Below are 57,671 nucleotides of genomic sequence, written 5' to 3' on the forward strand. Positions count from 1 at the left end.
ACCTGCCGTAACTTCGAGACAATCTCTTCGGGCTTCGGTCTCTTGTTTGCCATTCGTGGTCCTCCGTTTCCTAAACATAACGGTGGACCAGTTCAGTTGGGGAGGCTCAAAGGCGTTCATGACTTCGACCTGCTGGGCTTCGGTGGGTGCGTCCTCGCTGGCAAAGCTGATGACGCCCGCGCGGTAGGTCCACTGATTGCGACTGGCGTCGATCAGGGCCTCGGTGCGGGTGGAATCGCCGCGCAGCACTTCAGGCAAAGGATCGCGTATGACCGTCATGGGCTGGCCATCAGCATCGCGGATTAGATCGCGATTGGAGTCATAGGCCAAGACCTCACGCGTGACGAGATAGCCAACTGGACCAGCACCCGCGCCTTTGCCATTGGGAAAGAACTTGATCAGCATTGTCGTGCCTCATCAAGGATCTTGGTAAGCTGGCGTTCAATCACAACCAGTTGTCGGGCGACGGCCAGCGTATCCATGTCAACCCGACCAATCAGAAGCGCCCGATTCACAACCCGCGCAACCTGGTTGAGGTTACCGCCAATGCGCCCTAGTGCCAGGACCAGAGCGGGGTCGACGCGAGGCGCAGGCTTGCGACGACGTGCTTCCGTCAGACCCAAGGCTTCGCGCAAGAGGGTCGCGGCAGACACTCCGGCAGCTTCGGCTTTGGCGCGAAGCTCAGCCTTCTCAGCAACGCTACATCGAAAGACGAAGGTCTCGGTGAGCGGCGCTTTGGCGGGCGGCGTGCCTCCGCCGGTGGGGTTCGAAGGGGAGGCTTGCCACCCCTCGCAAGGTCCCGTGTCAGCAGCGCCAGCGTATGACATGGGTCGCCTTGCTCTTTGCTCAGACCGCATGGCACAGTTCCTGCTTCGATGGTGCAAACAGGGTCCAGCCTTCGGTGATGAGCCAGCTGCGCAACACGGGCCACTCGTTCTTGTTCGTTGGAGGGAACCTGCCGGGGAGCCAGTAGCCGCGCTCGTTGTTTTCGATGGCTTCAGGAAGTACCCGGTCGATCCAAGCACCAAACATTCGTTCGGTGAACTGCTCCCATTGGCGGCAGCCGAAAGATTGGCGCGAGACGAATTCGGGTTGCGCACTGCCCACGCGCGCCGAGTCGGATGGCCCACCATTCGGCAGATCCGGCTCAAGCGCGAGGTTTTGTTCTATGGATTGTTCTTTCTTTATATAGGAAAGATCACCCATGCGCCCTTTGTCTCTCACGGGCGAACCCTTTCGCCCTTCTGAAAGGCTCATCGGTGCATCCTTTTTCCTCCGGCGAAACGGGATGATTTTTGTTGGGGAGCGAAGGTCGTATTCTGTGTGATTGCCTGCGCCACGCCCTTCAGTTCGAAACAGCCAACCGAACTCGACAAGCTGTTTGAGGCAGCGTTTGATGGTTGCTAGCGACATTCCGACCAGGAACTCATCAAGCGTTTTTAGTGAGGGATTGAGTTGGCCGGTCCTGTCGTTGGCGAACTGTACCGAAAGCGCTGAGGCAACTACCTTAGTTGACGAGTTGAGGTCAGCGCATTGCAGAACGGCCTTGAGCCATTCAAAGCGATTGAGCCTAGACATATGCGCCTCCCGCGATTGCGGACCGGCTGCGAATTTGGTATTCTGTTCGTGCAGATAAATTTGCATTACCGTTGAGGTGGGTGGCCGCCCCCTCAGCGGTTTTTCTTTCACTTTTCTTCGGAAACCAGACCCTGAAAACAGAATAATCCGGACAAAATCCGGGTATGCTGCTGCGGCGGCGCAGTTCATTCGTATTTAACTGATTGATTTTATTGGTCGGAGTGAGAGGATTCGAACCTCCGACCCCTGCCTCCCGAAGACCGGTGCAGAGGGCCAAGTTATTGATTTTTAGTCAAAGGAGCCCTGTTTTCCGGGCGTTATCGCCAATCAAACCAGCCAAGTTCAGGTTCGGCAGGTTCATTGAACCTAAGAGCACTGTCTACATGGTCCGCTAGTTTTCTTGGTCTATGCTCAGTGCTAGTTTGTTCTCTACATTATTGCCCAGGTCCAGCCCAATTATGCACGGTGAAGAGCCCTGCCATGGGTCAGCCCATTCACTTTCTCCAGAATAGCGTCTGCGTCAATGCAGTGGTGGCGATATAGATCGCCGATTGTTCCGGTCTGACCAAAATGCTCGACGCCCATGGGAATAGTCTGATGTCCAAGCACTGCCCCGAGCCAGGATAGAGTTGCAGGATGACCATCGATAACGGTGACAAGCTTGCAGTGTGGCGGAAGGTCGGACATCAGGGTTTCGATGTGAGAGCGTGCCGCTCGATTACCACGCGAACGTGCTCGTTGAGCGGCGGTCCATCCGGCATTCAGGCGATCTGCCGATGTCACGGCCAACACACCTATGTCGCGACGGCCTTCGCCAATCATACCGGCGGCCTTAATTGCCTCCGGCGCGACTGCTCCTTGATAGGCAATTACAACTTCGCAATTGGGCCCGGGTTTTCGTAGCCAATAGGCCCCATCGATGGCGCCATGGCGGAACTCATCGTCGACACGTTTGCCGGGCTGTTCAATCGGGTTGGTGGTCAGGCGCAGGTAAACAGACCCTCCAGTTTCATCGCGCAGCCATGTGCGTTCGTCGGGCTGTCCTTCGCCGTCGCGCTGCATGTAATCAAAGGCCCACTCCATGATCACTGCCAATTCGTCGGCAAAGGCGGGTTCGAAAGCGGCCAGCCCGTCTTGGCTCATCCCGATCAGCGGTGTTCCAACGGATTGGTGCGCTCCACCTTCGGGGGCCAATGTAACGCCCGATGGTGTGCCAACCAGCATGAAGCGCGCGTCCTGATAACAGGCGTAATTCAGCGCATCGAGGCCGCGGCTGACAAATGGATCATAGACGGTGCCAATTGGGATCAGCCGCTTACCGAACAGGGAATGCGACAGGCCCGCCGCTCCCAGAAGCAACATGAGGTTCATTTCGGCGATACCAAGCTCGATATGCTGCCCTTCGGGCGTGAATTCCCATTTCGCCGTCGAAGGGATCCGGTGTTCTATGAAGGCGTCGGATTGTTCGGATCGGGCAAATAGCTTGCGCCTGTTCACCCAAGGACCAAGGCTTGTCGTGCCTGTCACATCTGGGGAGGTCGTCACTATGCGTTCGGCCATTGGGCCGTCGCCTTTGGACAGATCGTCAAGGATCTTGCCAAACGCCATCTGGGTCGAGATTTCGCGGCTGGTGTCGATTTCGATTGGCGGCACTTCCAGCTTGCCATCAAAATAGCGGCGCGGACCCTTGGCAAAGAAAGGCGTATTTGCAAGGAAATCCTTGAGCTTTTCTGGGTCCTGCACTGTTGCAAGCGGCTCCCATTCTTCGCCCTTCGGCACACCCATATGCGACTGCCACGCGGCAAACTGGCTATTGTTCATCAGCCCGCCGTGATTGTCCTTGTGGCCCGCAATGGGGGTGCCCCATCCTTTGACGGTGTAGGCTAGGAAGCACGTTGGGCGATCATGATCGATGGCGGCAAATGTCTGGGCCATGGTCTCGACGCAGTTGCCGCCGAGATTCTCCATCAGGGCCGCGAGCTCCGCGTCCGTGCGCCGTTCGATCAGAGCGGTCACATCTCCCTGATCCCCCAGATCGTCCAAGAGGCGCTGCCGCCAATTCGCGCCACCCATGAAAGTCAAAGCGGAGTAGTCCTGGTTTGGACACGCATCGATCCAGTCACGCAGGCGGTTGCCGCCGGGCTCTTCAAAGGCCGCGCGTTGCAGAACCCCATATTTGACACGCACGACATCCCAGCTGAACGCATCGAAGATTTTCTCGATCCGTTCGAACAGCCCTTCCCGGACGATACCGTCCAGTGACTGTCGGTTGTAATCGATGATCCACCACGTGTTTCGCAGGTCGTTCTTCCAGCCTTCCTGCAACGCCTCGTAAACGTTGCCTTCGTCCAGTTCGGCATCGCCCACGAGGGCCACCATACGTCCCATTGGGGCGTCTGAGCCCCAGCTTTTGACCCTGATGTAATCCTGAATGATCGAGGCAAACGAGGTGATCGCAACACCCAGACCCACTGACCCGGTCGAGAAATCAACATCGTCGATATCCTTGGTCCGGCTGGGATAACTTTGCACACCCCCGAACCCGCGAAAATTCTCCATCTTCTCGCGCGTTTGATTGCCCATGAGATATTGCATCGCGTGAAAAACTGGCGAGGCATGGGGTTTGACTGCAACCCGGTCTTCTGGACGCAAGGCCGAGAAATAGAGCGCGGTCATAATCGACGCCATCGAAGCAGACGAAGCCTGATGGCCACCGATCTTGATCCCATCCACCTTTGGTCGGACATGGTTGGCATGGTGGATCATCCAATGAGACAACCACAGCAGGCGCTGTTCGACGATCTTCAGTTGGGTGGGATCAATGTGCATGGCGGTCTCCGGGTTCAGGCGGCGCTGCGAGCAGGGTAGGGCAAAGCCTGTTCTAGGTCTGCAAGGATATCTTCGACATCCTCCAGCCCGACGGACAGGCGGATCAGGCCATCGCTGATCCCATGCTCGGCCCGCTCTTCTGGGGTATACGTCGAATGCGTCATAGATGCAGGGTGCTGGATCAGTGTTTCCGCGTCGCCCAAGGACACAGCGCGCTGAATCATGTTCAGGCGGTTCATGAACTCAATCCCACCGGACAGGCCGGACTTAATTTCAAATGCAATCATAGCGCCGGGTTGGGACATCTGGCGCTGTGCGACATCATGCTGGGCGAAACTCTCAAGACCGGGGAAATAAACCTCACCGACGGCGGGGTGCGCTTCGAGGAATTCCGCGGCGACCTTGGCGGACGCACAGTGACGATCCAGACGTAGGTTTAGTGTTTTCAGCCCTCGCAGGATCAACATTGCGTTGAAAGGAGCCATCACTGCACCTGTCATGTCCTTCATCCCAACAAGGCGGATTTCAGCAATCTGTTCGGCAGTTCCGACAACCAGACCGGCGACAACATCGCCATGTCCGCCCAGGTATTTGGTAGCGGAGTGCAGAACGATATCTGCACCATGCTCGATCGGGCGGGTCAGATACGGGCTGGCATAAGTGTTGTCGACGACAACCGTCGCACCGACCGAATGCGCAATCTCTGCGCTGGCGGCGATGTCCACCAAGCGCATGTTCGGATTGGCCGGTGTTTCGAAATAGACAACGCGGGTTTTGTCAGAAACGGCCGCTTTCAAGTTCTCAGGATCTGTCATGTCGACATGCGTGATCGTAACACCCCATTTCGCCAAACCGTGGCGCATGAAGGCGAAGGTGCAGCCATAAAGCGTTTTGTCCACGATAACTTCGTCACCTGGCGACAGCAGCGTCCAGAGCACTGCCGTGATCGCCCCCATGCCGCTTGATAGAGCTAACCCGGCCTCGGCCCTCTCAAGCACGGCAATGCGTTGTTCAAGAAGGTCGCATGTGGGGTTCGAAATGCGGCTGTAGATATGACCTTCACGCTCGCCGGCGAACATCTCTCCACCAGCCTCTGCGGTTTCAAAGGTAAACGTGGACGTCAAATGCAGCGGTGGTGTCAGCGCACCATCATTTTCCAGTGGGTTGTAAGCGTGGTGAATGGCGCGGGTGGCAAATCCGGTTGAACGAGTCATTGCAAGCTCCTGAATCATGTTGGAGCCAGTTTGCGCCTTTACTTTGAGCTAATGGTTGCTAAATATGCCAACTTGATCGGCGATATTGGCATATTCTGCCAAGAAAGAGGGTGAAATGGACGCTAAGGATAGGCAGATTATTCGAGCGCTGCAGCGGGACGGGCGCATGACGAACCAGGATCTTGCCGACGAAGTGAACCTGTCTCCCTCACCGTGTTTGCGTCGGGTCAAAAACCTTGAAGCCAACGGAGTGATAAAGGGATACAGCGCCGACGTTGACGCTGCCGCGTATGGGATGGCCATTACCGTCTTCGTTCGTATCCGGTTAGAGCGACACAATGAAACGGACGTTCAGAACTTCGAAAAGCGTGTTCGGATGATTGATGAAGTTCTTGAATGCCACGTGTTGACCGGGGCGATGGACTATCAGTTGCGGGTTTTGGTATCGGATCTCGAGGCCTACGAGGAATTTATTCGTCACCGAATTCATCCGATCGGTGGGATAGCTTCGATCGATACCAGCTTTGTCTATGGAACAGTGAAAAAGACCGCTGTTTTTCCGCCCGGATAGATGGGCCGAGTTAGAATGAGTCGTTGCCAATCGGCTAAACATTTTAGTTGATTGATTTTTTCCCTCCGCAATTTCCCATTCTCACCGTCGCTATATCAAAGACATGCAGCGCGTGCTGCATCACTTATGAGAGGATAGCGATGATAAACAAACCGTATGGAGACACCCGGATGGCGAAGTATGTCGAACGGAGGGTGCTCGAACTGAAACCTACCAAGAGCCAAGCCGAGATCGCGGCGCAGGTGGGATACGTCAACCCGAACATGATCACGATGATCAAGCAGGGTGGTTCCAAGGTAGCATTGGATCGCGTCCCGGCTTTGGCGAAAGCTCTGGAATGCGACGCTGCCTACCTTATGCGCCTCGCAATTGAGCAGTCGATCGGCCTGACTGCAGCCGAGGCAGTCGTCGAGGTGTTCGGAGAACCTATCACGTCGAATGAACTTGGCTGGCTGAAAGCAATACGCAAGGCCTCCAACAACACCGATCCTCGGCTGACCAGCCGGTCAGAGACGGCGATCAAGACTATCTTCGGGAGGTAGGAGCCATGTATGACCAGAAAGATGTCCTGACATTGAATGAGCGCGCCTGGTTGCGGTTCCTGCGCGACGTGAGCAACGGCAGAGATCCTGAACCTACCTTACAGAGAGTGCAGCTATTGAGGCGCCTTTGTCGACCTCACAAAGAAAAATGGAATGGGTTTTCGAGATTGCGGCGAGGAATGGCTGGTGAACCCTGCCTCGCCGGGTCCCTCGCTGATTGAACTGAGGCTGCACAAGGTTGACAAAGGTTTACATTCGCCTTCCCGGGATCGACGGAATGTAAACCTTTCGACCTAAAAACACCTCAAATCAGGCCAAAAGGTTTACACTAAGTTTACATTAAGTTGACAAATCTGGACCGGAATCAGGTTTTTCAGACCAAAATGTAAACCACTGAACCAGACAAACCCATAAAAACAACGGTTCTCAGAAAACACATATCCGAAAACAGGCCAGAAAAGCGCGCACAGCGACGAAACACAGACCAGACTGCCCACACACATAAGTGAACGGACGTAACTCAGGCCTGCTCACAACGCTCCTGAGAGATAACCACATTGAGAGCGTAAGCACAGGTCTATGCCAGGCAGTGTATTGAGCTACTCCGGAGAGAAGAAACCGACGATTGCTAATAGTGGGGGATTAGTCGTGAATAGTGAGCTGCACTGTATAGAGGCTGACTGTGCCTAGATATGCCAAGTAGTGCTATGTCCGTCCTAAAAGCTGGTAATCTAATAGGGAGGCTGGTGACGGGAGATTGTAGGGAGGAGCTCTCAGAACCGAAAACTGTTCCCGAGCTCAAGTTCACAGGTGTGATGGATGCTCCGCAAACAGAATTGAACTGGATCAGCTCGACCTGAAAGAATGTGAGTTTGGGCATGTCGTAGACCCGATCTATCGCGTAACACATCAAAAGCAGCTTTTTCGAAGGGTGATAACTTGGACAAACTGTCAGTCATGCAAGCTTTTCGCCGTATCGTTGAACGCGGCAGCTTTGCCCGTGCGGCGGAAGACCTTGGTGTTTCTCCTGCGCTTCTCAGCAGAGAAATCAAGCTTCTGGAAGAAAGTCTGGGAACCGTCCTCCTCACCAGAACGACCCGATCTATGTCACTGACTGACACCGGCAGTCTCTATTACCAAGATGCAATTGGAATACTCGACGCTGTCGAAAAAACGGAACAGACCATCAGGGAAGGTGCAAAAGCGATGCGTGGGCACCTTCGGGTGAATGCGTCAAGTTCCTTCGGCCAAACCGTTATCGCACCGATGCTTCCAGAGTTCTTGGAAACCTATCCCGATCTGCGATTTACTCTTTCGATGGACGACAAGGTGATCGATATGGTCGAGGGCGGGTTCGATCTATCGATACGTATCCGTGCTGCCATGCCGGATTCGGCACTTGTTGCCCGACGGATCGGCGTGATGCGGCAAAGAATATTTGCGTCTCCTGACTATTTGGAGCGATGCGGGACGCCGACCCAGCCGGCGGATCTGAAAAACCACGCAATCATCGGCTTTTTGCTTGCTGATCATTTGACGAGCTGGAAGCTCTCGGCTGCCAACTGCGTCACATCATTGGAACTTGATCCGCGTGTGAGGGTTGGTAACAGCCTCGTTTTGCGTGATCTGCTGATAGCCGGGCAAGGCATCGGAACTCTGCCCGAGTTCGTTTCTGATGCTCCTGAAGCTAGCGGGGCCTTGGTGAGAGTTCTTCCTGACCACGAACTGCCCGCGCCGGAAGTATTCGCCGTTACTGCATCTCGCTTGGGAATGGATGCAAAGGTCACAGCCTTTCTTGATCATCTGCGTCTGGCTCTCAGGTCCTGACATTATTCAATACAGGTAAAGAGTGATGTCAAAGAGCGCGACTTAATTGGCGGCGCAACAAATTCCATTCTCTCAGGGAACAAGTCACAGCCCTGAGAGGTATCCTATGTCACGTATTCTCGTTCTCTACTATTCAAGCTATGGCCACGTCCGCACATTGGCCGATGCCGAAGCTGAAGGCGCCAGAAGTGTTCCCGGCACCGAAGTTGACGTTCGGCGTGTGCCCGAAACTGTCCCTGAGGAAGTCCGCCAGCAGGCTGGCTATGTCGTAGATGATACACCTGCCGCCTTGCCGACAGATCTGGAAAACTATGATGCAATCATCATTGGAACACCGACCCGATTTGGCATGATGGCTGGCCAAATGAAGTCTTTCCTTGATCAGGCCGGAGGGCTTTGGGCAAGGAACGCACTGGTTGGTAAGGTCGGGGCGGTCTTTGCATCAACAGGTTCGCAACACGGTGGGCACGAGGCCACCCTTCTGACAACGCAAGTCCCTCTTCAACACTTTGGGATGCTGATTGCCGGAATGCCATACACATTTGCTGGCCAGACTACATCAGAAGAAATCATTGGCGGCGCACCATATGGTGCCGGAACGATCGCCGGTGCTGATGGTTCCCGCACACCTACTGAAACCGACCTAGCCGGAGCGCGGTTCCAGGGCGCTCATGTTGCAAGTATTGCAGCGTGCCTCGTTGGATCAAACCTCCAAGCGAAAGCAGCGTAACCCGCGCGCCTCTGACGTCTCACTCAAATTCTCAAACGCCTCAGCCGGGAGACATACCATGTCACGCTCAACCGATATTCTACTCACCTCACTCGCCCCAGCGGTATGGGGAAGCACTTATCTGGTAACTACCGAAGCGCTCCCGGCTGGCTATCCGATTACCCTGGCTGCGTTACGAGCTCTGCCTGCTGGCTTGTTGCTGCTTGCAATGACGCGCAGTGTTCCATCACGCGAATGGCTCGGTCGAGTTTTCGTTTTAGGCAGCCTCAATTTCGCTCTGTTCTGGGTGCTCCTCTTCGTTGCTGCGTATAGGTTGCCCGGTGGTGTGGCCGCCACCCTGGGATCGTTGCAAGCAATGATCGTGATTTTGATGGCGTGGGGATGGTTGGGAACCCCAATCCGACTTGGTGCGCTCGGCGCCGCAGCGACTGGCGTAATGGGTGTGTCTCTGCTGCTGATCGGACCAGAAGCACAACTTGATTGGATCGGTATAGCAGCGGGTTTGGGAGGAGCTGCGTCAATGGCTGCTGGCACTGTTCTCAGCCGGAAATGGCAACCTCCGGTCTCGGCGCTGAGTTTCACAGCGTGGCAATTAACAGCCGGTGGATTGATACTGCTGCCAGTCGCACTGTTCCTTGAGCCGCCTCTACCTGCGCTCAGCGCGACAAATGTCGCCGGCCTTATTTGGCTTGGGTTGATCGGTGCTGCAGCAACCTATGCGCTTTGGTTTCGTGGCATTGCGCGCCTGGAGCCCAGTGCAGTCTCGATGCTCGGCATGATGAGTCCTGTAACAGCTGTCGTGCTCGGCTGGGTATACTTGGGACAAACGCTTAGCCTCACTCAGTCTATAGGAGCAGCCATAGTTATCGGCTCTGTTGTGGTCGGCCAGAGCGTGAGTCGAAGGGGCAATTCGGGTTTGAAAAAATGGAGACCAGCAACAGCTGGATCTGTCTGATGGGTGCTGACTCGCAAACAATGGGCCCGATCACTCAAGTGAGTGAGGAATGGTTCAGCGCTTCGCTTTAGACCGTTCGCCAGAGCCCAACAATATCGATGTCCTAGGTTTCCCGGCGCATGATAAAGGGGATGGGTTCTGGCGCCACAGCGTTTGGATGGTCCAAAACTCCCATTAGCGATTTGGCATTGTGGAACAACAAACCAAACGCTGAACACGCTCAGCGTGCATGTATCATTCTGTGATTGGCAAAATTCAGGTGACCCAATTTGATTGCGAAAGCATGACAGTTGTCTGGTCCATGGGGACGATTGCTACCTGTGCCTGCAGACGGTAACCTAATGTGCTTTCTAGAAAGCCCTTCAGTAGGTCTGGCGAGTTTCCCGATTGCTCGGTCAGTTCCGGCACCTCGGGATGTGGAAACTTTTTGTCTGAGGTTACGCATCCCGAGAACGAGCTTGCTATAATTTTATCTAGAACAAAATCATCCAAGGAGCCAAATACATGAAGGACTGGGCAGTTTGGGACGAAAATGGCCGCAGCAGGTGCCATTCCCTGCATCAGCGCATGCGCCGGGAGCTGCGCACCAAATTGCTCGACTACGATTTCACCCACTTCATCACGCTGGCATCTAATTACCAACCCTTGGGGTATACGCAAATGCGTGTGTTGCTGAAAGAGTGGGATGCACGTGTAAACCGCGAGATTAATGGGCCAAAGTGGGGCAAGCGCCCGGACGAGCGACTGGTATGGTTTGCCTTCCCGGAAAAGTTGGATGTGAACCCCCACTGGCACATGATTGTGCAAGTGGATCCAGACATCGAGTCTTCCGCACGAGCCGCTCGCACCGAGCGCTTGCCCGAGATCGGGAATATGCATTGGCTGAGCCTAGTGCGTCAGGGGTCTTTTGACTGCCAGAGCATTGAATCTGCTGGAGTTATCCGGTATATTACGAAAATGAACGCAGAGGAGACGCACTTCGAAAAATTCGTTGTGTTTCGGGAGTTCATGAACATCTAGGTAACCGCCAGGGGCCTGTCTGCAACGCTGCAGGTGACCAGCTACTTCCTTTTCAAGCCATCTTAATGCGACCTGCACTTGGGTAGTAATGCTTTTCTATCGCTTGGAGGAAGGGAACGAGTTGCCAGCAATCAGAACTCTATAGCTAGGAAAGTGACTTGGCTGAGCGCCGACCGAAGGGAGGTGCTCATCGGACCGAGAGAGGCCGAAGGCCACGCGAGGGAGAACGCGATCGGAAGGAAGGAGGCTGCTAAGAATGAGAGATCCGCGTCTACAATCTGTTTAGGTTCGCCTTTGCGTCGTTTGAGGGGCGCAACTCGGAGGTCGTCCACAAGAAACTGACCGGCCAAACTAACAATTGTCCTAGCAATATCTGAAACGCGTTTCGGCAAATCCCGCGCCACAATCAACGGGTCAATGAACAACTAATAAGGAACTTGTTCGGGACAAACTCAGTCCGGTTAAGAAGCATGCCCTCTTTGATGCACCATCTGACTAGGGAACAATACGTCCCGGCGATTCAACTACCAAGCGTTGCACATTTCGTCATTTTCTTGAGGGTGCGTATCCCTGCTCTCGCGCCCGCTCCATAACTGCCATCGCCTTGACCGACTGCGCTTCTGACAAAGGTCGCAGCCGAAGCTGTGTAGCCGCCTCTAGGATACCATTCTCGGTGGGAGTGAGACGCATGCTGGAACTGCGTGCCCAGTCCCGCAAAGAAGCCCATTCATGTGATCCAATTTCTGCAACTGTTGCCTGCGCTTGAATTCCGTCAACCATGCGTTGATCGCGACGGCCTTCCGAAGCTCTTTCGCGACGTTCCGCAGTGCCTATCAGAAAGTCCGAAATGTCGCTGCGGAAATCGAGTTCGATTTCCATCGCGGCCTCGACACACGCCTTCCGTTTGGCCCATTCCGTCGGATTACTGCCACCAGTCGGAGGAGACAGGAGATGCATGTGCATGGCTTCTCCGTATTGATCGAGAATATCGATCAGCGGGTCGGGTAGGTCCTGTGCATTCCAGATCTTCTTTAAGTCGATCGACTGTTTCTGCTGTTCGATGTCACGGACAAGCTTCGATATCGCGTAGCAAACCGTGTTCGCGCGGAGGCCACCGGTATACCATGAACCGGCTGCATCCGAGACGATCCGTTCGGTCTTGCGAAAGAAAATCAACTTCGATACCGCGTTGCGGAACCACTCTTCCGAGAAAGCCTCATCGCTCTTGTCCCATTCCTTGCCGATCGCGTGCGCGAAATGGGCGAAGTTCTTCTGCGCGCCGAGGCTCACGATTTCAGGGCGGCCACGCCATGCCATTTCGGCCTTGGCGAGATCGGTCTTAGTGAAGAGCTGTGCCCTAGGATGTTCGAGGTCGAACTTACGCCGCTGAGCCGGTGTCAGGCGGGAGCGGCGGTCTGCGAACTGGCCGCGCGCGCGTTCATAGAACCATCGGCTCTGCGTGAAATTGCCGTCTTTCGCAGGGGCGTAGAGCCGGCGCGATATTTCCTCGATTCGGACGTGGAAGGGGTGATTGGAAAAGAAGTCCGCTGCCGCGATCCGATTTTGACTGTTTGCATATCGGGAAATGTCCGGCACGATCTTTTCGGCCTTTTCCGCATCGACGATGGACAACTTCATCTGGACAAACGTCTTTGACAGATCTGTCCCGGCGCGTAGAGCGGCGTGGATGGATGCGCTGGTCTGCCCTCCATTCACAATCTGCAGATTCGTCAGGCGGGTCATTAATGGGACGCCGTTGCGATGTTCGATCTCGACAGCCTCGGCTGTCGCCGTGATCCCGTTATTGTAGGCGAAAAACATGGAAGGATCTTCCTCGATCGTCTTTCGAATGCCCTTGTTTACGTTGCCGCGCGCTTGCAGAAACACGCGCACGTTCTGTTCGAGAAGGCGAGCTTCCCATCGATCATAAATCGAGGCGAGAACCGATCCGGGAAGTGCGGCGAGATATGCCTCGTAGGGGGAGTCCGGCATATGAGCGGGAAGCACAGGGATCGCGCCTCCATGCTGGTCGAGTTCCACGATAATGTCCTCGCGCCCCATCGCGGAACTCTCGATACGCTCGAGGCGGGTCACATCCCAAACGCTGTAACTGACCGGACGTTCTAAGAACTCCGTCATCTCACGACCATCGACGCGGCTGCTGAGTTTGCGGTCGGTGAGGAGGAGAAGCCGGATCTTCTTTACCGTTGACCAACGCGCTGCGATCATGTCGGCTAACTCGAATCCCGGCGATGTCTCCTCGAGCCGATCTCGCCAATCCTCGTCCAGGGCCGCCTTCAAATATCGGAGAGGCCGCTTGAACTGGTTGTTCAATTCTGTGCCAGTCAACGTCGGCGCATTCGGATCGTCAGCATGATCAACAACGAGAAGAGTCAATTGCTTCGATTTGCGCGGGTCGCCACCCCAACCGTCCACCCGGATACCGGATTGCGGTGTGCCCCGATGGTGAAAATACTCTAGGGTATCGACCTCGCCTGAACCGGTTATCGTATCGGTAACCCGTGCGAAAAATGCCTCTTCCATCGACGTCCCGTTTGCTTCGGACAGAAGCCGGACGTCTTCTCGTAGCATATCGGGATATTGATCGACATCGCTCATGTTGTCATGCTCCCGCTATAAGACGGGCGAAATCTGCTTCGCCCAAATGGAATGGACCCAAGTCCGCCAACGGGAGGTCGTAGGCTACCTCGATCGGGCCGTTGGGGTATACACCGGGCACGATGCGCGGAAAGCCGTGCTCGACCATGTAGGCGTCTACTGCGCGATGTAGCACCCTCATTTCGTATTCGTGTGTGCCGTCGTAGCCTGCTTCTTCGAGGGACATTTCGAATGTCTTCGAAACCTGGGGGGCGTCGGAAGCAATGGTGGCTCGGACTTGCCGAACGATCTCGTGCAGATCGATCGCGCCAACGTCATCCTCAGCTGCAGAGGCAAAGGTGTGAACGAGTAGGATCAAACTGTGACCGGGCACATCGGCTAGTTGATGTTCCGACGTGATCCGGATCTTGTTGCGCGCGGCTGCACCACGCGCCTTGCATTCTATGCATAGATCGGAGAGCTCGAAGTCCTTCGGGGCTCGTTGCGAGCCTCGCCATCCTTCAACTGCCGCGTCCAACCCCCTTACTGGCACAATGACATTCAAGATCGTCCAAAGCTCACCAATCAAGCCGAGTTGCGCTTCTCGGCTCAACAAAGTTTTCCGCGCGCCTTTCAAAAGCGCATGCCATTTCCACATCCTTCCGATGAAAGACTGGACCGCTGTCGACTCGTCACCCGCCTTGGCGACCGTTTCGATGATGTCAGCCGAAAGGCGTGTGAAGATGTCCGCGTCGTCCGGGCTTTCCAGGGCGACCGAGAGAATTACCTTGTCGTCTTCAGAGCGCAGCCGTGCCTCGATATCCAGCCCGGCAATTTTCGGGAGAGCGATACCAGAGGTCGCGGCCGGTTCGTGAACAAGAAATAAGATGCGCCGCCCGCGATGGTCGAGCGCACGAAAAACCTCCCAAGGTCTACTTTCCGCTACTAGTCGCCCATTCAGACGGGTGCCGGCTGGCGAAGTCGGAATTTCCGACCACGGATCGTCACTCTTCTCGGTCAAGCGCCTCTCCAACTTCCTCGTCGATCTCGCCGCGGTTCTGCTGCCACCAGATCGTATTAACTTGATAACTCACAGTCTTTCCCTTCTTACTCGATGTCGGGAAGCCGATGGTCCACGCCGTCACAGGTGGTTCTTCAAGCAACTTCCCGGTATCCTTGTCCTGAAGTGCAATGATATGAACCGCGAGAATCGGTCGCGACCGTTTGGCGAGATATGCGCTGTCCGCGATGTTCTTGGTATTTTCATTCTTCGCTTCCTCGCGCACGGTGGCCAATACTTCTTTGTTCATACCGAACCGGACCACCCCGCGCGAGGAGAAGCGGCGACTGGTCGCGACCACCTTGCCGTCCTCGCGGGAGGCCGGCGTCCGGCGCTGCGTGCGCATGGGGTAGCCAAAACCGTGCCATGTAGCCGCATCCGGCTTTTCACTACCTACAAAGACGACGTCCCATTTATCGAGATTTTCGTCCTCTCGCTCCTCGATGTATCGGATGACTGGTTCTGTCTGTGTTCGTTCGGCATCTGAATGATTTCGGAAATCCTGAAGGTAGTCCTTCACGATATCCGAGGGGACTGCCTCGAAAACCCTGCTCTCGCCGTCCATCCTTGAGGGACGATCAGCAAGGCGATCATGAAGTCGGATCGCCGCTTTCCGGTTTTCTTCGGCTTCGTCACCGGGGTGGTTGTCATGGATCACGGTAGTCTCGATGCGGCTTCGCGATAAACTGACATCAACAATGACTTCTTGGCCGCTACCTGCCTTGTTGCGCGCCGTTACCTCCAAGGCCGACGGATGACGCTGAACGCGCAGACCGAAGTCTCGCGGACTTGCTCCTGATGCCGCCATGTAACGCAGATCCTGACGCAGCTCTTCGGAAGCCTCAGCAATATGGGAATACCAGCGCCGGGCCTCATCCTTGATCCAAATGCGGCAAAGATCCTCATAGCCGGGGCGGTAGCCGAACCAGCGTGCCATTTGCAGAAGCGTATCGTAGGCCTTGGAATTTCTAAGGAAATAGCTGATGGTCAACCCTTCGAGCGTCAGACCACGCGATAGAGAATACCCTCCCACCGCGATAGCGGTGACTTGATCGTTTTCCGGGTCCTTTATATCCGGATACTCCAGCTTTTCGCCCGATTTGCTATTGACCTCATAGACCGCGGCCCGTCCGGCAACCCGATCAAGGAGTGGCAGGACGTCGTCCCACTTCACCTCTGCATTTGCGTATTCCTCATCGAAGATCTTTCGCATAGCGGCCACCTCGGCATTCGCCTCGGCTTCCTTAGTTGAAAGCGAACAATGCAGATTCAGTGCCGGGCGAATGATCTCGTTAAGGCGATGACGGATGAGATTCGCAACGTCAGTTTGAACTGCCGTCAAATGCGAAACGTTCACCAGCATCGAATGATGCTTGTCGCGTTGCTTGCGGAGATCGCGTATTGCGCCAACAACTATAAATGTTCGGATAGCCGTCATCAGGCTTTCGGGAAGATCACGGACTTGATGTCCTTTAGGCATTTTCAAAGGTAGATGCGGTTCGTTATCCTCGATGTCGCGTGTCGGGCGTTCAATTTCATCCTCGGGGTCGCCTAGGAAGACCTTTTCTGCACCGTAATAGTTTCCGGGTCGGTCAAGCGCTATGAGGAAGTGTTCCGGGAAAAGGTCGCGTCCAGCCTTTTCGTGCTGAAGGTCAGGATCAATGAAGATGTTGGCAAAAGGCGTCGCGGTAAATGCGACATAGGAACTTTTGCTGAAGAGATTTAATAGGGCGCGGATCTGGCCGTTGATCCGCGAGACTGCCTCCGGCCCTTTCGCGACGTTTATCGAGGCATTGTCGGCCTCATCGTCGATCAAGATCATGGGTTGATTGATCGTCTCACCGCCGTGGGAAAGGTTGAATGCCTTCAGCCAAGTTAGGAAGTTCTTAAGGACGCTGGCATTCTTCTTGATGACGAAGACGATTGGCTCCTTTTCCATGTTCACAAGCGGAATACGCTGATCGGCCTGTCCCTTCCGGAAATCCGCTTGTCGCGTAGTCATGGCACTCGGTTCCCGAGAGGGATTGATCAACCCGACTCCCACACGGCCGTCGTCCCGGATGTTCTCCAACCTCGAGACATCGCTATTTCGCCCAATTAGGCCTTCGTCGATGCGCGTCTGGGTCTGACTTCGCAGATTCTCATGAATCCCAGCGATAATGATGATTACCTTATAGCCTACATCGGCGGCTTTACTGACAAGCGCCGTGTAATTTCCAGTCTTTCCGGCCTGCACATCGCCCATCACCATGCCGCGGCGATCAAAGGGAGCGTCCCCTTGCGGATCGCCGCAGAGCTCGATGACCCGGTTGGTTTTCTCGTTCATGGCTTCAAGAACCGGTCCTGGAAAGCCGGATTGTGCGAGCTGTGTCCGGTAACGTTCCCAGTAGAACCAGTCTGTATTCTGACGCCGCTTTGCGTCGAACCATGGCGTGAAACCCGGAGCCACAAGTGCCGCTCCCGTTTCGACGAGAACGCCATGACGAATACGCATTTCATCGTAGAGTTCGTCAAGATCCTCGCGTTTCACCTCGTCACGCGCGAGCGGAGCATATTTCTCGATCTCGGTCCTCAATTCCTCTTGGGTCCGGTAAGCCTCGATCATAAAATCTCGGACTAGACCGCGGATATTGTCCAGCGTCAGGATGTTCATGGTGCTAGTTTCTCTTGCTCGAGTAGTTCAGTTATTATCTGCTCGTTTCCCGCATAGGGCGGGACAACCTTCAACATTGCTGCGATATCTTTGTTTCCATGTCCCAACTCCCTCAGCTGATCGATCAATTGTCGGCCACTTGACCGAAGCTCGTTCTCATCGAGAATTTCCTGTTTGATATCCGAAAAGTGCTCGGCCATGTCGTGATAGAGCGCCTCGATCGGCAATCCCGCCGCGATAAGCCGCAATATTTCTCCAAATGCGTTCTCCTGCGCTTCCGTCAGGCTATCTGCGAATGCCGCCATTGAAGGATGATCGCCATTCAACGCATAGCTGATCCGATTGTCTGTCTTCGTCCGTTGCCAGAGTGGAAGCGGATTCTCATCTGTCAGCTTTGCGCCTCGCTTGCGATAAACTCGCTTGGACTTTCCGCCGAGACCCTCGATCAGTCTTCTGAGATAATCCCGTAGCGCCGGCGGTGGTGATGCGGAGGCCTTGAGCACATCGATCTTCCAAGCCGCGTCGCTCTCATTTCCAATGTCGACCCGGACGCGCGCGAGCTGGGTCAACCGGTGTTGTGGCGCCATCCGGAACCAAGTCGCATGGCGGATCAGGCGCTTGTTCCTGTATAGGTAGAAGCCCTGCGACTTCATGTGGCCTTCTGAAAGGCCCATTCTCTTCCATTCCGCTTCTGAGGAAACCTTGTTTCTGTGCGGCAGTATAAACGGCTGGATCGTGACCGTGCCGCCTGCGATCCGACGGTCCTCCGCCTGCCTGATCGTCGCATCATGCCATTCCGCAAACGGGTCGACAGGCACCAGTTTTCGTCCGTTCATGTTGATGCAAACGGCTTTTCGCCCATGTTCGGATTTCATGAAACGATGGAACACTAGCTCAAGGTGCTTCGAAGCCTCGTCCATTATACGTAAGAAGTTCTGACTTCCCAGTTCCAAACCGACCCTGTCGAGCTTCTCCCATAGGATGAGCGTTCCGTCGTTTGTCAGCAAGTTGGCAAAGCGAATGGTCTCAGCCGACGCGCGTGTTTCGACAACCCACGCATTTCGGGCGACGACAAGGTCCAAATCCCAGATTGCCACTGAAACGGTATCTTCACAGCGGGTCACCACCGTCAAGCGACGACACTGGGAGAATGACGCTGTCTTTAGACCGAGCCCAAACCGCCCCAGATCCTCGGTATTCCGCGTTTCCGTGGGCGATCGGGACCCCGGACGCATCGCCTCGAGGAGTTCCGCTCGCGACATGCCGTTCCCATTGTCGACGATGCCTATTGCGGCATCCTCCGGGTCGGAGTGAACCCGGATCGAAATTTCGGTCGCTTTGGCGGTTAGCGAATTATCAACGATGTCAGCCAGCGCACTCGACATTGTGTAGCCGATGTCTCGAAGGCTCTCGATCAGCGCCCCGGCGTTCGGGCGAACCTCGTGATATGAGGCATCTCCGTCACCAAACCGATCGGTCATGCAGGTATCGTCACTTTCCCTAATTCCCGGGTAGGCTGCGCGGGCGCGTCGAAAACCTTTGCCAATACTGGGTGCAACGCCGCCGCGATCTTCCGCGCGAGGAACGGCGGCACGGCGTTGCCGACTTGGACATATTGCTGAGTCCGGTTCCCCTTGAAGTGATAATTGTCCGGGAAGGTCTGTAACCTTGCCGCCTCGCGGACGGTCATGCTCCGACACTGAGCTGGGTCGGGATGAATGAAATAGTGCCCATCCTTCGACAGGTGACAGGTCACCGTGGACGATGGAAGGTCCCACGGCTGCACCCGGAATCGGTCGTTAAACTTGCCCGATTTCCAATTGTTATGCTTCGGGGCAAGTTCATCCGGGAAATCCCGTGCCTTCGGCGAAATACCCGTCGCCATGGCCCATGAAGAGGCAAAAAGATATCGCTCTATGTCATTAACCATGTGTCCTCGGGTCTCATGAAGTGAAAGGCGGGTTAAGCGACTGTCCTCCAGCCACGATCGCAGATCGTCAGGGCAGGTTTCCGGCAACAGCGTTCCGCCTTTCGTGCCCTTGCGTTTCTCGACGGTTATCTTTTGCAATCTGTCAACGGCACCCAGAGCCCTCACAAATTTTTCTGCGGAATCTCCTTCCAAACCGTGCGACATGGTGGCGATCTTCGTCGCACTTCGCGCGACTGTCCGCTTCCAACCCATGAGATCATCTACGTATCCGCCCCGAGTGCTTATCCCGCTTCGGAGGGGTGGCATTTCAGAGAGGACATCGCGAACTGAGGTTCGCCGTGGAACGCCGTCCAGCCTAGGCGCTTCGAACTCATCCATACCCGAGATAAGGTCACGCCTTAGGCCGACGATGATGACCCGATGACGCGCCTGCGGAACGCCGTGGTCCTCCGCCGCGACAACGAAATCCTTCGGCTGCACATGTCCATGCCGGTCCGCGCTCCCGGACAATGGGAACAACTGATATTCCGCCGCACCGCCACCTGACCTCAGGTCGTCGGTCACCAGGTCAAAGACCTTGCGCTTCTCGATGCTGGACGAAAGCATGCCCTTGACATTTTCCATCACAAAAGCTGCCGGGCGCAGCTTCCTGAGCACGTTGATGTATTCTTGGTAGAGAAGATGGCGATTCTCATCATGCGCGACGTAACCCAGATCACTCGGCTTCCTGCCCCTGCCGGCGAGAGAATAGGCTTGGCAAGGCGGGCCACCGATCAGCACAATGCGATCACCGCGTCGTTTTCGTATTTCGTCGATACGTTGGTCCAGTGCGACGGTGGTTTCCGCGTCCCCCAGCGTGAGATTTAATGTCTCCCGTTCGGCCAGCGCCCATTCCCGCGGGTAGAGGTCCGCCCAGTCCGGCTCAGTGCCACTTTGGTTCATAAAGTCAGTGTATTCGGGCGGGAAGCCCCCATCGAACTGACGCAGGAAAGCCCGCAACCGTAATGTTGCGTGTGCTATCGGGTCCTTCTCTACGGAAACGTCAATTTCGAACTGCCGGCAGCCATGGCTTCTATAGGCGCAAAAGCCCTCTCCAAGGCCGCCGGGCCCCGAGAACAGATCGACAATTCCGAATATCTCTTTCATTTTCCAATTACTGGACCACATGATCGCAAAAGGAAAGATGGGAAAGGAGGTAATTTCGTGGCAGATATCGTCAGTCCGGATGTCAGGTCTAAGATGATGGCCGCGAACAGAAGAAGGGATACGAAACCCGAACTACTGGTCCGCCGATTTCTCCATGCACAAGGCTTCCGCTTCCGCCTTGATGTCCGCAAGTTGCCGGGCAGCCCTGACATCGTCCTAGCCCGCCATCAAGTGGTGATCTTCGTCCACGGTTGTTACTGGCACCGACACCACGGATGCCGGTTCGCAACGATCCCGAAGAGCAATACCGAGTTCTGGCAGGAAAAATTTGATAGAAACGTCGAGCGCGATGGCCGGGCGAAGGTTGATCTGCTCGACTTAGGCTGGCGTGTAGCGATCGTCTGGGAATGTGCACTTGCGAAAAAAATGCTCGCTGACAACTTGTCTTGCCTAGCGTCTTGGGTCCGGTCCGGCAAAACTGTGCTGGAATTGCCCAATGCAGGCGCTGTGGATTTGGAGTAGAGACACTATGCGCAGAATAGCGTGATCAAGCGTGAATGATTGGTCGACATTTCAATTGCTGCTTAGCCCGGTTCTTGAATATCAATCCTTAGGCTATCAACGAAGATGCAAGTAGCCTGCTGTTTATTGCCCGTTCATTGGCAGAAAATCACAAGAGTATTTAGCGGGATCAGACGGGGTTAAACGTTCAGCGGAACGGTTTCTCCCATGCCGATGTTCGAATTTCGTGTGCACTAGACGCAATTTTCTTTTGTTTTTTAGCAATGGGTTAGAAGATTTTTGGAAATCCCAAACGCATCCCACGTCGAGAACGCTATAGGGTAAGAAGTTTTACCAAAATGAAGGAGCGCAATTTGTCCCCGCCGTATACCCCCAAAACTCTCGCAGAGCGTTGGAGCTGCAGTTCTGAGACTGTGCGTCAGCTCTGCAAATCCGGCCAGCTCGGATATTTCAGAGTTCAACGCCAGTTTCGCATCCCGGCACACAAGGTTGAGGAATATGAGCAGTGCAGGAATATAGTATTGGTCGGCTCAACGACCGCTTCGTCGTTGTCTGGTATGAGGAAGATGGACGCAGACGCCGGTATCGTCTTGACGCGGACACCCTCGAACGCGCGGAGGCCGAAGCTCGTGATGTCCTCCTTGCCCAGACAGCAGGAAAGGATGAGCTGACCGTGGCGACGATTTGGAAGGCGTATAGTGCAACAGTCGAGGGTCGGCCGGCGCATGAAAGCATGAAATACACCGGCCGTTCTGTGCTGCCTTGGTTTGGAGCCTTTCGTCCGGATCAGATTAGCGTGCAGGATTGTAAAGCTTACATCGTCGATCGGCGGAAGGCAGGTATCCAGGATGGCACAATCTGGACTCAGCTCAGTAAACTGAGGACCTGTTTGAATTGGGCTGAGAAAACCGGTCTCATTGATAGGGCACCCTATATTGAGCGCCCCAGCAAACCGGCTCCCAAGGAAAGATTTCTGACGCGTCAGGAGATTTCACGGCTCTTGGCTGTCGAATGTGCACCGCACATCAAGCTCGCTATTTGGCTGATGTTATCTACGGCGGCTAGGGTAACGGCTGTGTTAGAACTTACATGGGATCGGGTGGATTTCGATCGCCGTCAGATCAACCTCCGCAATGGCGAAGGACAGAGGAAGGGCAGGGCCATCGTCCCCATGACAGAGAGCCTGTATGCTGTGCTTTTGAACGCTCAGAAAGCGGCCTTGTCTGACTATGTCGTAGAATGGGCAGGAGGATCGATAAAGTCGATCAAGAAAGGCTTCAAGGCGGCCGCAGTCGCTGCGGACCTACCTGATGTGTCACCGCATGTGCTGCGGCACACAGCTGCAGTTCATATGGCTGAGGCTGGCGCCTCGATGGATGAGATCGCCCAGTTTCTCGGCCATTCAGACTCACGTATTACCGCGTCCGTCTATGCGCGCTACAGCCCGGATCACTTGCGTAAGGCTGCCAATGCGTTGGAGTTCGATTAACGTTCAGGTTCAATGAACCTCGGATCTCTGTCTTGCAAACAGCAAAGGCGCCCTTGGGCGCCTTTTTTATTTGGTCGGAGTGAGAGGATTCGAACCTCCGACCCCTGCCTCCCGAAGACAGTGCTCTACCAGGCTGAGCTACACTCCGACCGTGGCGGGGGGTCTATACCCGGCGATTTGGATGCGCAAGGGGGATTCTGTGCGCAGGGCGCGAAATGACTGAGGAGGGCTAGAACGCATCAGACTGTTCGGTGTCAGGCCAAAGGCTCTGTTTGATAAAGTCGAATTTTGGTGCCGCCATGATCCACCACCGGTCCTGCAGGCAAGAAGGGGAGACGCGTCGAACGGGCCAGCGACGGACTGCTTGTGACCAACCCGACCCGCCAGCCGGCGAACTTTGAGCTCAGGACCTTGCCCAGCGTGCCATAGACGGACCGCAGCCGTTTTTCATCACCGATCCTCGCACCATAAGGAGGGTTGATGATAACAAGCCCGGCTCGGTCCGTTGGGGGTTTGATGTCACTGACAGATCGGGTTTGAAACCTGGTGATGCCTGCGACGCCTGCACTTTCGGCATTCGACGTCGAGGCGTCGATAGCCCCCGCGTTTCGGTCCGAGCCAAAAAACATGGCATCCACCTCCGGAGGCGCATTTTGCAACTGCATGTCGGCCCAGATTGCTGGATCAAAGGTCTTGAGACTCTCGAATGCGAACGAGCGGGAACGGCCCGGGTTCAAGTTCAACGCAATTTCCGCCGCTTCGATCACAAAGGTTCCAGAACCGCACATTGGATCAAGCACCGGCTCTGAGCCGTTGAACCCGCATTCGCGCAGGAACATGGATGCCATCGTCTCGCGCATTGGTGCCTTGGCGACCGCAGGCTTGTGGCCGCGCTTGTGCAAAGGGTCTCCGGATGTGTCTACCGAAAACGTGCAGATATCTTTTTCGATACGCAGCAAGATGCGCAGACTGGCCTCGGACGACACCTGAACGCCCAGGGTATCTGTGATCGCGCGCTCGATTCTCTGACGGGCGGCCCCGGCGTGATAGATTCGGGACTTGCGGCTGGTCGCTTCGACCCGGACAGGAACATCGGGGCGCAAAAACTGAGACCAGGGAAATTTACGCGCCCTCTTGTCAAGTTGGGCCAGATGCACGGCCGGGAAGCTACCCAACCGGACCAGAACCTTGTTTGCGCCGCGAAGACACAGGTTCGCGCGCCAGACCTCGGACCAGGTGCCGCGGCAGCTTACCCCGCCGGGCACGACCGTGGCTTTGGCGAATCCTTTCTCCTGCGCTTCGGCACAAAGCGGTGCTTCAAGGCCGGGGGTGGCTACCAAAAATATCTCAAGAGTGTCAGTCTGTTCCATTCAGGGTGCTTACACCGGAAGCATTCCGGGCGCGATACGCAATTTAAGAAGGCCGAAAATGGGGCAGTTCGTCGGAAAGTGAAAATCCGGTGTCGATTTTGGTCGTAACGGGTTTGCGTTTGTCAGCATCCCCGCGTAAAGGGTCCCTGATCGAAAGGAAGCCACAGATCGGGATTGGGCGCCGCGCGCTTTTTTCTTGCTCCAAGGCTCCCACGTTCACAGCGTTTTGTGCCACAATGTGGGTGCCAAAACGGAGTGGTGCAGCAATAAGGCTTGGAAGACCGTAGCGACATGCAAACTTTCAAACTGAAAAAAGGGTTGGAATTGCCGGTGCAGGGCGCGCCGGACCAGACGATTCAGCCCGGTCCGGAATTTACGACCGTTGGGGTTCTGGGCGGTGACTACCTTGGCCTGAAGCCGCGAATGCTGGTTCAGGAAGGAGACGAGGTACAACGGGGGACACCCTTGTTCTGCCACAAGGACACGCCCGAGGCGATGATGGTTGCACCGCTGACCGGGAAGGTCGTCGCGGTTAACCGTGGTGCGCGTCGTGTCTTGCAAAGCGTCGTGATCGAGGTGTCTGACCCAAATGATGTAGGCTTGGATTTCTCGGCGACAGGTAACTCGGACAGCGCGGAAGGTGTTACTGCCAAGCTGTGCACCGCTGGTCTTTGGACAGCTTTCCGCACGCGCCCCTATTCGAAAATGCCTGCACCGGGCGCTAAGCCTGCGGCGATCTTTGTCACCGCTATGGACAGTGAGCCCCTTTCCGGCGATGCGGCCGTGATCATCAACGATGCAGGCGACGCATTTGCCGAGGGGCTGAAGGCTGTATCGCTTTTGACCGATGGCAAAACGTATTTGTGTCAGCGGGAAGGTGACTCCCTGCCCGGCGCCGATCTTGCGAATGTCGAAGCCGCAGCATTTTCGGGCCCGCATCCGGCTGGTCTGGCCGGGACTCATATCCATTTCCTGGAACCTCTGGCCGGTGAAAAGCAGGTTTGGACGATCGGATATCAGGATGTGATCGCGATTGGCCGGCTGATGCAGACCGGACATCTGGACCCTAATGTTGTGATTGCATTGTCGGGCCCAGGTGCACGCCATCCCCGCCTGATCCGCACGGTCATGGGCGCATCGACAGACGACCTGACCCGGGACGAGATCGAAATTGATGGAACCGCGCGGATTATTTCGGGTTCGATCCTGTCCGGAAAGCTTGCTGACGGCCCCACGGCCTATCTTGGCCGTTTTGCGCGCCAGATTTCGATCATCCGCGAGGACCCCGACCAGATTCCAATGGGCTGGATACGCCCCATGCCGTCGAAATACGCGGTTCAACCGGTTCTGGGTTCGGCCTTTGCCAAGAAACTGTACGCATTTACGTCGAACCTGAATGGCGGTCGTCGTGCAATGGTGCCGACCGGGACGTTCGAAGAACTGATGCCGCAGGACTATCTGCCGACACAGTTGCTGCGGGCGCTGCTGGTGATGGACACGGACACCGCACAAGCGCTTGGGGCGCTGGAGCTTGACGAAGAAGATCTGGGCCTGGTCGGGTTTGCCTGCCCAGCGAAATATGAATATGGGCTGGCGCTTCGCGACTGCCTGACCAAGATTGAAAAGGAGGGCTGAGCCGAATGGGTTTGCGCAGCTTCTTTGATCGGATTGAGCCGAACTTTACCAAGGGCGGCAAGTACGAGAAGTATTTCCCCATCTACGAGATGGTCGAAAGCTTCATCTACACTCCGAAAACCGTAACCACCGCTGCGCCACATGCGCGGTCTTACGTGGATATGAAACGGATCATGACCTATGTCGTGATCGCGACCATCCCCTGTATCCTATGGGGAATGTGGAACACGGGCTATCAGGCGAATTCGGCAATTGCCACGCTTGGCCCGGACGCCGCAACCGGATGGCGGATTGCCCTGCTGCAAATGTTCGGTATCTCGCTGGACCCCTCCAGCATCTTCGCTAATGTGTTGCACGGGTTGCTATATTTCCTGCCGATCTACATCACGACGCTGGTTGCAGGCGGTATTTTTGAGGTCATCTTTGCCACCGTGCGCGGCCACGAGGTGAATGAGGGCTTTCTTGTCACCTCAATGCTGTACACGCTGATCCTGCCCGCAACGACACCGCTGTGGCAGGTGGCTTTGGGCATCATCTTCGGCGTCGTTATCGGCAAGGAAGTGTTCGGCGGCACTGGTAAGAACTTCCTCAACCCAGCACTGGTGGGACGGGCGTTTTTGTATTTCGCCTATCCTGCGCAAATGTCGGGGGACTCGGTCTGGACCCCGGTCGACGGGTTTTCCGGTGCAACCGCGCTGGGTATCACCGCAGCCGAAGGCGTTCAGGCGCTGGCTGCTGACGGGATCACATGGGCCAATGCGTTTTTCGGCACCATTCAGGGCAGCTTTGGCGAGACATCGACCTTGGCCTGTATGATCGGTCTGGCCTTCCTTCTGACGACGAAGATTGCCAACTATCGCCTGATCGTGGGCTGTCTGGCAGGCACGATTGGCTTTACCCTGCTGCTGAACCTGATCGGGTCGGATACCAATCCGATGTTTGCGATGCCTTGGTACTGGCACATTGTTCTGGGCGGGTATGCCTTTGGTCTGGCTTTCATGGTCACAGAGCCCGTTTCCGCCAGCCACACCAACATGGGCCGCTATATCTATGGTGCGCTGATCGGTGTCATGGTTGTGATGATCCGCGTGATCAACCCGGCTTTCCCCGAGGGCATGATGCTGGCAATCCTGTTCGGTAACGTCTTTGCACCGCTGATCGACTATTTCGTCGTTCAGGCAAACATCAAACGGAGGGCGCGTCGCCATGTCTGATACGCAATCCCCAGAGCCAAAAGGCGCGATTGCCAAGTTCCTTGCGGCCTCGCCTGATTCAGTCGGCAAAACGATCTTTGTCGCGGTTGCCGTGTGTCTGGTGGCGTCAATGGTCGTGTCCGCGGCTGCCGTCAGCCTGCGTCCGGTGCAGGAAAGCAACCGGCTGAAAGACAAGCAGGTCAATGTTCTGCAGGTTGCGGGCGTCTATGAGCCCGGCATCGACGTGACTGAAGCCTTCGCCGCGTTCGAACCCCATGTGCTGGAGTTGTCGACCGGCAACTTCGTCGATGATCAGTTTGACGCGGCGACGTTTGACGACATCGCGGCGGCCGGTGACCCCGAGCTGAGTGTTGCGCTCGACAATGACCCCGCAGGAATCGGGCGGCAGTCGAAATACCGGGTGATTTACCTGCTGCGCGATGATGCCGGCGAGCTAGACAAGGTGATCCTGCCGATCCACGGCTATGGCCTGTGGTCGACGCTCTATGGCTTTATCGCGCTGGAGAATAACGGCAACGATATCTTCGGTCTGCAATTCTATCAGCATGGCGAAACGCCGGGCCTCGGGGCCGAGGTCGACAACCCGCGCTGGAAAGCGTTGTGGAATGGTAAACGTCTGCGCGATGACGCGGGTGATCTTCAGATCACCGTCGCCAAGTCGCAGCCTGCCGCTGGCCCGGACTTCTACGTCGATGCGCTGGCCGGTGCCACGCTGACGTCGGTTGGTGTCGACAACCTTGTGAAATTCTGGATGGGCGACGCGGGCTACGCTCCGTTCCTGGCCAATCTGCAAGCAGGAGAGCTCTGATGTCCCAGACCAAGAAAGAGATGCTGGTCGACCCGCTTGTCGACAACAACCCGATCACTCTGCAGGTGCTGGGCATCTGCTCGGCACTGGCGGTAACCTCGTCGTTGCAGGTTTCGATGGTGATGGCGCTGGCGGTGATCTTCGTAACGTCGTTCTCGTCCTTCTTCATCTCATGCCTGCGCAACCAGATTCCCGGCTCGATCCGGATCATCGTGCAGATGGTGATCATCGCCTCACTGGTGATCCTGGTGGACCAGATCCTTAAGGCCTATGCGTTTGAGATTTCGAAAACCCTGTCGGTCTTCGTGGGTCTGATCATCACCAACTGTATCGTGATGGGCCGCGCCGAGGCGTTCGCGATGAAGAACCCGCCCGTCGCGTCGTTCATCGACGGCATGGGCAACGGTATGGGCTATGGCCTGATCCTGCTGCTGGTGGGCTTCATCCGCGAGCTGTTTGGGGCCGGATCACTGTTCGGTGTCACCATTCTGGAGACCGTCAACAACGGTGGCTGGTACGTACCCAACGGCATGTTGCTGCTGCCCCCGTCGGCGTTCTTCATCATCGGTCTGATCATCTGGGCCTTCCGCACATGGAAGCCGAACCAGGTGGAAGAGCGTGAATACAAAATTCAGCAGGTAGAGGCCCACTGATGGAAGGTCTGATCTCACTGGCTGTAAAGGCCATTTTTGTCGAAAACCTCGCGCTTAGCTTCTTTTTGGGGATGTGTACCTTCATCGCCGTCTCCAAGAAGATTTCGACCGCGCTGGGTCTGGGCATTTCGGTCATGGTGGTGCAGGCCATCACTGTGCCTGCGAATAACCTGCTGCTGAACTACCTACTGAAGCCGGGTGCGCTGGCGTGGGCCGGGTTCCCGGATGTGGACCTGACCTTCCTTGGCCTGATCTCGTATATCGGTGTGATCGCGGCGATGGTTCAGATCCTCGAGATGGTTTTGGACAAGTACTTCCCACCGCTCTACAACGCGCTGGGAATTTTCCTGCCGCTGATCACGGTGAACTGCGCCATCCTTGGCGGCTCGTTGTTCATGGTGGAGCGTGACTATAACTTTGCCGAGGCCGCGACCTATGGCCTGTCTTCCGGCTTTGGCTGGGCGCTGGCGATCACCGCGATGGCGGGCGTACGCGAAAAGCTGAAATACTCGGACATTCCGGACGGCCTGCAAGGGCTGGGGATCACCTTCATCACCGCGGGTCTGATGGCGATGGCCTTCATGTCCTTCTCGGGCGTGAAACTGTAAGGAGGGCGCAATGGAAACTTTTAGCTTGGGCGTCATTCTTTTCACCCTGATCGTTGTCGCGCTGGTGACGGTCATTCTGGCGGCACGCTCGAAGCTGGTGTCGACCGGGGACGTGAACATCACCATCAACGGTGAGAAAACCATCTCGGTCCCCGCTGGCGGTAAGCTGCTGCAAACGCTGGCGGCCGAGAAACTGTTCGTGCCTTCCGCCTGTGGCGGTGGTGGCACCTGCGCGCAATGCCGGGTGCGGGTGCATTCAGGCGGAGGTTCGATCCTGCCGACCGAAGAAAGCCATATCACCAAGCGCGAGGCCGCCTGTGGCGACCGCCTGTCCTGTCAGGTTGCGGTCAAGCAGGACATGGATATCGAGGTTCCGGAAGAGGTCTTTGGCGTCAAGAAATGGGAATGCACCGTTCGCTCAAATGAAAACGTGGCGACCTTCATCAAAGCCCTGACGCTTGACTTGCCCGAGGGTGAGGATGTGAACTTCCGCGCAGGTGGGTACATTCAAATCGAAGCCCCCGCGCATGCGTTGAAATACACCGATTTCGACGTGGAAGAAGAATACCGCGAGGATTGGGACAAGTTCAATCTTTGGCAATATGAATCCGTCGTGGCCGAACCGATCGAGCGCGCCTATTCGATGGCCAACTACCCGGATGAAAAGGGTATGATCATGCTGAACGTCCGCGTGGCCTCGCCGCCTCCGGGTTCGGATGGTATCCCGCCGGGTCAGATGTCATCGTACATCTTCAACCTGAAACCGGGCGACAAGGTCACGATCTCGGGTCCGTTCGGTGAGTTCTTCGCCCGCGACACGCAGAAAGAGATGGTCTTTATCGGTGGTGGTGCGGGTATGGCACCGATGCGCAGCCACATTTTCGATCAGCTCAAGCGTCTGGAAAACCGCGATCGCAAGATCAGCTTCTGGTACGGTGCCCGGTCGAAGAAAGAGATGTTCTTTGTCGAGGATTTCGACCAGTTGGCCGAAGAGTTCGACAATTTCGAATGGCATGTCGCCCTGTCGGACGCGCAGCCGGAGGATGATTGGAAAGGCTATACCGGCTTCATCCACAACGTGCTGTTCGAGGAATACCTCAAGAACCACCCCGCGCCCGAGGATTGCGAGTTCTACATGTGTGGCCCGCCGATCATGAACCAGTCGGTCATCAACATGCTGCTGGATCTGGGTGTGGACCGCGAAGACATCATGCTGGACGATTTCGGCGGATAAGACAGGAAAAGCCGGCGCAGGACAGCGCCGGTTTTTTTACAGACGCAGATCACTGGCCTCGGGCGGCAGGCAGGATTTGACGTCGAACAACACGCTTTGATCCTTGCCAAAGCCGCGCATCTGCGCTGGGTCGAGCGCCAGAAACTCCTGATGCGCAACCGCCAGAACGACGCCGTCATAGGAGCCGGTTTCCGGCTGTTCGATCAATGAAATTCCGTATTCCTGCTGAGCGGCAGTGGCATCGGCGTGGGGGTCGTAGACATCGACGGCGACGCCATAATCCTGCAACTCGTCAATGATATCAACCACGCGGGTATTGCGCAGGTCGGGGCAGTTTTCCTTGAAGGTCAGCCCCATCACCAGCACGCGGGCGGCGGCAACATTGATCCCGTCCCGCATCATCCGCTTGACCAGTTGCGAGACCACATAGCCGCCCATACTATCGTTCAACCGCCGTCCAGCCAGAATGATCTGTGGGTGATGGCCCACGGCCTCGGCCTTGTGGGTCAGATAATAGGGGTCAACGCCGATGCAATGCCCGCCCACCAGACCAGGGCGGAAGGGTAGGAAGTTCCACTTGGTTCCCGCGGCGCGCAGAACTGCATCGGTGTCGATATCCATACGGCCAAAAATCATCGCCAGTTCATTGACCAGCGCGATGTTCAGGTCGCGCTGGGTGTTTTCGATCACCTTTGCGGCCTCGGCCACGCGGATGCTTTCGGCCTTGTGGGTGCCTGCCGTGATGATCCGGGCATAGAGGGCATCCACCAGATCGGCCACCTCGGGGGTCGAGCCGGACGTAACCTTGCAGATATCCGCGATCCGATGCGTCTTGTCGCCGGGGTTGATCCGCTCGGGGCTGTATCCGGCAAAGAATTCGCGGTTGAAGGTCAGACCGGATATACGCTCAAGAACCGGAACGCAGTCTTCCTCGGTCGCTCCGGGGTAGACGGTGGATTCATAGATCACAAGATCGCCGGGTTTCAACACGTGGCCCACGGTTTCCGATGCGCGCAGCAATGGCGTGAGGTCAGGCTGCTTGCCAGCGGTGATCGGCGTGGGGACGGTGACGATATAGGTGTCGCAATCCGAAATCTCTGACGGATCAGAGGTGAACGTCAGGCCAGTTGCGGCTTTTAGGTCATCGGGTTCGACCTCTTGCGTGGAATCATGCCCGGCACGTAACGCGTCTATCCGCTCGGGGTTAATATCGAAGCCAACCACCGGAGCCAGCTTCCCGAACGCCACGGCCAGCGGCAGGCCAACATAGCCCAGTCCGATCACGGCAATTCTGCGCGAGTTTGGGTCGGTTTCAAGCATATGCGTCATTTTCCATGATAGTCCCGGAACCACGCGACAAAGCGCGCAATCCCGTCTTTGAAATCCGTTTGTGGCCGATAGCCCGTCAACTCCTGCAACAGGTCGTTGTTTGCCCAGGTTGCCGGAACATCCCCCATCTGCATGGGCATGTAGTTACGGATGGCCTTCTTCCCGACGGCTTCCTCGATGGCCTCGACAAAGTCCATCAGCCGCACCTTGTCGCCATTGCCGATATTCACCACCCGCCAAGGCGCTGCGGGGGAGAGGCTGTCGCCCTCGGCGATATCATCGGCGCTGTCCGGGCGCACAGGGGGCACGTCGATCAACAGGCGGATGCCGCGGACAAGATCCTCGACATAGGTAAAGTCGCGGTACATGTCGCCGTGGTTGTAGATGTCGATCGGGCGGTCATCCAGTATGGCGTCCACGAACTTATACAGCGCCAGATCAGGCCGCCCCCACGAGCCATAGACGGTGAAGAACCGGAACATCGTCGTCGGCAGGTTCCACAGATGAGCGTAGGAATGGCCCATCGCCTCATTTGCCTTCTTCGTGGCTGCATAGATGGTCAGAGGGGTGTCGGCCTTTTCGACCTCGGTAAACGGCATCTCTTCGTTCGCGCCATAGACAGACGACGTCGATGCCATCAGCAGGTGTTCGACCTTGTGTTCGCGCGCCACTTCCATGACGTTGAACGTGCCCACCACATTCGAGTTGATATAGCTTCGCGGGTCCTCGAGGCTGTAGCGCACCCCGGCTTGCGCGGCGAGGTGCACAATGATGTCAGGCCGAAATTCGTCCGCGACCTGCACAAGACGGTCGTGGTTTTCCAAAAGGTCCTCGGTGGCCGAGAACCCGGGGGTTTGCAGCAGCATCTGATGGCGGCGCTGTTTGAGGGTCACGTCGTAGTAATCGGTCATCCCGTCATAGCCGTGCACCCGAAACCCTTCAGACAACAGCAGCTTTGCCAGATGAAACCCGATGAAACCCGCCGTGCCGGTGACCAGAACCCGTTTCATGCAACCCTCGAACCTATCGCAGACTTTGTCGCATCAGGGATACTGTCACTGGTCCAAGGTCAAGGGGTTTCTCAGCCCACGATCATTTGCTTCATGCGCAATGCTTCGTATTCCAGCTCTTTCAAGCGAAAATGGACGACGTCACCAATGGTTATGACACCGCGCAAATTTCCATCACTCAGAACAGGCATGTGGCGAAAGCGGCCTTCGGTCATGGTTTTCAACACATCGTTCAACAGATCTTCCGGGGCGCAGGTTTTGACCTCGCGGGTCATCAGGTCTTCGACGGATTGCGGAAGTGTCTGACCGGGGGTGTCCGCCATCCGGCGCACAATGTCACGCTCGGACAGGATACCGTGCAGTTTCCCGTTCTGATCGGTCACGACGACAGCGCCGATCCGCTTTTCCTTGAGGATGTTTACAACCGAGTGGATCGTATCATTCGGGCGCACTGAGAAAACCGCGTCGCCTTTGCCTTCCATCAATTTCGAAACAGTCGTCTGGGAATGGGACAGGTTGGATTCCACGGACTGGCTGCGCGTTGCGGTTTCGGCCTTGTCGCCGCGCGTTGGGGGCTGATAAGAGCTTGGTGCCATGGGAAATCTCCTCTTCCTTTGTAGTTTACCTTACCGCAGCTTTGCGACCTGTATAGGGTTCAATTGCCCCAAGCGTGAAAAACCGCCTAACACACGGGATATTCGACCTTTTGTCTGACCTTTACCTGACCCCTCCTGTTGCCGCGTTGATCTTTTTCGTTGTGGTCGTATGTGGCCACAATTTCCGTATGGCATGGAAACAGCAGGCACCGGGGTGGCAAAAGAAGGCTTGGTTGTTCGGCGTTCCGGCAGGAATTGGCCTGCTTGTGCTGGGGTTCATGCCTCTGAAGCTGTGAGGTCGGTTTGACTCTGGCAAAGGCCACTGGCATACGCCGATCACGCTTTTCCACAGGAGATTCCCGCATGCGTCTTTTGCCTGTTCTGGCTGTTGCGACACTTCTATCTGCTTGTTTGTTCGACAAAGAGCCGGAAGTCGTGCGTTTGTCTGGTGAGACGATGGGAACGACTTTTAACATCACGGCGATTGGCGTGGATGTCGACGAAGAAGCACTTGCTGTAGCGGTTGAGGAAACCTTGGCGGACGTGAACGCCAAGATGTCCAATTGGGACGAGAATTCCGAGGTTTCCAAGTTTTCCAAGTCGCCGAGCACCGAGCCGACACAGGTTTCAGATGAATTTGCCCTGGTCATCGCGGCTGCCAATGACGTCCACGAGAATTCTGGTGGCACGTTTGATGTAACGCTTGGACCGCTGATTGAGCTTTGGGGGTTTGGACCGCGCAAACCCGAAGACCCGGTGCCCTCGGACGAAGACATACAGGCTGCATTGGACAGTGTTGGGCAGGCACGTCTGCTGAAACTGGATCGCGAGGCTGGGACGTTGTCCAAGTCGGATGCTGGTGTCGGGATCAACTTGTCGGCCATCGCAAAGGGCTATGGAATTGATGCCGTTGCAGGCACCCTGCGGGATGCAGGGATCGAAGATTACATGGTCGAGATCGGCGGCGATCTGGTCACGATGGGTGAAAACGACAAGGGTGAGGCTTGGCGGATCGGGATCGAGAAGCCCGAAGCAGGGGCGCAGAACCTGCAGTTGATCGTGCAACTGGACGATCTGGGCATGGCAACGTCCGGCGACTACAAGAATTTCTTCGAACAGGACGGCGTGCGTTATTCGCATATCATCGACCCTATCACCGGGCGTCCGATCACGCACCGGACCACATCGGTGACCGTACTGGCCGAAAACGCGATGATGGCGGATGCCTGGGCGACGGCGATGCTGGCATTGGGTCAGGAAAAAGGTATGGAACTGGCGGAAAAGCATAAACTTGCCGTGTATTTCATCTCGCGGGATGTGACAGGCGGCGAAGATGCCTATATCACGGTACACAGCACCGCGTTCAAAGACGCCTTGGGCACCAACTGACAAACATGGACTGATATGAGTACCTTTATTCTGGCATTTATCCTGTTGGCGCTTGTGATGGTGGGCATGTCGCTGGGTGTCATGTTGATGGGGAAGACCATCAAGGGCAGCTGCGGTGGCCTGAACGCAATTTCAGGCGCGGATAAATGCGTGGTTTGCCAGAAAGACGTCGATCCAAACAGCCCGCTTCGCGATCAGTTGCAATGCAAACGCGCCAAGAAGATGCTGGAACAGATGGAACGCGAAGCGCAGGCATAATTTCCGCTTAACCGACGGGCACGGGTTAGCTAGTCTGCGACCCTGACCATCGGGGAGGCATTGCGTTGGCCAAAGCCAAAAACATTCTGTTCATCATGTTTGACCAGCTCCGCTGGGATTACCTGAGTTGCTACGGCCACCCACACCTACACACCCCAAATATTGACCGATTGGCGGCCCGTGGGGTGCGGTTTGACCGCGCCTATATCCAGTCGCCGATCTGCGGGTCGTCGCGCATGTCCACCTACACCGGGCGCTATGTGCATTCGCACGGCGCGTCATGGAATGGCATTCCGCTTAAAGTGGGTGAAATGACGATGGGGGATCATCTGCGCAAAGCCGGGATGGAATGCTGGCTGGTCGGCAAAACTCATATGCGCGCAGATGCCGAAGGCATGGCCCGGTTGGGTCTGGAACCCGACAGTTTGGTCGGGGCACGCGTCGCAGAATGCGGCTTCGACGTTTTTGAACGCGATGATGGGATGCTTCCAGAGGGGCCGGACGGGTATTATGACCCTGACGGCGCGAAGGAATACAACAAATTCCTGACCGCCAAAGGTTATGAGAGTGACAATCCCTGGCATGATTTTGCCAATTCCGGTTTGGATGCGGATGGCAATGTTCTGTCAGGCTGGTTCCTGAAAAACGCGGCCGAGCCCGCCAACATCGCTGAGGAAGACAGCGAAACGCCGTACCTGACCGGGCGCGGGATCGCGTTCATGGACTCTCATGACGGGCCCTGGTGTTGTCATCTGAGTTTCATCAAACCCCACTGGCCTTACATTGTGCCGGAACCTTACGCCTCGATGTATGGGCCTGAACATGTGCTGCCTGTTGTCCGCTCGGACGCCGAACGGGAAAACGCCCACCCCGTCCTCAGGGCCTTCATGGACACAAAAGTTGGGCAGGCCTTTTCCCGTGAAGACGTTCGGGATGCCGTGATCCCGGCCTATATGGGGTTGATCAAACAGGCGGACGATCAGATGGGCCGTTTGTTTGAGTGGATGGAAAAAACCGGTCGGATGAACGACACCATGATCATTCTGACCTCGGACCACGGGGATTTTCTGGGCGACCACTGGATGGGGGAAAAGACTTTCTTCCACGACGCCTCGACCAAGGTTCCCCTGATCATTTACGACCCTTCACCCAAAGCCGACAGTACACGCGGCACGGTTTGTGATGCCTTGGTCGAGTCCATCGACCTTGCCCCAACATTCGTCGACGTAACGGGCCAAGAAGTTGCGGATCACATTCTGGAAGGGCATTCCCTATTGCCGATCCTGCACGGTCTGCGCACCGACACACCCCGGGATGTGGTGATCTGCGAATACGACTATTCCGCGTCTCCGATTGCGGAAAAGCTGAATGCGTCGGTGCGCGATGCCGTGATGTTCATGGTCGCCGACAAAAAGTGGAAGCTGATCCATTGTGAAGGTGGGCATCGCCCATTGTTGTTTGATCTGGAGAATGATCCGAATGAGCTGAACGATCTGGGCGAGTCTGCCGAGCATGAAGAAGTTATCGCCGCGATGTACGCTCATCTTTTCAAGTGGACGCGTCGCCAATCGCAACGCACCACCCGGTCCGAACAGCAGTTGATTGAAATGCGAACCAAAAGCCGAGGACGCGGAATCGTGGTTGGGGTTTACGATGAAAACGAAGCTCCGCTGGAACTGACTGTGAAATATCGAGGTCGGACAGCACGGCCTTACCGCGATTTCACGGGCAAAGACTGACGTGCCAGATGGATTCTTGGGATTAACGGAATAAAGGCGGTTCACCCGCCGCGGGCCAGACGATACAAGACCACCCAAGAGCAGATAATCCGGAGAGCCTAAATGACCGCCCCCAAACCAGTTGTCCTGTGTATTCTTGATGGTTGGGGCCTGTCCGAGGACGCGACGGCCAATGCACCTTTGTTGGCAAACACGCCTACTTTTGATGCGATCATGGCGAATGGGCCGCATGCGACCCTGATCACACATGGCCCGGATGTCGGGCTGCCCAGCGGTCAGATGGGTAACTCCGAGGTCGGGCACACGAATATCGGCGCCGGGCGCGTTGTGGCCATGGATCTGGGGCAAATTGATCTGGCGATCGAAGATGGCTCATTCTTTGAAAACGAGGCGCTGCAAGCGTTCATAGCCAAGGTGAAAGCGTCGGGCGGCACGGCGCATTTGATGGGTCTGGTGTCTGATGGGGGCGTTCACGGGCACCTGAACCATATCGTCGCCGCGGCCAAGGCAATCACGGATGCGGGCGTTCCGGTGGCTCTGCACGCCGTGACCGACGGCCGGGATGTAGCCCCCAAATCTGCGTTTACCTACGTTGCCGAACTGGAAGACCGTTTGCCGGAAGGCGCGCGGGTTGTGACCGTCAGCGGGCGATACTTCGCGATGGATCGGGATAACCGCTGGGAGCGCGTCAGCGAAGCCTATAACGCGATGATCAAAGGGCAGGGGCGCGCGGCAGCGACGGCGCATGGGGCAATCGACCACGCCTACAACCAGTCAGAAACGGACGAGTTCATCGTGCCGACAGTGTTGGACGGTTTTGGCGGCATCAAGGACGGCGACGGGTTCTTTTGCCTGAATTTCCGCGCCGACCGCGCGCGCGAGATATTGCGCGCGATCGGAGAGCCGGATTTCAGTGACTTTGATGCAGGTCCGCGCCCGCAGCTATCTGCGCTATTGGGCATGGTCGAATATTCCGACGGCCACAACGCGTATATGACGACGGTTTTCCCAAAACGCGATATCGTAAACACGTTAGGTGAATGGGTCGCAAAGCAGGGCCTGCGGCAGTTCCGTCTGGCTGAGACCGAAAAATACCCGCACGTCACCTTTTTCCTGAATGGTGGCAAGGAAGTCCCGGAAATGGGCGAGGATCGCTTCATGCCGAAATCGCCCAAGGTCGCGACCTATGACTTGCAACCCGAGATGTCTTCGGCCGACGTCACGGCCAAATTCGTCGAAGCGATCGAAGAAGGCTATGACCTGATCGTCACCAACTATGCCAACCCGGATATGGTTGGGCACACAGGCGATCTACAGGCCGCGATCACGGCATGCGAGGCGGTGGATCAGGGGCTGGCACAGGTAGTTGCGGCGCTTGAAAAGGCGGGCGGGGCGATGATCGTGACGGCCGATCACGGAAACTGCGAGGTGATGGTCGACCCTGAAACCGGTGGTCCCCACACTGCTCACACGTTGAACCCGGTCCCGGTTGCCTTGGTCGGCGGCCCATCCGGTGCGTCGCTGCGAAATGGGCGTTTGTCTGATCTGGCGCCCACGCTTCTGGACTTGATGGATATTGACCAGCCGCCAGAGATGACCGGGCAGAGTTTGTTGTCATGACATTTCGCGCGCTTCTTCTGGCGATGACCCTTGCGTCGCCTGTCAGCGCACAGACTGATCCGTCGACGGCTGCGTTGAACGCCGCGCGCAAACTTGAACAAGCGTCAATTGCACTGACCGAGGCTGACAGCGCCCGAGATCGCGTGCGCGCCCTGACCGCGACGATACAGGCATATGAGGCCGGGCTTTCGGCAATGCGGAACGGTTTACGCCGGGCCGCGACGCGCGAGGCCCAGTTGACCGCAGAATTGCACGCGCGCGAGGCGGATGTGGCCCAGCTCTTGGGAGTGCTGCAAACCATTGAGACGACCGCGCCGCCGGTTCTTATGCTGCACCCGTCTGGCCCGTTGGGGTCAGCGCGGGCTGGGATGATGCTGTCCGAAGTCACACCGGGCCTGAATGCCCGCGCGCAGGCCCTGGCCGAAAGCCTGCATGAGGTTCAGACGCTGCGCCTGTTGCAGCAGAACGCATCAGAAACCCTGACCGAAGGGTTGGTTGGGGTGCAGACCGCGCGCACCAAGTTGAGCGAAGCGATCTCGGATCGAACGGACTTGCCCCGCAGATTTGTCGAAGACCCGATCCGCACGGCCATTCTGATTTCCTCCACCGAAACTCTGGAGGGGTTTGCCAGCGGTTTGTCGGAAATATCGGAAGGCGAAATCGCGCAAACCGACGCGAATGTTTCAAACCGCAAGGGTCAGATCGCTCTGCCCGCTCGGGGTGTCATTTTGCACCATGCCGACGAATCCGATGCGGCCGGTGTGACCCGGCCCGGTATCGTTCTGGCCACGCGACCGCGCGCCATTGTTACGTCACCAACTGCGGCAACCATTCGATATCGCGGGCCTTTGCTGGACCTTGGCAACCTGATAATCCTTGAACCTCAGCCGGGCCTGTTATTCGTTTTTGCAGGCTTGCAGGAGGTTTATGGTCAGACAGGACAAGTGATCCCCGAGGGCACCCCGGTCGGGTTGATGCCCGGTGATACACCGGAAATAGGCGCTATTTTGTCAACAAGCGGTGATGGCACTGGAACTGAGCGGTCAGAAACGCTCTATATAGAGGTAAGACAAGATAACAGCCCCGTGGACCCGGAATCTTGGTTTCGGACCGACAAGGATGGATAAACGAGTATGAAGAAATTTGTGATGGCCGGTTTAGCCGGAACCCTGGCAGGTATCGTCGCAACGACGCAGATTGCCGGCCCCCTGCTTGCTCAAGAGGCCGAAAACAAGGCCAGCGTCTACGAGCAACTGGATCTGTTTGGCGACATTTTTGAACGCATCCGCGCGCAATATGTCGAAGAGGTTGAGCCGGAAGAACTGATTGAGGCCGCGATTGACGGGATGCTGACCTCGCTGGACCCGCATTCAAGCTATCTGTCGCCTGATGACGCCGAGCAGATGCGCGTCCAGACCCGGGGTGAATTCGGTGGGTTGGGCATCGAGGTCACACAGGAAGAGGGTTTTGTAAAAGTTGTCTCGCCAATCGACGGCACTCCGGCAGATGAGGCTGGGATCGAAGCGGGTGACTTCATCACGCACGTCGATGGCGAAAGCATCTTGGGCCTGACGCTGGATAAGGCCGTTGACCTGATGCGCGGCCCTGTCGGGTCCGAGATCATCATCACCGTTGTACGGGAAGGTGAGACGGATCCTTTTGATATCACCATCATCCGCGACACAATCAAACTGACCGCCGTGCGCGCCCGGACAGAAGGGACAAGCGTCGTGCTGCGCGTAACCACCTTCAACGACCAGACGTTCCCCAATCTGGAAGAGGGGCTGAACGAGCAGATCGCCGAAATCGGGGGTATCGACAAGGTCAACGGCGTTGTTCTTGATCTCAGAAACAACCCCGGCGGGTTGTTGACGCAGGCGATCAAAGTGTCAGATGCCTTCCTGAACGAAGGCGAGATTGTTTCGACCCGTGGCCGTGATGCAAATGATGGTGAGCGGTTTAATGCGACGCCCGGCGATCTGGCCGAGGGCAAGCCCATAGTTGTTCTGATCAATGGTGGTTCTGCTTCGGCGTCCGAGATTGTCGCCGGGGCGCTTCAGGATCACCGCCGTGCGATTGTTGTCGGGACAAAGAGCTTTGGAAAAGGGTCGGTGCAAACCGTCATGCCTTTGCGGGGCGACGGCGCAATGCGCCTGACCACATCGCGCTATTACACGCCGTCGGGACGCTCGATTCAGGCGCTTGGTGTCAGCCCGGACATCATTGTCGAACAACCACGTTCGACACCTGATGCAGAAGAAGAGGAAGGTAACGCACGCACCCGGTCCGAGGCCGATCTGCGCGGCAGCCTGAACAATGACAGCCTGAGCGAAGACGAAATTCGCCAGATCGAGGAGGATCGCGCCAAGGCCGAAGCAACGGCTGAATTGCGGGAAGAGGATTATCAACTGGCCTATGCCATCGACATCCTAAAGGGGTTGTCAGCGTTTAATCCAAACGGACCATCCCAATAAGAGACCGGGGCCGCCAACAGGCGGCCCTTTTTCTTTCCGTCAGCTCTCGACGCTGCGAAGCTTGTCTTCGTCCAGCATCATAGCCAGTACAACGCCCACCGAAACAGATATGGCGGCAAAGACAAACGCCATGTTCATACCCGTATCGAACGCGGCAGAGATCGCGGATTTGACGCTTTCGGCTTCTGCCGAACTGAGCTTGGACATAACCGCCTTCGCCGAGTCTGTTGTCAGTGTCCCGCCGTTGATGGCCCTTTGATCCGCATCCGACATGTTTATGCCATCCGCGGAAAGCCGTTTGCCAAGGCTGGACAGGCTGGTGACATACATGATCGCCGTTGCACCGGCGACCGAGATCGCCCCATAGACCAAATGAGTCATAAAGCTTAGTCCGCCAACAAGCCCGGCGCGCTCGGGTTTGACAGCGCAGACGGCTGCCGTGCCGGATGGTCCGACTGTCAGTGTCGCGCCCAACCCGATCATCGCCATGCCGGGCAATATCTGGAAATACCCAAAACCGCTGGGCATCACGACAATGCTGACCGCGCCGACCGTTGCGATGAGGTAGCCCCAGAACAGCAGGCGTTTTGGACCAAAATCATTGTACAGCGTGCCTGATACGATCGACCCGACAGCCAGCAAAACGGTCAATGGGGCAAGGCCAAGCGCTGACTGGAAAACTGACCAGCCCAGAACCTTTTGCATGTATTGCGGGAAATAGAGCAAGCCGACAAAGGCTGCCGACACATTGAACATGTTAAGCCCCAGCGTAATCCGGAACTCGCGATTCTGCATCATTTGCGGCAAAAGTAGCGGTTCTTTCACACGCTTTTCGACCATTGGGAAAAAGAAAAACAAGACGGCGCTGACGAAGAACAACATCAGCAACGGAACAGACGTCCATCCCCAGTCGGCACCCACGTCCAGCCCGTAAAGCAGCAACAAAACCGCAAAGGACAAAAGGCCCATACCGGCGAAATCCAGATGCTCACCTTTCTTGTGCTGGGTTTCTCGTTCCATCAAGACAAGTGCTGTCACCATCGAAATGGTCGAGAAGACGACATTTGCCAGGAAGAACATCCTCCAATCACCAAAGCTGACGGCCATGCCGCTGATCATCGGGCCAAAGACATTGCCCGTGGTAACGCCAGCAAGGATCAGCCCCATGATCATGGCTCTGTGTTCAGGTTTGGAAACCTTGGTGGCCCCGAAAGCCAAAGTACACGGCCACACGCATCCTGCGCCAATCCCCTGCAAGGCGCGTGACGCGATCAGAAAATCCAGGCTTGGCGACACAAAGCACATGACCGAGGAAAACAGAAAGATAGAAAGGCCGATCAGCATCATCCTGCGATGGCCAAACATATCCCCCATACGGCCACCCGCGACCATGGTCATGGCAAAAAACAGGGCATAGATGTTCAACACCCACTGAGTGCTGGTGATATCTGCGTCAAAACTGTTTTCGATTGCGGGCACCAGGATCAAGGCACCCGTAAAGTCGATGCCGATGCCGAACCCCGTCACCATCAGCGCGATGACCTTGATTATGCTGGCTCGATCCATAAGCACACCCTATTTCTGCAAATGCACTCATGATGCATGGAAACGTGCCAAAAGATAGGGTTATGCGGTGTTTGGGGGATCGACTACCTAGTCGCCAGACGCCTGCACGCGACGAAAGGCGCGCTTGAGCATGTCCAGTTCGGCGCGCAGAAGATTGACCTCGGCCCGTATGTCGTCGGCCGCCGCCATTCCAGCGATCACGGTAAAATCTGCAAGTTTCTGCGACGTTTCCCGATCCACGATCAGAAAACTGTGGACCCCGTCGGATAAGGCTGTGGTGGGGACCGCCACGCTCAGCGCCCATCCGCCTTCGGTCGGCGACAGGGTCACGTCATCGAGTGTTTGGCCCAGATACTGCACTTCGATCCGAGGTTCCGTTTCTGCCGAAATGTGCCCGTGCCAGGTTCCGTTTTCCAGTCGGATGGGCGTTAAAGTCGGGGGTGTCATATCCAAATGTCTCACAAATCGGCGCGGTAGTGGCGGCAGAAGGTCAGGTCACGCAGAATGATGCGGTTCATTGCGGGGTTGTCCACGATCAAATCCAGCCAAACCTTGTCAATTCGCCGCTCATTCAAAGGGAGATGCGCCAGATCAAAATCAGCCGTGCTGGACGTGTGGGAGGTGTCAAGTGATCGCAGGACCTGATCTGTATTTGGGCCATGCTGAATATTCAGCCGCGCCATGATGTTTGACGGGCGCTCTGCCTCGGCATGCATATCGACGCGCATAAGGTGTTGTTTGCTAAGGCCCTGCGTGGCCTCGACCGGCAAATCAATGGTCAGGGAAAGGAAAGATCCGGTGAACCCGAATACCTCAAGGTTCAGTCCAAATGCGGCTAGGTCGTTATCCCGCTTGTTTCGCGTTTGACGTATCCCGATCTCGGACAATCCGCAGTCATGGAACAAAGACACATGCTGATCCATAGTGACCTTACGAGGTGCCGAGGCCACACCAGAACGCGCCAGCGGCCCGCGCCAGAGGTCTGGCCGCCAACACCAATCGGTCCCCAGTGGTTTCGGAAATTGGGACGAGCCGATCAGCGGTCGCATCAGTCGCCCGTCTGCTTCGTGGATCAGTTGGTCGAGGTGACCACGCAGCCTGCGCGCCTCGTCTCGTTGCGAGCGCAATGTCGCGGGCGCGGCGTCTGCTGCATCGCCTGCAGCCTGACGCCAACGCGCAAGAACTTTGCGGTGTATGTAGCGATCCAGAAGTCTGCCCATTATCCCATCGCCTGAACGTACTTCTCTTTAGTCAAAGACAGCGCTCGGGATAAAGCGTAATTCGAACATAAAGGATTAATTTTCCCGAAACGCTGTTACGCTTTGGGCTGGGCAGTTCGGTGGCATTCTGATACGTCAGGCGGCGTTCTTGCAATCAACCGGGTCTATGCGTACCGTCCGGCACCTGATTGCTGTGGATCATCCGAAAAACCGCATACCAATTTTTGATACAAGGCCGGGGCATGGAACCCACTCTTTTTTCATTCATCTGGAAATATTCAAAGAAACAACAGCTTGTGCTGCTGGTTTTGACCGTATTGTCGTTTCCGTTTCTATATGCCTCGCTCGAACTGCCCAAGCAGATCATCAACGACGCCATCGGTGCGCCCAGTGATAGCGTGACGGTAATGGGCGTGACCTTCACGCAGGTTCAGTATCTTCTGATCCTCTGCGTTGCGTTTCTGGCGACCGTGATTGCCAGCGGGTTGATGAAGATGCGGATCAACACGATGAAGGGCGTGCTGGCCGAGCGGATGCTGCGCCGCCTGCGCTTTACGCTGATCCACCGTACCATGCGGTTCCCCAAGTCCTATTTTGCCACCACCAGTCAGGGTGAGTTGGTATCAATGATCACCTCCGAAGCCGAGCCGATGGGTGGGCTGATGGGGGACGCGATCGCACAGCCGGTGTTTCAGTTTGGTCAGATGATGACCATTGTCACTTTTCTGTTCATGCAGAGCGTCTGGTTTGGTCTGGCCAGTATCGCTCTGATCCCGCTCCAGGCCTGGCTGATCCCTAAACTGCAGCGGCAGATCAACCTTCTGAACAAAGATCGCATTCAGGAAGTGCGCAGGCTGAGCTCCGAGATTGGCGAAAGCGCAGCAGGGATCAGTGATCTGCGCGCCAATGGCGGCTGGCGGTATCGGCTGGCGCAGTTCAGCCACCGACTGGGAACCTTGTTCGAGATCCGTTTCAAGATCTACAACAAGAAATTCTTCATGAAATTCCTCAACAACCTGATCACGCAGATCACGCCGTTCCTGTTCTACTCGGTGGGCGGGTATCTTGCGATCAAGGGCGAGGTGACCGTGGGTGCTCTGGTCGCCGCATTGGGCGCTTACAAGGATCTCAGCGGCCCGTGGAAGGACTTGCTGACCTATTATAATCAGGTTCAGGACATGTCGCTGCGGTGGGAAGTGGTGACCGAGCGTTTTGCACCCGACAATATGATCCCAGAAGAGTTGTTTTTGGGCGAACCCGAAACCATTCCCCATCTCACGGGCGCGATTCAGCTTGAGAATATCACCGTTCGCGACAGTGACGGAAAGACGATCCTGGAAGACATCGACCTGACCATTCCCAAGGGCGCACGTGTTGCCATCAAGTCATCGAACGCCGCCGAACGCAGTGCGTTGGCGCAATTGCTGACGCGGGAAATCTTGCCGGTTCAGGGGGATGTCATCATTGCAGGGCATGATCTTAAAGACTTGCATCAGGCCGTGATCGCGGCTCGGATCGGATATGCCTATTCTCGCCCCTATCTGTTCGACGGAACGCTGGGGGACAATCTGCTCATGCCGCTGCGCACCCATCCCCAGCATGAGGAAGAGGCGAAAAAGGCACCAAGCCGTTGGCAGATCGAAGCCGAACGTGCCGGGAACCCGGTGGATTCCTTGTCTGATGACTGGATTGACCCCGGACTTGCAGGTCTGGAGGACGCAGAGGACATCCGCGATTGGTGGTTCCAACTGGTCGAAGCGATGGGCATTGACGAGTTCATGTTCCGCCGCACGTTGCGCAGCCAGTTCGACCCGATCCAGCACCCGACGCTGGCACGTGACATCGTGGGTTTGCGTGACGTGGTTGCCGAGCGGCTGCGGGAAAAAGGGCTGGATCGCTATGTTTACCGGTTCGATCCGGATCGGTTCAACCCGGCCGTTCCCCTGGGCGGCAACTTGCTATACGCGGCACCGTCGCGGGATATCTCGCCGGATATTCTGGCCGGTGACGGGCGGTTCATGTCCATGCTGCGCGCCCACGAGTTGGACGATGACGCGATGGGTATCGCAAGTGCGGTACTCAAAACACTGAACCGCACGTTTGGACGGGATGGGACTGACCACCCGCTGTTCCTGCGCCTTGGTATGACGAAAGAAATGTACTATCGGCTGCTGGATATCGAAGAACGGCGCATTGCCAAGGGTGACGACGCGATCAGCGAACGCGAACGCGCTTTGCTGCTGACCGTTCCGTTCCTGTTGACGGCCGAGCAGATAGGCCCCGATTTCCCGGATGAATACAAGGACAAGATCCTGTCAATCCGAAGCAATCAGGCCGAAAGGCTGCGGACCTCAATGGACGGCATGTTCATCCCAGTGGCCCCGGACACCTATATCGGACGAATGACCGCTATGGAAAACGCGTTGTTCGGTCGGATTTCTCTGATGGCCGGGGCCCATGCGGACGAGATCGAGGATGTGGTCGCCGAAGCCATGAACGAGGCCGGATTGCGACGCCGGGCCGCGGCCATCATCTATGACCTGCCGTCAGGCTTGGGTGGGAACAATTTGCCGACGGTTTTTCAGGAAAGGGCTGCATTCTCGCGCGCGGGTATCAAGCGCCCGGATGTGCTGATCCTCGACAAGGCCCTGGCCAGCCACGATTCCGAAAGCCGCCTGCGCACCCGGTTGAAGCTGCGCGAGTTGCTGCCGGACTCGATCATGATCTTCATGGAAGACAGCTTTGCCCACCCCGAAGCGTATGACCTGTTCGTCGAGATCAAAGACGGGCGCATTGACGGTGTCTCGAAAGCAGGCGTTGAGGAAGATGCCGGTGTCGTCGAAGACCTGAGCCGCAAGCTGAAGATCATATCGTCGACCGAATTGTTCGCCGGTATGGACGGCAAAAACCAACGTCTCTTGGCGTTTTCAGCGCAATGGTATGATGTGGCGGCCGGTCAGGTGATATTTTCGCATGGCCAAGCGCCGGATGCGGCGTATCTTTGCATTTCCGGTGAGGCCAGTCTTGAATGGCCCGAAGACGGAGGCGGTTCCAGACCTATTTCAACGGTCGAACCCGGTCGGTTGATCGGAGATCTGTCCATCATAACCAATGATCCCAGGCAATTGAATCTGGTCGCGGTCAGCGATTGTTCATTCCTGCGTATCGGTGCCGAAGAATTTCGCGCGGTTGTCGAAAGCGATGCGGGTGTGGCCGTTCAATTGCTTGAAACCGTTGCAGGTTATCTGACATCTCTTGCGGATCGAATAAACGCAACGAAGGACTCGACCGAATTCTGGGAAGAGTTTGACCAAGCAGAAGGTGATAGTGAACGTGCCTGAGATCCGTCCAGCTGCCTATGCCGCACATGAAGGTCTGGTTGCAGATGTGCGGCCAAAACCCGAACTGTGGCGCCTGCTTGTTGGCTTGGGTCTGGTTGCTGGCGTGGTCATCGTGCTGAACCTCGTTCTTTTCAGCGTGGTTGTGGGTTTTGGCTCAAATGCCGTGGCCGAAGGATTTCTGACAGGGTCTACGCCGCTGGCAATGCTTGTTTTGTTGTCCAGCTTTGGGTTTGTCACGCTTGGCGTCAGGATGGCGGTTCGGCGCCTCCAAAACAGGTCTCTGGGTTCTGTTCTCGGCCCGTTCCGTAGAAGTGCAGGGCAATTCTGGATCGTCTTTCGCGCCCTGCTGGTCCTGGGTTTGGTGATCGCTGTCCTGCCGCCGTATGACATGGGTGCACCGTTGACCCCCAATCTGGGATTGTCCACGTGGCTGTTGCTTTTGCCCCTGTCACTCATAGCAGTTCTGATTCAAACCAGCGCAGAGGAAGTTCTGTTTCGCGGCTACATGCAACAGAGCCTTGCAGCGCGATTCCAATCCCCTGTCATTTGGATGGGGCTGCCATCCCTGTTGTTTGCCCTTGGTCACTATGCCCCGGCTGCAGCAGGCGACAACGCGGGGCTGATTGCGTTGTGGTCTTGTATGTTCGGCCTGCTTGCGGCCGATCTTACGGCGCGGTCTGGCACGCTGGGTCCGGCCATCGCCTTGCATTTCTTCAATAATATTATCGCACTGCTGCTGATCTCTTTACCAGACAACCTGAGTGGTCTGGCCCTATACATTCTGCCTTACGACATGTCCGACACGGATATGGTGCGCGGGTGGTTATATGTCGACTTCGCTGTCATGATCGTTAGCTGGCTGACAGCGCGCCTTGCGCTCAGGCGCTGATTGCATTTCTTTCCGTAGCGTCTTATTTGACCTCAAAGCCGCACTAGCAAGGTTCCGATATGAACTGGATCACAAATTACGTCCGCCCCCGGATCAACTCGATCTTCTCGCGTCGGGAAGTGCCCGAAAACCTTTGGCACAAATGCAATGAGTGCGGGACGATGCTGTTTCACCGCGAGCTGGCGGAGAACCAGAATGTCTGTACCCAGTGCGACCATCACATGGCGATCACGCCGCGGGACCGATTCACGCATTTGTTTGATGGCGGAATCTTTACCGAGGTAGACGTTCCCGCCCCCAAGGACGACCCGCTGCAATTCCGGGATCAGAAAAAATATCCGGATCGCATGAAGGCCGCTCAGAAAAAGACGGGCGAGAAAGAGGCGATGCTTGTCGCCAAAGGTGAAATCGGACGGACGCCGATTGTTGCTGCGGCACAGGATTTTTCCTTCATGGGCGGGTCAATGGGCATGTATGTCGGCAACGCCATCATTGCCGCCGCGCAAGAAGCGGTAAAGCTCAAGCGCCCACTGATCCTGTTCTCGGCTGCAGGTGGCGCGCGGATGCAGGAAGGCATTCTAAGCCTGATGCAAATGCCGCGTACCACGGTGGCGGTTGAAATGCTCAAGGAAGCGAACCTGCCTTACATTGTCGTCCTGACCCACCCGACAACGGGCGGCGTCACGGCGTCATATGCAATGCTTGGTGACGTGCATATCTCGGAACCCAACGCTTTGATCTGCTTTGCCGGGCCGCGCGTGATTGAACAAACCATCCGTGAGAAACTGCCCGAAGGGTTCCAACGCGCGGAATACCTGCTGGACCACGGGATGTTGGACCGGGTGACCAAGCGTACAGAAATGCGTGAGGAGCTGATCACCATTACGCGGATGTTGATGAACCAGCCTCCTGCTGTCAAAGGTGACCTTCCAGCCCCCAAACCTGAAGAGGCCCAGCCCGACAATTCGGCTGACACCGCGGAAGAGAAATGACCCCTCAGTCATCGGACCTCATCCTCGAACGGATGATGGCGCTTCACCCCAAGATCATTGACCTGACCTTGGATCGCGTCTGGCGTTTGCTGGCCGCGCTGGACAATCCGCAGGAAAAACTGCCGCCTGTCATCCATATTGCCGGAACAAACGGCAAAGGGTCGACGCAAGCCATGATCCGGGCCGGATTGGAAGGAGCGGGTCTGACGACCCATGCCTATACCTCACCCCATTTGGCGCGGTTTCACGAACGCATTCGCCTCGCCGGAGAGTTGATTTCCGAACCCGCACTGACCGAAGTACTGGACGAGTGTTACGCCGCGAATGACGGTGAAAACATCACGTATTTTGAAATCACTACTTGTGCCGCGCTTCTGGCATTTGCGCGCGCGTCTGCGGACTACACCCTGCTCGAAGTCGGACTGGGCGGACGTTTGGACGCGACAAATGTTGTACACAACCCGGCGGTCACGGTGATCACGCCAATTTCCATCGACCATGAACAATTTCTGGGGAACACCCTTGGAAAGATCGCGGCCGAGAAAGCGGGCATCATCAAACCCGGTGTCCCCTGTATCGTCGGGCCGCAGCAGGATGAAGCGCTGGAGGTGATTGAATACACCGCCGCACGCTTTGGCGCGCCCCTGTTGGTTCACGGTCAACACTGGCATGTCATCGAAGAAAACGGGCGGCTGGTGTATCAGGACGAAACAGGTCTGCGAGATCTGCCGCTGCCGAACCTATTGGGTGCACACCAGATTCAGAATGCAGGCGCTGCTCTTGCCGTTCTGCGTCATCTGAATCTGGGCGACGACGCGTATGAGGCCGCGGTAACCAAAGCCGAATGGCCCGCCCGGATGCAGAGGTTGAAGTCCGGCCCCTTGGTCGAGCAAGCCCAAGATGCCGAACTATGGCTGGACGGCGGCCACAATGCCGCCGCAGGTGTCGCGCTCGCGGATGTGCTTGCGAAACTTCCGGTCCGCCCGACGCACATGATCTGCGGCATGCTGAACACAAAGGATGTGACCGGCTACCTGAGGCCCTTGGCGGATCAATGTCAAAGCCTGACTGCCGTATCTATTCCCGGCGAGGCGGCGACCCTAAGCGCGGAGGAGACCGCGGCCGCTGCCGCACAGGTGGGATTGACCTCAACCACTGCGGGCAGCGTCGCAGAAGCCCTTGAGTCCATTGTCGACAGGGATCCTCAGGCCCGCGTCCTGATCTGCGGTTCCCTTTATCTGGCCGGAAACATTCTCCGCGAAAACGCCTGATACTTCACCTGGCCCAAAAATATCCCGGGGGAGGCGCGCAAAGCGCGGCGGGGGCAGAGCCCCCTAACGTCCCCAATCCTGATCCTGCATCTCGCGCAGGCGCGATGCCGTGCGCTCAAACTCAAAGGTTCCTTCACCTTCGACATACAGCATCTCCGGTTCGGCCGCTGCCGAGCAGATCAGCCGCACCTTGGCCTCGTATAACGCGTCGATCAACGTCACAAAGCGCTTGGCTTCGTTGAAGTTATTGCGCGACAGCCGGGGGATATCCTCAAGAACCAGAACTTTGACCGCCTCCGCGATGGCAAGATAATCCGCCGGCCCCAGCATCCGACCACAAAGATCATAGAAGCTGGCCCGCGCAACACCGTTCCGAAACGCTGGCAACTCGACGGCACGGCCATTGACCTGCAAAATCAGCGGATCTGCAGCCCCGCCGGACAGGTCATTCCAGACCGACCGGATGCTCTGCCGTGCCTCGGGCCCAATGGGTGCGAAATAGACCGGCGCACCTTCCAGACGGTTCTGTCGATAATCGGTTGGTGAGATCAGCTCCCACACCTGCAACTGTTCCTTGATAAGGGCAATGAACGGCAAGAAAAGCTGTCGGTTTAAACCGTCCTTGTACAAATCGTCGGGGTGACGGTTCGACGTCGTGATCACGACAACCCCACCTGCGTGCAGTAGATCAAACAGACGCCCAACAATCATGGCGTCCGTGATGTCCGTGATCTGCATTTCATCAAATGCCAGCAATCGAACCGACTTGACGACCGCGTCTGCAACAGGTGCCAGGGCATCTTCAACACCGTCGTTTCTGGCCTTGTGCATACCAGCATGGATTTCCTGCATGAAAGCGTGAAAATGCACGCGTCTGGCCGGAATATCGTCAAGAGCGTCGACAAACATGTCCATCAGCATGGATTTTCCGCGTCCAACCCCGCCCCACAAGTACAACCCCTTGGGAGCTGGGGGCGGTTTGCGAAAAAACCCGCGCTTCACCGGTTGCGCCAATGCCGCACGGATACGTTCAAAATGTGGTAGAACAGCCTCTTGCGCGTCATCCCGTGTCAGGGTGCCATCCGCGACGCGTGCCTCGTAAAGCGAAATCAAATCCGTCATATCCCGAGGCATACCCTCTGCTTCGTCCCTTGAAAAGCGGCCAGCCTTGCGCCGCATCAATTTTGCTTGTCGACGGCCCCAAAACTTCTGAATTGACCATGCGCGATTTTGATTTAGCGTCTGCCATCCAACTCCACGAGGTTTTCATGCCCCAGCCAGTGCGCCTTCTGAACCCTATTCTGATTGTCGGTTGCATTATCGTGACGGTCAGTTTCGCAGTGCGCGCGTCATTTGGTGTTTTCCAGATCCCAATTGAACAAGAGTTCGGCTGGCTGCGCACGGACTTTTCGATGGCTATCGCGATCCAGAACCTGGCATGGGGAATCGGACAGCCCATTTTTGGCGCCATCGCGGAAAAAGCCGGTGACCGACGCGCCATCGTGTTGGGGGCGCTGACTTATGCGGCTGGCATGGTGTTATCTGCGTGGTCGGTCACGCCACTTGAACATCAGATGTATGCATGGCTTGTGGGTTTTGGGATCGCCGGAACGGGGTTTGGCCTTGTGCTTGCCGTCGTTGGCCGCGCTTCGTCTGACGAAAACCGGTCAATGTCTCTTGCCTTGGTCACCGCTGCTGGCAGTTTCGGGCAGGTTATCGGGGCCCCGGCAGCGGAATGGATGCTGGCATTTCTCCCATGGCAACAGGTGTTCATCGTCTTCGCCATCGCAATTCTTGCGTTGATATTGACGCTGCCGTTCATGCGAGCGCCACAAGTGGTGACGAAAACAGAATTGCAGGAAAGCATGGGTCAAATACTGGGGCGCGCCTTTCGCGATCCGTCCTACACCCTTATTTTTCTTGGGTTTTTTAGCTGCGGCTATCAACTTGGATTTGTGACCGCCCATTTCCCTGCCTTCGTGACCGAGATGTGTGGCCCGATCCAGCCCGGAGGGGTTTTGCATTCCATTGGTATAACAACGACATCGGCGCTGGGGGCCGTGTCCATCTCTTTGATCGGTCTGGCAAATATCGGGGGGACTTTGCTGGCAGGGTGGGCTGGAAGCCGCTTTCCCAAGAAATACCTTCTGGCTTCAGTCTACACCGCGCGAACTTTCGCGGCCGCGGCTTTCATCATCTTTCCGATCACGCCCGTGTCCGTGATTGTCTTTTCGTTGGTCATGGGATCCCTTTGGCTGGCCACTGTGCCGCTGACCTCGGGTCTGGTCGCGCATCTTTACGGTCTGCGTTACATGGGAACCCTTTATGGGATTATCTTTTTCAGCCACCAGCTTGGCAGTTTCCTGGGCATTTGGCTCGGCGGACGCCTCTATGACCAATATGGCGATTACACGCTGGTTTGGTGGATTGGTGTCGCAATCGGCGCGTTCAGTGCGATCGTTCACCTGCCGATACGCGAAAACAGAAGTGCGGTGCCAGTCTGACCTAGATGGCCTCTTCAGGGCGCAAAAGCCCTTCCTTGACAAGGCGGGCAGCCCAACCTTGTGCGCCTGTAAAGTGATGCGTCTGCCATCCGCGCGAGTGCGCCGTTTCGATGTTTTCAAGGCGATCGTCGGTGAACAACAAAGCATCGGGGGCAAGACCGCAGTCATCTTCCACCATTTGGTAGATTGGGACATGCGGTTTGACGGCCTGCAACCTGCCAGAGACATAAAGCCTGTCGAACTCCTTCAGAAACGGGTAGACCGTTGTCGCATAGTCAAAATTCTGTACTCCGAAGTTGGTCAGAGCAAAAACAGGCACCTTGTTTGCCCGCAAAGCGCGTTGCAAACGGACCGAGTGGGGGATTTCGGGCGCTGCCAGTTCGATCCATCTATCGTGCCACATCCGGATTTCTTCGCGCCACTTGGGGTTTTTCTCGGCCCAGTCATAGATCGTGTCCGTGAAGTGGTGCCCTTGATCCACAAGATCGTTCATTGCGTGCAGGTCGACTTCTTCAAACATGGCCCGACGCCGGTCCTCGCCGATCACCTTGTCGTAGTAGCGCTCGGGTTGCCATTCGATAAGAACATTACCGATGTCAAAAACTACGGCTTCTACTGCCATGGGAACACCTGTTCTGAAGGTTTCTGTCGCAGCCGACTGAATCAAGCCTCACGGCGAATGACAAGACCCAACCGCAGCGCGCAGCGCTGCCGGGCCCAACGGGAGACGGCGCATCTTTGATGCGTTTTCGACCGGCGGGAGGGTTAGCTTTTTTGCGCTGCCCTCAATTCCCTCTCCAGCGCGTCCAGAAATCGCGATCTGTCAGCCTTGCCAAAGGGCTTGCCGCCACCGCCAGCACCAAGCGGATTGGCGGCGCGAAGGTCCGCCATCAGGTCCCGCATCGCCAGTTGCTGGCCGATATTCGCTGCGGTGAACGCTTCCCCGTTGGGGCGCAAAACGCGCGCGCCAGCCTCAACACATTTCGCGGCAAGCGGGATGTCGGACGTGACGACCACATCGCCGACGCTGCAGCGTTCGGCGATCCACTTATCGGCCTCATCCGCACCCTCAGACACGATGACAACCTGAACCAGCGGGTTGGCCGAAGGCCGTAGTCCGCCATTAGAGACCAGAGCCATCCGGACCTTATGTCGTGTTGCCACGCGTTCAGCCTCGGCTTTGACCGGACAGGCGTCAGCGTCGATGAACAGCGTCGTCACGCTTTCTTCGCCTGTTTCTCGGCGGGTTTCTTGCGCACCTTGAACTCGTCCGGAATGGGCATTCGGTTGAACGCATCCAGACCCGCGATTTTGTAGGCCTCGGCCAGCGTTGGATAGTTGAACGTATTCTGTACGAAATAGTCCACCGTCCCTTTCAGGTTCAGCACCGCCTGCGCGATGTGGATCAATTCGGTCGCGCCCTCACCGACGATCTGCACGCCAAGAACCCGTCGGGTTTTCAGCGAGAACAGCATCTTCAGCATTCCATGTTCCAACCCCATGATATGCCCGCGCGAGGTTTCGCGGAACCGCGCCACGCCGACCTCATAGGGGATGCCGCGCTCTTGCAGTTCTTCCTCGGACATGCCGCAGGTCGAAATCTCGGGCACTGAATAGATGCCATAGGGATACCAGGGGCTTTCCGGCAGGGTAGGGGTCTCCAAGGCGTGGCACGCGGCCACGCGGCCCTGTTGCAGCGATGTCGATGCCAGCGAGGGGTGCCCGATCACGTCGCCCGTCGCATAGATATGCGACACGGCGGTCTGATAGGTTTTGCGGTCCACGTTGATCCGGTTGCGATGGTCTGTCTCCAGCCCGACTGCCTCGAGGTTCAAGGCGGACGTCGCACCCATTCGTCCAGCCGCAAAAAGCAGCATCTCGGCCCGCACGTGACGCCCATTGGCCAAAGTGACCTCGACATGGCCGCCTGCGTCTTCGATCTTTTCAACTGCAGAACCCAAACGCAGGTCCACGCCGTTCTCGCGGATCTGGTGCGTGAAATCGTGGATCAGGCGACTGTCGATGAAGTCTAGAAACGTGTCGCGCGGTTCAATCAGCGTGACCCGGACGTCCAGAGCCGAGAACATGGTGGCATATTCCACCCCGATCACCCCCGCACCGATCACACACAGCGACCGTGGAATCTCGGCCATTTCAAGAAAATCATCCCCGTCGACCACGGTCTTGCCGTTGAAGGGCACATAGTCAGGGCGGTAAGTTTTGGTGCCCGTCGCAATCAGGAACTTTGCGGCAGTCAGGCGGGTCTTGTCCCCGGCATCCGTGGCGACCTCAACTTCATGCGGGCCGACAAATCGCGCCAGCCCATTCAGCGTTTCCACGTGGTTCCGGTTGAACTGATGTTCCAGCACGTCAACCTCATGATCCAGCGTCATATGCAAACGCGCCTTGAGGTCGTCAGCCCGGATCTGATCCTTTACCCGGTAGGAGCGGCCATAAAAGCTGCGCTCGCGCCAGCCCGACAGGTTCAGAACCGTTTCGCGCAGGGTTTTTGACGGGATCGTACCGGTATGCACCGACACGCCGCCGAACCGACCCTTGCGGTCGACCACCAGCACACGGCGTTTCAGCTTGCCTGCCTGAATCGCTGCAGACCGACCCGAGGGGCCCGACCCGATGATGATCAGGTCGTAATCAAAGTCGCTCATGCCTCAGTCTCCGTACAGCGCCTCGGCGTGGAAGGTGATGTGATCTTCCATGAAGGTCGATACAAAGTAGTAAGAATGATCATAACCCGGCTGCAGGCGATAGGTGGCCTGCTGGCGGCGCTCTGCAATCGCCTGCGCCAGCGCCTCGGGGCGCAGCAGGTCCATGAACTGGTCACTGGCTCCGGTGTCGATCAGGATAGGGCCGTCAAAGCCCTTTTCCTTCATCATCAACGATGCGTCATGCTTGGCCCATGCGCCCTCATCATCCCCCAGATAGGCGCTGAGTTGCTTGCGGCCCCAATCGGCCCCCGTCGGGTTCGAGATGGGCGCAAAGGCCGAAACCGAGCGATACCGGCCCGGCAGGTTCATCGCCAGCGTCAGCGCGCCGTGCCCGCCCATGGAATGCCCGGTGATGGCCTGGCGGTCCATATCAATCGCAAAGTTCTCTGCCAGCAGCGCGGGCAGTTCCTCAGCCACATAACCCCACATGTTAAAGTGAGGGGCCCATGGTTTTTGCGTCGCGTTCACATAAAAGCCTGCGCCCTGGCCCAGATCGTAATCTTCGTGATCGGCCACGCCTTCACCACGCGGCGAAGTATCGGGGAACACAACCGCAATACCCTGTTCGGCCGCCCATGCCTGCGCCCCGGCCTTTGTCATTGCGTTTTCATGGGTGCATGTCAGCCCGGACAGATACCACAGTACCGGGACGGGCCCGTCTTTTGCTTCGGCGGGCAAAAACAAGCCAAAGGTCATGTCGCATTTGCACGCGGAGGAGGTATGGCGATAGACGCCTTGCACGCCTCCGAAACAGGCATTTTCCGAAAGGGTTTCCATCTGGCTTGTGTCCTTACGTTGGGTTCGGGCCATGGCTACCCTTACCGAGCCGCTGCGTAAAGCCTGTGCGCGACGGGTTGAGGGGATAATTCGAAGCGCAGAAACCTAAAGTGTTCCGACCCAAGCAATCACGACGGGTACAGTCAGAATGCTTGCAGCAGTAGACAGCAGTATCGCCGCCGATGCTCTGTGCGGCGCGACGCCGTAATGTGCGGCCAGCATATAGACGTTGCCCGCAACCGGCAGAGCGGCTGCAGCGATGGCTATTGATGCAGGAAATGTCGCGACGGGGATCACCCAAATCAGGACGACTGCGACACAGGCGGGATGCACCACCAGTTTACAAAAACTGAGCCAGCCTGCGATTTGCACCCGCTCCGCCGACTTACTGGCCAATGACGCGCCAATTGCAAACAGGGCTCCGGGCGTTGCAGCTCCACCCAAAATGGTCAGAAAATCGTTCAGCGGCACCGGGACCGGGATTTGAAACGCAGACCACAGCATCCCGGCCGAGATCGAAACGATCATGGGGTTCTTGATCAGACCAACAGCGATCAACCGGAACGTGGACGGGGTCAGCCGCCCATCCCGCCCGCCATTGATCAAGATGACGATCAGCGACGAGAAGACAACAAGATCCACCGTGAGGACCAACATAACCGGTCCGATCGCGGCTTCGGTGAACAGCAGCGCTAGCATGGGAAGGCCCAAAAAGCCGACATTGCCAATGGCAGCACACTGCGCTTCGACGGCCGAGGTTGGAATGTCCAGACCTCTGATCCTGGCAACAAATGTCGCCAGCGCGTAGACGGCGAATGTGCCCAGAAGATATCCCAGTACCAGCTTCGCATTGAAGATTTCAGCAAACGGAAGCGTGGCGGCAAATCGGAACAGCATCGCCGATAGCGCAAAATAGAAGACGAATTTGGTTAGATACGCCGTCGCATCTTCCGAGAAAAAACGACTGCGCCCGGCCCAATATCCAAGGCCGATGATCGCAAAGAAAGGAAGTGTGCGCAGAAAGATATCGACCATGGCCAGAGTGTTAGCACGGTTTGAACTGGCGGCAAGTCTGCATACCCGATGCGGGGTCAACGGCTCACAAAAGAGTGTCTCTGCGCGAATCGTTGAATCTGAACTGAACGGTTTATAAGCTTGGAACTTGCAGCCAAGGAGGAACAATGCCCGAGTCAGCCACCATTCTGCGTACAGGTCGCAAATTCGATCAAGTGGTACGCGGTGCCCGTGAAGTTTTCATGGCTGATGGTTTCGAAGGCGCAAGCGTGGACGACATCGCGCGCGCGGCGGGTGTCTCAAAAGCGACCTTGTACAGCTATTTTCCAGACAAGCGTCTGTTATTCATGGAAGTCGCTCAGACCGAATGCAGCCGGATGGCTGAAAACGTCCTGTCGATGATCGACGATTCCAAGCCCGTGCGCGAAGTGCTGATCGTCGCTGCAACCCAATTGACCACTTTTCTGGTGTCCGAATTTGCGCAGCAGGTTTTCCGCATTTGCGTGGCCGAACGCGACAGGTTTCCGGAATTGGGCCATGCGTTTTATGAGGCCGGTCCTCAAAACGGCGTTCGCCACCTGGTGGAGTACTTCAAGAAGGCCGTGAACCAGGGCGACCTTGCCATCGAAGATTTGCAGATCGCCGCGGAACAATTCTCGGAGCTTTGTAAAGTTCGCATCTGGGCTCGTGCAGCATTTGGCATTCAGGACAGCTTTTCCCAATCTGAAATCGACGAAGTGGCGCTGCAGGCCGTAGACATGTTCATGACC

The 57,671-nt window shown here is 56.5% G+C and carries 49 protein-coding genes, 1 tRNA gene and 2 pseudogenes (1 of these 52 running past the window's edge); 28 read left to right on the top strand and 24 right to left on the bottom strand.

Going from position 1 to position 57,671, the window contains the following annotated elements:
• The 5 genes and pseudogenes from ACR0MS_RS18795 to ACR0MS_RS18815 all read right to left on the bottom strand — a co-directional run.
• A pseudogene (locus ACR0MS_RS18795) lies at positions 1–405 on the bottom strand (hypothetical protein); the annotation flags it as partial.
• On the bottom strand, positions 399–827 hold the full coding sequence (locus ACR0MS_RS18800) for a plasmid mobilization protein (RefSeq protein ID WP_082643591.1): 429 nt from the start codon (positions 825–827) through the stop codon (positions 399–401). The pseudogene ACR0MS_RS18795 and the gene ACR0MS_RS18800, both read right to left, overlap by 7 nt.
• Before the next feature lie 19 nt (positions 828–846).
• Positions 847–1,767 carry a helix-turn-helix domain-containing protein gene (locus ACR0MS_RS18805; protein ID WP_058281560.1) on the bottom strand — a complete coding sequence of 307 codons (921 nt, stop codon included), beginning with the start codon at positions 1,765–1,767 and terminating at the stop codon, positions 847–849.
• Between the two features lie 267 nt (positions 1,768–2,034).
• Complete coding sequence (locus tag ACR0MS_RS18810; protein WP_480577260.1) at positions 2,035–4,407, bottom strand: transketolase; 2,373 nt, start codon at positions 4,405–4,407, stop codon at positions 2,035–2,037.
• Positions 4,408–4,421: 14 nt separating this feature from the next.
• Positions 4,422–5,621: a methionine gamma-lyase gene (locus tag ACR0MS_RS18815; protein ID WP_480577263.1), complete on the bottom strand. Its 1,200-nt coding sequence runs from the start codon at positions 5,619–5,621 to the stop codon at positions 4,422–4,424.
• A 115-nt stretch (positions 5,622–5,736) separates the two neighbouring features.
• On the opposite strand from ACR0MS_RS18815, the gene ACR0MS_RS18820 reads away from it, so the two are divergent.
• The 6 genes from ACR0MS_RS18820 to ACR0MS_RS18845 all read left to right on the top strand — a co-directional run bounded on the left by ACR0MS_RS18820 (position 5,737) and on the right by ACR0MS_RS18845 (position 11,266).
• Entirely contained in the window at positions 5,737–6,192 is a 456-nt protein-coding gene (locus tag ACR0MS_RS18820) for an Lrp/AsnC family transcriptional regulator (RefSeq protein ID WP_170554944.1), read from the top strand.
• Between the two features lie 170 nt (positions 6,193–6,362).
• Positions 6,363–6,734, top strand: coding sequence for a helix-turn-helix domain-containing protein (locus tag ACR0MS_RS18825; RefSeq protein WP_480577267.1), 372 nt, complete (start codon positions 6,363–6,365; stop codon positions 6,732–6,734).
• Between the two features lie 939 nt (positions 6,735–7,673).
• Complete coding sequence (locus ACR0MS_RS18830) at positions 7,674–8,561, top strand: LysR family transcriptional regulator (protein ID WP_480577269.1); 888 nt, start codon at positions 7,674–7,676, stop codon at positions 8,559–8,561.
• A 106-nt stretch (positions 8,562–8,667) separates the two neighbouring features.
• Positions 8,668–9,291, top strand: coding sequence for an NAD(P)H:quinone oxidoreductase (wrbA, locus tag ACR0MS_RS18835; protein ID WP_480577271.1), 624 nt, complete (start codon positions 8,668–8,670; stop codon positions 9,289–9,291).
• Between the two features lie 58 nt (positions 9,292–9,349).
• Positions 9,350–10,246 (top strand): EamA family transporter, encoded by an 897-nt coding sequence (locus ACR0MS_RS18840; RefSeq protein WP_480577274.1) that lies wholly within the window; start codon positions 9,350–9,352, stop codon positions 10,244–10,246.
• Between the two features lie 504 nt (positions 10,247–10,750).
• A complete protein-coding gene (locus tag ACR0MS_RS18845) occupies positions 10,751–11,266 on the top strand; it encodes a hypothetical protein (protein ID WP_480577278.1) in 516 nt (171 codons plus the stop codon).
• Positions 11,267–11,812: 546 nt separating this feature from the next.
• On the opposite strand, the gene ACR0MS_RS18850 is transcribed toward ACR0MS_RS18845, so the two are convergent.
• From ACR0MS_RS18850 to ACR0MS_RS18870, 5 genes are read right to left on the bottom strand one after another with little or no spacing between them, the layout of a single operon-like run.
• Positions 11,813–13,885 (bottom strand): AIPR family protein, encoded by a 2,073-nt coding sequence (locus ACR0MS_RS18850; protein ID WP_480577281.1) that lies wholly within the window; start codon positions 13,883–13,885, stop codon positions 11,813–11,815.
• Between the two features lie 4 nt (positions 13,886–13,889).
• Positions 13,890–14,885: a PD-(D/E)XK motif protein gene (locus ACR0MS_RS18855; RefSeq protein WP_480577284.1), complete on the bottom strand. Its 996-nt coding sequence runs from the start codon at positions 14,883–14,885 to the stop codon at positions 13,890–13,892.
• Positions 14,869–17,577: a Z1 domain-containing protein gene (locus ACR0MS_RS18860; protein ID WP_480577288.1), complete on the bottom strand. Its 2,709-nt coding sequence runs from the start codon at positions 17,575–17,577 to the stop codon at positions 14,869–14,871. Before ACR0MS_RS18860 ends, ACR0MS_RS18855 begins: the two co-directional genes overlap by 17 nt.
• Complete coding sequence (locus ACR0MS_RS18865; protein WP_480577291.1) at positions 17,574–19,058, bottom strand: ATP-binding protein; 1,485 nt, start codon at positions 19,056–19,058, stop codon at positions 17,574–17,576. Before ACR0MS_RS18865 ends, ACR0MS_RS18860 begins: the two co-directional genes overlap by 4 nt.
• The gene (locus tag ACR0MS_RS18870; protein ID WP_480577294.1) at positions 19,055–20,653 is read right to left on the bottom strand and encodes a DNA cytosine methyltransferase; all 1,599 of its coding nucleotides are present in this window, start codon (positions 20,651–20,653) and stop codon (positions 19,055–19,057) included. The genes ACR0MS_RS18865 and ACR0MS_RS18870 overlap by 4 nt, the downstream gene beginning before the upstream one ends.
• A 57-nt stretch (positions 20,654–20,710) precedes the next feature.
• Here ACR0MS_RS18870 and ACR0MS_RS18875 point away from each other — a divergent pair, with 57 nt between their 5' ends.
• The 3 genes and pseudogenes from ACR0MS_RS18875 to ACR0MS_RS18885 all read left to right on the top strand — a co-directional run bounded on the left by ACR0MS_RS18875 (position 20,711) and on the right by ACR0MS_RS18885 (position 22,664).
• Complete coding sequence (locus ACR0MS_RS18875) at positions 20,711–21,175, top strand: very short patch repair endonuclease (protein ID WP_480577297.1); 465 nt, start codon at positions 20,711–20,713, stop codon at positions 21,173–21,175.
• 338 nt (positions 21,176–21,513) lie between these two features.
• Positions 21,514–21,663: pseudogene (locus ACR0MS_RS18880) on the top strand (MerR family transcriptional regulator); the annotation flags it as partial.
• Between the two features lie 17 nt (positions 21,664–21,680).
• Positions 21,681–22,664 carry a tyrosine-type recombinase/integrase gene (locus ACR0MS_RS18885; RefSeq protein ID WP_480577300.1) on the top strand — a complete coding sequence of 328 codons (984 nt, stop codon included), beginning with the start codon at positions 21,681–21,683 and terminating at the stop codon, positions 22,662–22,664.
• Between the two features lie 71 nt (positions 22,665–22,735).
• On the opposite strand, the gene ACR0MS_RS18890 is transcribed toward ACR0MS_RS18885, so the two are convergent.
• Both ACR0MS_RS18890 and ACR0MS_RS18895 read right to left on the bottom strand, forming a co-directional pair.
• A tRNA-Pro gene (locus ACR0MS_RS18890) sits at positions 22,736–22,812 on the bottom strand.
• A 106-nt stretch (positions 22,813–22,918) separates the two neighbouring features.
• The gene (locus ACR0MS_RS18895; RefSeq protein ID WP_480577303.1) at positions 22,919–24,034 is read right to left on the bottom strand and encodes a THUMP domain-containing class I SAM-dependent RNA methyltransferase; all 1,116 of its coding nucleotides are present in this window, start codon (positions 24,032–24,034) and stop codon (positions 22,919–22,921) included.
• Positions 24,035–24,325: 291 nt separating this feature from the next.
• Between ACR0MS_RS18895 and ACR0MS_RS18900 the strand changes: the two genes are divergently transcribed.
• From ACR0MS_RS18900 to nqrF, 6 genes are read left to right on the top strand one after another with little or no spacing between them, the layout of a single operon-like run.
• Complete coding sequence (locus ACR0MS_RS18900; protein ID WP_480577307.1) at positions 24,326–25,669, top strand: Na(+)-translocating NADH-quinone reductase subunit A; 1,344 nt, start codon at positions 24,326–24,328, stop codon at positions 25,667–25,669.
• A 5-nt stretch (positions 25,670–25,674) separates the two neighbouring features.
• The gene (locus tag ACR0MS_RS18905) at positions 25,675–26,883 is read left to right on the top strand and encodes an NADH:ubiquinone reductase (Na(+)-transporting) subunit B (RefSeq protein WP_480577310.1); all 1,209 of its coding nucleotides are present in this window, start codon (positions 25,675–25,677) and stop codon (positions 26,881–26,883) included.
• The gene (locus ACR0MS_RS18910) at positions 26,876–27,691 is read left to right on the top strand and encodes a Na(+)-translocating NADH-quinone reductase subunit C (protein WP_480577313.1); all 816 of its coding nucleotides are present in this window, start codon (positions 26,876–26,878) and stop codon (positions 27,689–27,691) included. Before ACR0MS_RS18905 ends, ACR0MS_RS18910 begins: the two co-directional genes overlap by 8 nt.
• Complete coding sequence (locus tag ACR0MS_RS18915; RefSeq protein ID WP_152460184.1) at positions 27,691–28,344, top strand: NADH:ubiquinone reductase (Na(+)-transporting) subunit D; 654 nt, start codon at positions 27,691–27,693, stop codon at positions 28,342–28,344. Before ACR0MS_RS18910 ends, ACR0MS_RS18915 begins: the two co-directional genes overlap by 1 nt.
• Positions 28,344–28,952, top strand: coding sequence for an NADH:ubiquinone reductase (Na(+)-transporting) subunit E (nqrE, locus tag ACR0MS_RS18920; protein ID WP_050603817.1), 609 nt, complete (start codon positions 28,344–28,346; stop codon positions 28,950–28,952). Before ACR0MS_RS18915 ends, nqrE begins: the two co-directional genes overlap by 1 nt.
• Before the next feature lie 10 nt (positions 28,953–28,962).
• On the top strand, positions 28,963–30,186 hold the full coding sequence (nqrF, locus tag ACR0MS_RS18925) for an NADH:ubiquinone reductase (Na(+)-transporting) subunit F (RefSeq protein ID WP_480577316.1): 1,224 nt from the start codon (positions 28,963–28,965) through the stop codon (positions 30,184–30,186).
• A 36-nt stretch (positions 30,187–30,222) separates the two neighbouring features.
• Here nqrF and tviB read toward each other — a convergent pair whose 3' ends face one another.
• From tviB to ACR0MS_RS18940, 3 genes are all read right to left on the bottom strand, one after another.
• A complete protein-coding gene (tviB, locus tag ACR0MS_RS18930) occupies positions 30,223–31,506 on the bottom strand; it encodes a Vi polysaccharide biosynthesis UDP-N-acetylglucosamine C-6 dehydrogenase TviB (protein ID WP_480577437.1) in 1,284 nt (427 codons plus the stop codon).
• Between the two features lie 5 nt (positions 31,507–31,511).
• The gene (locus ACR0MS_RS18935) at positions 31,512–32,525 is read right to left on the bottom strand and encodes an NAD-dependent epimerase/dehydratase family protein (RefSeq protein ID WP_480577319.1); all 1,014 of its coding nucleotides are present in this window, start codon (positions 32,523–32,525) and stop codon (positions 31,512–31,514) included.
• Between the two features lie 71 nt (positions 32,526–32,596).
• Positions 32,597–33,121 carry a CBS domain-containing protein gene (locus tag ACR0MS_RS18940; RefSeq protein ID WP_480577322.1) on the bottom strand — a complete coding sequence of 175 codons (525 nt, stop codon included), beginning with the start codon at positions 33,119–33,121 and terminating at the stop codon, positions 32,597–32,599.
• 110 nt (positions 33,122–33,231) lie between these two features.
• Between ACR0MS_RS18940 and ACR0MS_RS18945 the strand changes: the two genes are divergently transcribed.
• From ACR0MS_RS18945 to ACR0MS_RS18975, 7 genes are all read left to right on the top strand, one after another.
• The gene (locus tag ACR0MS_RS18945; protein WP_480592762.1) at positions 33,232–33,417 is read left to right on the top strand and encodes a hypothetical protein; all 186 of its coding nucleotides are present in this window, start codon (positions 33,232–33,234) and stop codon (positions 33,415–33,417) included.
• A gap of 67 nt (positions 33,418–33,484) precedes the next feature.
• A complete protein-coding gene (locus tag ACR0MS_RS18950) occupies positions 33,485–34,510 on the top strand; it encodes an FAD:protein FMN transferase (protein ID WP_480577327.1) in 1,026 nt (341 codons plus the stop codon).
• 15 nt (positions 34,511–34,525) lie between these two features.
• Positions 34,526–34,768: a (Na+)-NQR maturation NqrM gene (gene nqrM, locus ACR0MS_RS18955; RefSeq protein WP_480577330.1), complete on the top strand. Its 243-nt coding sequence runs from the start codon at positions 34,526–34,528 to the stop codon at positions 34,766–34,768.
• A gap of 65 nt (positions 34,769–34,833) precedes the next feature.
• Positions 34,834–36,507, top strand: coding sequence for a sulfatase-like hydrolase/transferase (locus tag ACR0MS_RS18960; RefSeq protein ID WP_480577333.1), 1,674 nt, complete (start codon positions 34,834–34,836; stop codon positions 36,505–36,507).
• Positions 36,508–36,609: 102 nt separating this feature from the next.
• Positions 36,610–38,127 (top strand): 2,3-bisphosphoglycerate-independent phosphoglycerate mutase, encoded by a 1,518-nt coding sequence (gene gpmI, locus ACR0MS_RS18965; protein WP_480577336.1) that lies wholly within the window; start codon positions 36,610–36,612, stop codon positions 38,125–38,127.
• The gene (locus ACR0MS_RS18970; RefSeq protein WP_480577339.1) at positions 38,124–39,254 is read left to right on the top strand and encodes a murein hydrolase activator EnvC family protein; all 1,131 of its coding nucleotides are present in this window, start codon (positions 38,124–38,126) and stop codon (positions 39,252–39,254) included. The genes gpmI and ACR0MS_RS18970 overlap by 4 nt, the downstream gene beginning before the upstream one ends.
• 6 nt (positions 39,255–39,260) lie before the next feature.
• Entirely contained in the window at positions 39,261–40,601 is a 1,341-nt protein-coding gene (locus ACR0MS_RS18975; RefSeq protein WP_480577342.1) for a S41 family peptidase, read from the top strand.
• Positions 40,602–40,640: 39 nt separating this feature from the next.
• On the opposite strand, the gene ACR0MS_RS18980 is transcribed toward ACR0MS_RS18975, so the two are convergent.
• The 3 genes from ACR0MS_RS18980 to ACR0MS_RS18990 all read right to left on the bottom strand — a co-directional run bounded on the left by ACR0MS_RS18980 (position 40,641) and on the right by ACR0MS_RS18990 (position 43,387).
• Positions 40,641–42,167, bottom strand: coding sequence for an MFS transporter (locus tag ACR0MS_RS18980; RefSeq protein ID WP_480577346.1), 1,527 nt, complete (start codon positions 42,165–42,167; stop codon positions 40,641–40,643).
• An 87-nt stretch (positions 42,168–42,254) separates the two neighbouring features.
• Positions 42,255–42,614, bottom strand: a complete 360-nt coding sequence (locus ACR0MS_RS18985; protein WP_480577349.1) for a hypothetical protein — start codon at positions 42,612–42,614, stop codon at positions 42,255–42,257.
• Positions 42,615–42,625: 11 nt separating this feature from the next.
• Positions 42,626–43,387, bottom strand: a complete 762-nt coding sequence (locus ACR0MS_RS18990) for a DUF6478 family protein (RefSeq protein ID WP_480577352.1) — start codon at positions 43,385–43,387, stop codon at positions 42,626–42,628.
• A 242-nt stretch (positions 43,388–43,629) separates the two neighbouring features.
• Between ACR0MS_RS18990 and ACR0MS_RS18995 the strand changes: the two genes are divergently transcribed.
• The 4 genes from ACR0MS_RS18995 to ACR0MS_RS19010 are packed head-to-tail and all read left to right on the top strand — an operon-like array spanning position 43,630 to position 49,880.
• Positions 43,630–46,728: an ABC transporter transmembrane domain-containing protein gene (locus ACR0MS_RS18995; protein ID WP_480577355.1), complete on the top strand. Its 3,099-nt coding sequence runs from the start codon at positions 43,630–43,632 to the stop codon at positions 46,726–46,728.
• Entirely contained in the window at positions 46,715–47,617 is a 903-nt protein-coding gene (locus ACR0MS_RS19000; protein ID WP_480577358.1) for a CPBP family intramembrane glutamic endopeptidase, read from the top strand. Before ACR0MS_RS18995 ends, ACR0MS_RS19000 begins: the two co-directional genes overlap by 14 nt.
• Before the next feature lie 59 nt (positions 47,618–47,676).
• Positions 47,677–48,609: an acetyl-CoA carboxylase, carboxyltransferase subunit beta gene (accD, locus tag ACR0MS_RS19005; protein WP_480577361.1), complete on the top strand. Its 933-nt coding sequence runs from the start codon at positions 47,677–47,679 to the stop codon at positions 48,607–48,609.
• Positions 48,606–49,880 carry a bifunctional folylpolyglutamate synthase/dihydrofolate synthase gene (locus ACR0MS_RS19010; RefSeq protein WP_480577364.1) on the top strand — a complete coding sequence of 425 codons (1,275 nt, stop codon included), beginning with the start codon at positions 48,606–48,608 and terminating at the stop codon, positions 49,878–49,880. The genes accD and ACR0MS_RS19010 overlap by 4 nt, the downstream gene beginning before the upstream one ends.
• Positions 49,881–49,943: 63 nt before the next feature.
• On the opposite strand, the gene zapE is transcribed toward ACR0MS_RS19010, so the two are convergent.
• On the bottom strand, positions 49,944–51,002 hold the full coding sequence (gene zapE, locus ACR0MS_RS19015; protein ID WP_480577367.1) for a cell division protein ZapE: 1,059 nt from the start codon (positions 51,000–51,002) through the stop codon (positions 49,944–49,946).
• Between the two features lie 146 nt (positions 51,003–51,148).
• On the opposite strand from zapE, the gene ACR0MS_RS19020 reads away from it, so the two are divergent.
• Positions 51,149–52,384: an MFS transporter gene (locus tag ACR0MS_RS19020; RefSeq protein ID WP_480577370.1), complete on the top strand. Its 1,236-nt coding sequence runs from the start codon at positions 51,149–51,151 to the stop codon at positions 52,382–52,384.
• Between the two features lies 1 nt (position 52,385).
• Here ACR0MS_RS19020 and ACR0MS_RS19025 read toward each other — a convergent pair whose 3' ends face one another.
• The 5 genes from ACR0MS_RS19025 to ACR0MS_RS19045 all read right to left on the bottom strand — a co-directional run bounded on the left by ACR0MS_RS19025 (position 52,386) and on the right by ACR0MS_RS19045 (position 56,922).
• Positions 52,386–53,006, bottom strand: a complete 621-nt coding sequence (locus ACR0MS_RS19025) for an HAD-IA family hydrolase (RefSeq protein WP_480577373.1) — start codon at positions 53,004–53,006, stop codon at positions 52,386–52,388.
• 143 nt (positions 53,007–53,149) lie between these two features.
• Positions 53,150–53,605: a YaiI/YqxD family protein gene (locus tag ACR0MS_RS19030; RefSeq protein ID WP_480577376.1), complete on the bottom strand. Its 456-nt coding sequence runs from the start codon at positions 53,603–53,605 to the stop codon at positions 53,150–53,152.
• A complete protein-coding gene (gene sthA / locus ACR0MS_RS19035) occupies positions 53,602–55,050 on the bottom strand; it encodes a Si-specific NAD(P)(+) transhydrogenase (RefSeq protein ID WP_480577379.1) in 1,449 nt (482 codons plus the stop codon). The genes ACR0MS_RS19030 and sthA overlap by 4 nt, the downstream gene beginning before the upstream one ends.
• Before the next feature lie 3 nt (positions 55,051–55,053).
• Positions 55,054–55,887, bottom strand: a complete 834-nt coding sequence (fghA, locus tag ACR0MS_RS19040; protein WP_480577440.1) for an S-formylglutathione hydrolase — start codon at positions 55,885–55,887, stop codon at positions 55,054–55,056.
• Between the two features lie 105 nt (positions 55,888–55,992).
• The gene (locus ACR0MS_RS19045) at positions 55,993–56,922 is read right to left on the bottom strand and encodes an AEC family transporter (protein WP_480577382.1); all 930 of its coding nucleotides are present in this window, start codon (positions 56,920–56,922) and stop codon (positions 55,993–55,995) included.
• Positions 56,923–57,068: 146 nt separating this feature from the next.
• Between ACR0MS_RS19045 and ACR0MS_RS19050 the strand changes: the two genes are divergently transcribed.
• Positions 57,069–57,671, top strand: partial view of a TetR/AcrR family transcriptional regulator gene (locus ACR0MS_RS19050; RefSeq protein WP_480577385.1) — the 5' portion only. 15 nt of this gene lie beyond the right edge of the window; 603 of the gene's 618 nt are visible here — the first part of the coding sequence; its start codon is at positions 57,069–57,071; its stop codon lies off the right edge, out of view.

This window comes from Ruegeria sp. CJ2 (assembly GCF_056536745.1).

Excerpts from the sequence above, each read along its gene's own strand:
- ACR0MS_RS18980 (WP_480577346.1), bottom strand. The coding sequence starts at position 42,167 with ATGGATCGAGCCAGCATAATCAAGGTCATCGCGCTGATGGTGACGGGG.
- ACR0MS_RS18995 (WP_480577355.1), top strand. The coding sequence starts at position 43,630 with ATGGAACCCACTCTTTTTTCATTCATCTGGAAATATTCAAAGAAACAA.
- ACR0MS_RS18940 (WP_480577322.1), bottom strand. The coding sequence starts at position 33,121 with ATGGCACCAAGCTCTTATCAGCCCCCAACGCGCGGCGACAAGGCCGAA.
- tviB (WP_480577437.1), bottom strand. The coding sequence starts at position 31,506 with ATGCTTGAAACCGACCCAAACTCGCGCAGAATTGCCGTGATCGGACTG.
- ACR0MS_RS18970 (WP_480577339.1), top strand. The coding sequence starts at position 38,124 with ATGACATTTCGCGCGCTTCTTCTGGCGATGACCCTTGCGTCGCCTGTC.
- ACR0MS_RS18825 (WP_480577267.1), top strand. The coding sequence starts at position 6,363 with ATGGCGAAGTATGTCGAACGGAGGGTGCTCGAACTGAAACCTACCAAG.
- ACR0MS_RS18950 (WP_480577327.1), top strand. The coding sequence starts at position 33,485 with ATGCGTCTTTTGCCTGTTCTGGCTGTTGCGACACTTCTATCTGCTTGT.
- ACR0MS_RS18800 (WP_082643591.1), bottom strand. The coding sequence starts at position 827 with ATGTCATACGCTGGCGCTGCTGACACGGGACCTTGCGAGGGGTGGCAA.
- ACR0MS_RS18870 (WP_480577294.1), bottom strand. The coding sequence starts at position 20,653 with ATGAAAGAGATATTCGGAATTGTCGATCTGTTCTCGGGGCCCGGCGGC.
- ACR0MS_RS18975 (WP_480577342.1), top strand. The coding sequence starts at position 39,261 with ATGAAGAAATTTGTGATGGCCGGTTTAGCCGGAACCCTGGCAGGTATC.
- ACR0MS_RS18895 (WP_480577303.1), bottom strand. The coding sequence starts at position 24,034 with ATGGAACAGACTGACACTCTTGAGATATTTTTGGTAGCCACCCCCGGC.
- ACR0MS_RS18850 (WP_480577281.1), bottom strand. The coding sequence starts at position 13,885 with ATGAGCGATGTCGATCAATATCCCGATATGCTACGAGAAGACGTCCGG.
- accD (WP_480577361.1), top strand. The coding sequence starts at position 47,677 with ATGAACTGGATCACAAATTACGTCCGCCCCCGGATCAACTCGATCTTC.
- ACR0MS_RS18990 (WP_480577352.1), bottom strand. The coding sequence starts at position 43,387 with ATGGGCAGACTTCTGGATCGCTACATACACCGCAAAGTTCTTGCGCGT.
- ACR0MS_RS19025 (WP_480577373.1), bottom strand. The coding sequence starts at position 53,006 with ATGGCAGTAGAAGCCGTAGTTTTTGACATCGGTAATGTTCTTATCGAA.
- ACR0MS_RS18840 (WP_480577274.1), top strand. The coding sequence starts at position 9,350 with ATGTCACGCTCAACCGATATTCTACTCACCTCACTCGCCCCAGCGGTA.
- wrbA (WP_480577271.1), top strand. The coding sequence starts at position 8,668 with ATGTCACGTATTCTCGTTCTCTACTATTCAAGCTATGGCCACGTCCGC.
- nqrE (WP_050603817.1), top strand. The coding sequence starts at position 28,344 with ATGGAAGGTCTGATCTCACTGGCTGTAAAGGCCATTTTTGTCGAAAAC.
- zapE (WP_480577367.1), bottom strand. The coding sequence starts at position 51,002 with ATGACGGATTTGATTTCGCTTTACGAGGCACGCGTCGCGGATGGCACC.
- ACR0MS_RS18910 (WP_480577313.1), top strand. The coding sequence starts at position 26,876 with ATGTCTGATACGCAATCCCCAGAGCCAAAAGGCGCGATTGCCAAGTTC.
- ACR0MS_RS18805 (WP_058281560.1), bottom strand. The coding sequence starts at position 1,767 with ATGAACTGCGCCGCCGCAGCAGCATACCCGGATTTTGTCCGGATTATT.
- ACR0MS_RS18815 (WP_480577263.1), bottom strand. The coding sequence starts at position 5,621 with ATGACTCGTTCAACCGGATTTGCCACCCGCGCCATTCACCACGCTTAC.
- ACR0MS_RS18845 (WP_480577278.1), top strand. The coding sequence starts at position 10,751 with ATGAAGGACTGGGCAGTTTGGGACGAAAATGGCCGCAGCAGGTGCCAT.
- nqrM (WP_480577330.1), top strand. The coding sequence starts at position 34,526 with ATGAGTACCTTTATTCTGGCATTTATCCTGTTGGCGCTTGTGATGGTG.
- fghA (WP_480577440.1), bottom strand. The coding sequence starts at position 55,887 with ATGGAAACCCTTTCGGAAAATGCCTGTTTCGGAGGCGTGCAAGGCGTC.
- ACR0MS_RS19020 (WP_480577370.1), top strand. The coding sequence starts at position 51,149 with ATGCCCCAGCCAGTGCGCCTTCTGAACCCTATTCTGATTGTCGGTTGC.
- ACR0MS_RS18905 (WP_480577310.1), top strand. The coding sequence starts at position 25,675 with ATGGGTTTGCGCAGCTTCTTTGATCGGATTGAGCCGAACTTTACCAAG.
- ACR0MS_RS18900 (WP_480577307.1), top strand. The coding sequence starts at position 24,326 with ATGCAAACTTTCAAACTGAAAAAAGGGTTGGAATTGCCGGTGCAGGGC.
- ACR0MS_RS18915 (WP_152460184.1), top strand. The coding sequence starts at position 27,691 with ATGTCCCAGACCAAGAAAGAGATGCTGGTCGACCCGCTTGTCGACAAC.
- ACR0MS_RS18985 (WP_480577349.1), bottom strand. The coding sequence starts at position 42,614 with ATGACACCCCCGACTTTAACGCCCATCCGACTGGAAAACGGAACCTGG.
- nqrF (WP_480577316.1), top strand. The coding sequence starts at position 28,963 with ATGGAAACTTTTAGCTTGGGCGTCATTCTTTTCACCCTGATCGTTGTC.
- gpmI (WP_480577336.1), top strand. The coding sequence starts at position 36,610 with ATGACCGCCCCCAAACCAGTTGTCCTGTGTATTCTTGATGGTTGGGGC.
- ACR0MS_RS18865 (WP_480577291.1), bottom strand. The coding sequence starts at position 19,058 with ATGACCGATCGGTTTGGTGACGGAGATGCCTCATATCACGAGGTTCGC.
- ACR0MS_RS19045 (WP_480577382.1), bottom strand. The coding sequence starts at position 56,922 with ATGGTCGATATCTTTCTGCGCACACTTCCTTTCTTTGCGATCATCGGC.
- ACR0MS_RS18935 (WP_480577319.1), bottom strand. The coding sequence starts at position 32,525 with ATGAAACGGGTTCTGGTCACCGGCACGGCGGGTTTCATCGGGTTTCAT.
- ACR0MS_RS18860 (WP_480577288.1), bottom strand. The coding sequence starts at position 17,577 with ATGAACATCCTGACGCTGGACAATATCCGCGGTCTAGTCCGAGATTTT.
- ACR0MS_RS19010 (WP_480577364.1), top strand. The coding sequence starts at position 48,606 with ATGACCCCTCAGTCATCGGACCTCATCCTCGAACGGATGATGGCGCTT.
- ACR0MS_RS18820 (WP_170554944.1), top strand. The coding sequence starts at position 5,737 with ATGGACGCTAAGGATAGGCAGATTATTCGAGCGCTGCAGCGGGACGGG.
- ACR0MS_RS18810 (WP_480577260.1), bottom strand. The coding sequence starts at position 4,407 with ATGCACATTGATCCCACCCAACTGAAGATCGTCGAACAGCGCCTGCTG.
- sthA (WP_480577379.1), bottom strand. The coding sequence starts at position 55,050 with ATGAGCGACTTTGATTACGACCTGATCATCATCGGGTCGGGCCCCTCG.